38 protein-coding genes (1 of these 38 running past the window's edge) are annotated in these 57,671 nt (G+C 71.7%); 34 read left to right on the top strand and 4 right to left on the bottom strand.

Features of this window, described 5'->3' with window-relative positions:
- The 15 genes from ABZ570_RS16550 to ABZ570_RS16480 form a co-directional block, all read left to right on the top strand.
- Positions 1–807 carry the 3' portion of an ABC transporter permease gene (locus ABZ570_RS16550; RefSeq protein ID WP_358063459.1) on the top strand. 198 nt of this gene lie to the left of the window's left edge, so 807 of the gene's 1,005 nt are visible here — the last part of the coding sequence; its start codon lies beyond the left edge, outside the window; its stop codon occupies positions 805–807.
- Position 808: 1 nt separating this feature from the next.
- A complete protein-coding gene (locus tag ABZ570_RS16545; RefSeq protein WP_358063456.1) occupies positions 809–1,870 on the top strand; it encodes an ABC transporter permease in 1,062 nt (353 codons plus the stop codon).
- Positions 1,867–3,390: an FGGY-family carbohydrate kinase gene (locus tag ABZ570_RS16540; protein WP_358063453.1), complete on the top strand. Its 1,524-nt coding sequence runs from the start codon at positions 1,867–1,869 to the stop codon at positions 3,388–3,390. The genes ABZ570_RS16545 and ABZ570_RS16540 overlap by 4 nt, the downstream gene beginning before the upstream one ends.
- Entirely contained in the window at positions 3,387–4,385 is a 999-nt protein-coding gene (locus tag ABZ570_RS16535) for an NAD(P)-dependent oxidoreductase (protein ID WP_358063450.1), read from the top strand. Before ABZ570_RS16540 ends, ABZ570_RS16535 begins: the two co-directional genes overlap by 4 nt.
- A 79-nt stretch (positions 4,386–4,464) precedes the next feature.
- Positions 4,465–5,979 carry an aldehyde dehydrogenase family protein gene (locus ABZ570_RS16530; RefSeq protein WP_358063447.1) on the top strand — a complete coding sequence of 505 codons (1,515 nt, stop codon included), beginning with the start codon at positions 4,465–4,467 and terminating at the stop codon, positions 5,977–5,979.
- Positions 5,976–6,965, top strand: a complete 990-nt coding sequence (locus ABZ570_RS16525; RefSeq protein WP_358063444.1) for a sugar kinase — start codon at positions 5,976–5,978, stop codon at positions 6,963–6,965. Before ABZ570_RS16530 ends, ABZ570_RS16525 begins: the two co-directional genes overlap by 4 nt.
- The gene (locus ABZ570_RS16520) at positions 6,962–7,729 is read left to right on the top strand and encodes an SDR family oxidoreductase (RefSeq protein WP_358063440.1); all 768 of its coding nucleotides are present in this window, start codon (positions 6,962–6,964) and stop codon (positions 7,727–7,729) included. The genes ABZ570_RS16525 and ABZ570_RS16520 overlap by 4 nt, the downstream gene beginning before the upstream one ends.
- 46 nt (positions 7,730–7,775) lie before the next feature.
- On the top strand, positions 7,776–8,705 hold the full coding sequence (locus tag ABZ570_RS16515; protein ID WP_358063437.1) for a sugar-binding transcriptional regulator: 930 nt from the start codon (positions 7,776–7,778) through the stop codon (positions 8,703–8,705).
- Positions 8,706–8,919: 214 nt separating this feature from the next.
- Positions 8,920–9,555: a class II aldolase/adducin family protein gene (locus ABZ570_RS16510; RefSeq protein ID WP_358063435.1), complete on the top strand. Its 636-nt coding sequence runs from the start codon at positions 8,920–8,922 to the stop codon at positions 9,553–9,555.
- A 74-nt stretch (positions 9,556–9,629) separates the two neighbouring features.
- Positions 9,630–11,609 carry an AMP-binding protein gene (locus ABZ570_RS16505; protein WP_358063433.1) on the top strand — a complete coding sequence of 660 codons (1,980 nt, stop codon included), beginning with the start codon at positions 9,630–9,632 and terminating at the stop codon, positions 11,607–11,609.
- Entirely contained in the window at positions 11,606–12,766 is a 1,161-nt protein-coding gene (locus tag ABZ570_RS16500) for a thiolase family protein (protein ID WP_358063430.1), read from the top strand. The genes ABZ570_RS16505 and ABZ570_RS16500 overlap by 4 nt, the downstream gene beginning before the upstream one ends.
- Positions 12,763–13,230 (top strand): OB-fold domain-containing protein, encoded by a 468-nt coding sequence (locus ABZ570_RS16495; RefSeq protein WP_358063427.1) that lies wholly within the window; start codon positions 12,763–12,765, stop codon positions 13,228–13,230. The genes ABZ570_RS16500 and ABZ570_RS16495 overlap by 4 nt, the downstream gene beginning before the upstream one ends.
- Positions 13,231–13,373: 143 nt before the next feature.
- A complete protein-coding gene (locus ABZ570_RS16490; RefSeq protein WP_358063424.1) occupies positions 13,374–14,549 on the top strand; it encodes an MFS transporter in 1,176 nt (391 codons plus the stop codon).
- The gene (locus ABZ570_RS16485; protein WP_358063421.1) at positions 14,546–14,968 is read left to right on the top strand and encodes a MaoC family dehydratase; all 423 of its coding nucleotides are present in this window, start codon (positions 14,546–14,548) and stop codon (positions 14,966–14,968) included. The genes ABZ570_RS16490 and ABZ570_RS16485 overlap by 4 nt, the downstream gene beginning before the upstream one ends.
- Positions 14,965–16,107 (top strand): acetyl-CoA C-acyltransferase, encoded by a 1,143-nt coding sequence (locus ABZ570_RS16480; protein ID WP_358063418.1) that lies wholly within the window; start codon positions 14,965–14,967, stop codon positions 16,105–16,107. The genes ABZ570_RS16485 and ABZ570_RS16480 overlap by 4 nt, the downstream gene beginning before the upstream one ends.
- 131 nt (positions 16,108–16,238) lie before the next feature.
- On the opposite strand, the gene ABZ570_RS16475 is transcribed toward ABZ570_RS16480, so the two are convergent.
- Positions 16,239–16,958 (bottom strand): GNAT family N-acetyltransferase, encoded by a 720-nt coding sequence (locus ABZ570_RS16475; RefSeq protein ID WP_358063415.1) that lies wholly within the window; start codon positions 16,956–16,958, stop codon positions 16,239–16,241.
- Between the two features lie 562 nt (positions 16,959–17,520).
- On the bottom strand, positions 17,521–17,922 hold the full coding sequence (locus ABZ570_RS16470; RefSeq protein WP_358063474.1) for a hypothetical protein: 402 nt from the start codon (positions 17,920–17,922) through the stop codon (positions 17,521–17,523).
- Between ABZ570_RS16470 and ABZ570_RS16465 the strand changes: the two genes are divergently transcribed.
- Positions 17,821–18,096, top strand: a complete 276-nt coding sequence (locus ABZ570_RS16465; RefSeq protein WP_358063412.1) for a zinc ribbon domain-containing protein — start codon at positions 17,821–17,823, stop codon at positions 18,094–18,096. The two genes, ABZ570_RS16470 and ABZ570_RS16465, sit on opposite strands and share 102 nt — an antisense overlap.
- 13 nt (positions 18,097–18,109) lie before the next feature.
- Here the strand turns inward: ABZ570_RS16465 and ABZ570_RS16460 are convergent, their stop codons facing one another.
- Positions 18,110–18,457, bottom strand: coding sequence for a hypothetical protein (locus ABZ570_RS16460; RefSeq protein ID WP_358063409.1), 348 nt, complete (start codon positions 18,455–18,457; stop codon positions 18,110–18,112).
- A gap of 789 nt (positions 18,458–19,246) precedes the next feature.
- Between ABZ570_RS16460 and ABZ570_RS16455 the strand changes: the two genes are divergently transcribed.
- From ABZ570_RS16455 to ABZ570_RS16405, 11 genes are all read left to right on the top strand, one after another.
- Entirely contained in the window at positions 19,247–19,993 is a 747-nt protein-coding gene (locus ABZ570_RS16455; RefSeq protein WP_358063406.1) for an alpha/beta fold hydrolase, read from the top strand.
- A 225-nt stretch (positions 19,994–20,218) separates the two neighbouring features.
- On the top strand, positions 20,219–21,145 hold the full coding sequence (locus tag ABZ570_RS16450; RefSeq protein WP_358063403.1) for a class I SAM-dependent methyltransferase: 927 nt from the start codon (positions 20,219–20,221) through the stop codon (positions 21,143–21,145).
- A 4-nt stretch (positions 21,146–21,149) separates the two neighbouring features.
- Complete coding sequence (locus ABZ570_RS16445) at positions 21,150–23,774, top strand: amino acid adenylation domain-containing protein (RefSeq protein WP_358063400.1); 2,625 nt, start codon at positions 21,150–21,152, stop codon at positions 23,772–23,774.
- A complete protein-coding gene (locus ABZ570_RS16440) occupies positions 23,755–24,930 on the top strand; it encodes a potassium transporter TrkA (protein WP_358063397.1) in 1,176 nt (391 codons plus the stop codon). The genes ABZ570_RS16445 and ABZ570_RS16440 overlap by 20 nt, the downstream gene beginning before the upstream one ends.
- Positions 24,921–26,279: a DUF6002 family protein gene (locus tag ABZ570_RS16435; protein WP_358063394.1), complete on the top strand. Its 1,359-nt coding sequence runs from the start codon at positions 24,921–24,923 to the stop codon at positions 26,277–26,279. Before ABZ570_RS16440 ends, ABZ570_RS16435 begins: the two co-directional genes overlap by 10 nt.
- Complete coding sequence (locus ABZ570_RS16430) at positions 26,276–28,645, top strand: non-ribosomal peptide synthetase (protein ID WP_358063392.1); 2,370 nt, start codon at positions 26,276–26,278, stop codon at positions 28,643–28,645. Before ABZ570_RS16435 ends, ABZ570_RS16430 begins: the two co-directional genes overlap by 4 nt.
- On the top strand, positions 28,642–30,312 hold the full coding sequence (locus ABZ570_RS16425) for a beta-ketoacyl synthase N-terminal-like domain-containing protein (RefSeq protein ID WP_358063389.1): 1,671 nt from the start codon (positions 28,642–28,644) through the stop codon (positions 30,310–30,312). The genes ABZ570_RS16430 and ABZ570_RS16425 overlap by 4 nt, the downstream gene beginning before the upstream one ends.
- A complete protein-coding gene (locus ABZ570_RS16420) occupies positions 30,309–33,812 on the top strand; it encodes an amino acid adenylation domain-containing protein (protein WP_358063386.1) in 3,504 nt (1,167 codons plus the stop codon). The genes ABZ570_RS16425 and ABZ570_RS16420 overlap by 4 nt, the downstream gene beginning before the upstream one ends.
- Positions 33,809–36,124 carry a lantibiotic dehydratase gene (locus tag ABZ570_RS16415; protein ID WP_358063383.1) on the top strand — a complete coding sequence of 772 codons (2,316 nt, stop codon included), beginning with the start codon at positions 33,809–33,811 and terminating at the stop codon, positions 36,122–36,124. The genes ABZ570_RS16420 and ABZ570_RS16415 overlap by 4 nt, the downstream gene beginning before the upstream one ends.
- A complete protein-coding gene (locus ABZ570_RS16410; protein WP_358063380.1) occupies positions 36,121–40,485 on the top strand; it encodes a type I polyketide synthase in 4,365 nt (1,454 codons plus the stop codon). Before ABZ570_RS16415 ends, ABZ570_RS16410 begins: the two co-directional genes overlap by 4 nt.
- 55 nt (positions 40,486–40,540) lie before the next feature.
- Positions 40,541–45,877 carry an amino acid adenylation domain-containing protein gene (locus ABZ570_RS16405; RefSeq protein ID WP_358063377.1) on the top strand — a complete coding sequence of 1,779 codons (5,337 nt, stop codon included), beginning with the start codon at positions 40,541–40,543 and terminating at the stop codon, positions 45,875–45,877.
- On the opposite strand, the gene ABZ570_RS16400 is transcribed toward ABZ570_RS16405, so the two are convergent.
- Positions 45,839–48,160: a lantibiotic dehydratase gene (locus ABZ570_RS16400; protein WP_358063374.1), complete on the bottom strand. Its 2,322-nt coding sequence runs from the start codon at positions 48,158–48,160 to the stop codon at positions 45,839–45,841. The two genes, ABZ570_RS16405 and ABZ570_RS16400, sit on opposite strands and share 39 nt — an antisense overlap.
- A gap of 44 nt (positions 48,161–48,204) precedes the next feature.
- On the opposite strand from ABZ570_RS16400, the gene ABZ570_RS16395 reads away from it, so the two are divergent.
- The 7 genes from ABZ570_RS16395 to ABZ570_RS16365 all read left to right on the top strand — a co-directional run.
- A complete protein-coding gene (locus ABZ570_RS16395; RefSeq protein WP_358063371.1) occupies positions 48,205–49,215 on the top strand; it encodes a 3-oxoacyl-[acyl-carrier-protein] synthase III C-terminal domain-containing protein in 1,011 nt (336 codons plus the stop codon).
- Positions 49,216–49,287: 72 nt separating this feature from the next.
- Positions 49,288–49,521 (top strand): acyl carrier protein, encoded by a 234-nt coding sequence (locus ABZ570_RS16390; protein ID WP_358063368.1) that lies wholly within the window; start codon positions 49,288–49,290, stop codon positions 49,519–49,521.
- The gene (locus ABZ570_RS16385; RefSeq protein ID WP_358063365.1) at positions 49,518–50,423 is read left to right on the top strand and encodes a thiamine pyrophosphate-dependent dehydrogenase E1 component subunit alpha; all 906 of its coding nucleotides are present in this window, start codon (positions 49,518–49,520) and stop codon (positions 50,421–50,423) included. Before ABZ570_RS16390 ends, ABZ570_RS16385 begins: the two co-directional genes overlap by 4 nt.
- Before the next feature lie 14 nt (positions 50,424–50,437).
- The gene (locus ABZ570_RS16380; RefSeq protein ID WP_358063362.1) at positions 50,438–52,453 is read left to right on the top strand and encodes a 2-oxo acid dehydrogenase subunit E2; all 2,016 of its coding nucleotides are present in this window, start codon (positions 50,438–50,440) and stop codon (positions 52,451–52,453) included.
- A gap of 237 nt (positions 52,454–52,690) precedes the next feature.
- On the top strand, positions 52,691–52,993 hold the full coding sequence (locus tag ABZ570_RS16375) for a hypothetical protein (RefSeq protein WP_358063359.1): 303 nt from the start codon (positions 52,691–52,693) through the stop codon (positions 52,991–52,993).
- Positions 52,990–54,633: an amidase gene (locus tag ABZ570_RS16370; RefSeq protein ID WP_358063356.1), complete on the top strand. Its 1,644-nt coding sequence runs from the start codon at positions 52,990–52,992 to the stop codon at positions 54,631–54,633. Before ABZ570_RS16375 ends, ABZ570_RS16370 begins: the two co-directional genes overlap by 4 nt.
- A gap of 406 nt (positions 54,634–55,039) precedes the next feature.
- Positions 55,040–57,671 (top strand): M14 metallopeptidase family protein (locus ABZ570_RS16365; RefSeq protein WP_358063353.1); only part of this gene is annotated, 2,632 nt, incomplete at its 3' end.

Here is a 57,671-nt window from a genome sequence, read left to right as displayed (position 1 = left end):
GCTGCCTTCGGCCTCACGACCGTCGTCATCATCGGCGGCGACGACGTGATCAGGGGCGGCATCGACCTGTCGGTCGGAGCCGCGGCCAGCCTCGTCGGCACCATCGTCGCGGTGGGGTCCGTTCACCGCGGCATTGGCACTGCCCTGCTCCTCGGGCTCGCAGCGGCGGTGGCCATCGGCCTCGCCAACGCGCTCAGCGTCGCGCTTGGCATTCGCCCTCTGCTGGCGACCCTCGCAGTCTCCAGCATCGCGTCCAGCGTGGACCTACTGGTATCCAACAACTCCCAGACGACACTCAACGATCCGTTCTTCGTCTGGATGCGAGACGCCAAGCCGCTCGGCATCCCCGTTCCGGTGTTTGTCGTCGCTGTCGTCTTCGCGGTGATCTGGTTCGTCCTCGGCTTCACCAAGGCCGGTGTCCGCGCCTACGCGGTCGGTGGCAACCCGCTCGCCGCCCGGGTCGCCGGCATCAGGGTCAACCGGTACATCATCGTCAGCTACGTCGTCAGCGGTCTCACCGCCGGCGTCGCCGGCATGCTTCTCATCGCGCGGCTGTCCAGCAGCTCACCCGGCGCGGGTTCGAGCATCCTGCTGGACGTCATCCTCGCCTCGCTGATGAGCCTCATTTTCAGCCGGCGTCTGGTCGTCAACGTGCCGGGCACCCTCGTCGGCGCCCTGTTCGTGGCGGCGCTGTCGAACGGCTTCACTCTCATCAACATCCCGACCTACTGGGTCAGCGGGGTCAAGGGCGTACTCATCCTCGCCGTCGTGGCCATCTCCGCGCTCGGTAACACCCAGAGGAAGTGACATGGTCGCCACCCGCTCCGCACAGCAGGCCCCGGCCCAGCCAGCCGCGACAGCCGTCGTCGCGCCCCGTCCGCACACCCCGCGCCGCGCGCTGCTCGCGCGCTACTTCGCGGTTGTCGCGCTCGCCGCAATCTTTGTGTTCTTCTCCCTGACGACGGAGGTCTTCTTCTCCGGGGCGAACTTCCTATCCGTCATCGAGCAGGCCGCTCTGCTGGCTATCGTCGCGACCGCCATGGGCGTGGTCATCCGCTCCGGTGGGATTGACCTGTCCGTGGGCGTCGCTCTCGACATCGGAGCTCTCGTCTGCGTCCACATGGTCGACGCCGGCTACATCATCTCGCTGTCGGTGGTCATGGGTCTCCTCGCCGGGGCCGTCATGGGTCTGTGCAACGGCCTGGTCATCACCTACCTCAAGGTCAGCCCATTCCTCACGACCCTGTCGATGCTCTTCATCGGCACGAGCATCCAGAAGGTCGCCACCGGCGGCGGAAGCCCCATCTACCTGCCGCCCGCTTCGGTGCCGGAGGAGTTCTCCGCCTTCGGCCGTGGGCACCTGCTGGGCATCCCCGCCCCAACTCTGTTCGCCGTCGCCATCCTCATCATCGGGTGGGTCCTGCTCGAGCGGCTCCGGGTCGGCCGGTCGCTGACCGCAGTCGGCGCCCAGCCGGCGGCGGCCGTCCTCAGCGGAGTCCCCGCCCGTCGTGTCACGATGCTCGCGTACGTCTTCAGCGGCCTGGTCTGTGCGCTCGGCGGCATCGTTCTGGCCAGCCGGACGTCGGCCTACGTGCCGCTGAGCGGGGACTACTACACCCTCGACGCCATTGGGGCGGTATTCATCGGCACCACGCTGCACAAGGAGTCTCGGCCGAACGTGCCCGGCACCCTTCTCGGGGTACTTATCTTCACCGTCCTCGGGAACGGCCTGAACCTTATCGGCCTGTCCTTCTACTGGCAGGGACTGGCCCGCGGTGCCGTGCTCCTGCTCGTGCTGGGCATCAGCGTCACACTGAGCAAGCGTCGCAGTGTCCTGCAGCCGCGCCGAGTCTCGACGAGCGCCTCATGACCGACGTCGTCGTCGGAGTCGACGCCGGCACGACGACCGTCAAGGCCGTCGTGATGGATGCGAGGGGCGAGGTCGTTCACTCGGCAAGCCGCCGGCTGGCGGTGAGCCGGCCCAATCCCGGCTGGGCCGAGCAGGACATGGACGAGACCTGGCAGGCCGTGGCCGCCGTCCTGCGAGAAGCCGTGTCCGCCGCCGGCAAGGTCACGATCACCGCCGTCGGGGTGACGGGCCAGGGCGACGGCGCCTGGCTCCTCGACGACGCTGGTCGCCCAGCACGCCCCGCCATCCTCTGGCTCGACGGGCGCGCTACCGACATCGTCACCGCCTGGGAGAAGGACGGACGCGCCCAGGCGGTGTTCGACGCCACGGCCTCGGTTCTGTTCCCGGGCGCCCTGCCGCCTCTGCTCGACTGGCTGCAGGAGAACGAGCCACACGTACTGGCGCGGGCGACACATCACCTCAACTGCAAGGACTGGATCCGCTACCGGCTCACGGGATCGGTCCAGACCGATCCGTCGGAGGCGTCCCGCACGTATCTCGACGTCGAAACCGGGCAGTACGCCGACCGGCTCCTCCTGGCCCTCGGGCACGACCGCCACGTCCGGCTTCTGCCTCCGGTCGTGCCCTCGGCCAGCGTCGGCGGGACGGTCACCGGCACCGCTGCGGCGGAGACCGGCCTGCCGGCCGGGATCCCGGTCGTCGTTGGCGCCGTCGACACGTCAGCCACGGCCGCCGGCCTCGGGCTGCACGCCCCCGGAGCCGCCTACGCCGTGCTCGGCACGACCGCCTTCTACGCGGTGCTGTCAGACCATGTCGTCCGCCGCGACGAACCCATGGGTTTTGTTCTCCCCGCCGGCCTGACCGACGGCTGGGTCACCGCCATGTCGCCCATGGCCGCAGCCCCGAACCTCGATTGGGTGGTGTCGGCGCTCGGCATGAACGTCGGGGAGTGGCGCACCGTCGAGGCCGAGGCCGAGGCTGCCGGGCCGGGGGCCGGGGGAGTGCTGTACCTGCCGTACATCTCCGAGTCGGGCGAACGGGCCCCGTTCGTCGATCCGCACGCCAGCGCGGGGTTCGTCGGCGTACGCCCCACGACCACTCGCGGTCACCTCCTGCGAGCTGTCTACGAGGGCGTCGCGCTCACCATGGCCGACTGCCTCGCCGAGCTGCCCGACGCCGACGTCGTCAAGCTCGCAGGCGGCGCCTCCTCCGCCTTCTTCTGTCAGGTCATCGCCGACATCATCGGACGACCCGTCCTGCGCCCCGCCACTGACGAGTTCGGTGCCCGGGGCGTCGCCGCCGCGGCGCTCGCGGCCGCCGGGCTGGTTACGTCCGTCGAGGCCGGCCTTGCGGCAGTCAGCCGCGACGGTCAGCTGTTCACACCCCGTGCCGAGCATCGATCCCTGCACGCCACTCAGCTCGAGACCTTCCGGGCACTGAGGAACGCCCTCGCGCCGACCTGGCCTGCCCTCCGGCGACTCGGCCACCTCGCAACGACCAAGGAGCTCTGCCACCCATGACCCGCCCCCGCGTCCTCGTCACCGCCGACTTCGACCCGGCTGTGGCGCAGGAGCTGTCAACGCATGTCGACCTCGTCCTCGCCACGCCATCCATGGCCGGACTGCCGCTCACCGAGGGCGAGCACGCCGGCAAGCTCGACGGCGTGCAGGCCGTGGTCTGCGAGCTGGACCGGGTGGACGCCCCGGCGCTGGCCGCGATGCCCGACCTCAGTCTCGTCGTGTCCTGCCGGGCGGCGCCGGTCAACGTGGACCTCGGCGCCTGCGCGGCCCGCGGTGTCACCGTCGCGACGACTCCCGCTCGCAACGCCGACGTCACCGCAGACCTCACCATGGGCCTGCTCCTGGCCACAATTCGCCAGACCTCCCGGGCCGAGCAGTGGATGCGGTCCGGCGCCTGGACCGAGGACGATGTTTTTGCCCCCTACGCCCTCTTCCGCGGTCCGGCGCTCGCCGGACGTACCATCGGCATCATCGGCGGTGGCGCCATCGGGCGACGCGTCGCAGCCCGCGCCACCGGCTTCGGCATGCGGGCCATCGTCCACGACCCCTACCTGGCACCTGACGCGCTCGCCGGCCTCGCCGAACTCGTCCCGCTCGACCAGCTCATGAGCACCGCCGACGTCGTATCGGTCCACGTAGCGCTCAGTCCCGCGACCACCGGACTCATCGGCGAAAAGGAGATCCGGCTGCTCAAGCCCAGCGCCTACCTCATCAACGCCGGTCGGGCGGCGATTGTCGACGAGAGGGCGCTGATGGCCGCACTGCGGGAAAAGCGGATCGCCGGGGCCGGCTTCGACGTCTTCTGGTCCGAGCCGTTGCCCGCCGACCATGAGCTACTCAGCCTGCCGAACGTGACGCTGACCCCGCACATCGCCGGCGCCTCCGACGACGTCATTACCGCACACAGCCGAATGGCGGCGGAGGCGATCCTCGACTGGCTCGCCGGACGCCGTCCGGTGCACGCAGTGGACACCCGCCAGGGCGCCCACGCGTGAGTCCTCCAAGTCGCTTCGCCGGCCGGCGATGCCAAGGCCGGCCCACCTCAACCGTCCGCGCCGACCCCGAGGAGATCTTGTGACCGACCTCGCCCCTCCTCCCGCTATCCCCGACCTCAAGCCGAACGTCGCGCGGCTGCTGGCCGAACCACCACGTCTGTTCATCGGCGGCCGCTGGGTGCCCGCACAGGGGGATCAGCTCATCGACGTGCTCGACCCGGCGACCGGACAGGTGCTGACGCGCGTCGCCGCCGCCAGCGCGGCCGACGTCGACGCCGCGGTCCGCGCCGCGGCGCAGGCCTTCGATCTCGGCTCGCCTTGGCGCCGCATGAGCGCCCTCGACCGGGGTCGACTCATCGACCGGCTCGCCGACCTCATCGAGGAGCGGACGGAGGAATTCGCGCAGATCGAGACACTCGACGCCGGCAAGGTGCTCAGTGCGGCTCGCGGCGTTGACGTTCCCTTGTCCGTCAAGCACTTCCGCTACTTCGCCGGGTGGCCGAGCAAGATCGAGGGATCGACGATCCCCGTCTCCGCGACCGACATGTTCGTCCACACGACCCGGGAACCCGTCGGCGTCGTCGGACAGATCATCCCGTGGAACTATCCGCTGCTCATGGCCGCCTGGAAGCTCGCACCCGCCCTCGCCGCCGGGGCCACGATCGTCCTCAAGCCCGCAGAGAACACACCGCTCGCCGCGCTCAGGCTCGCCGAACTCATAGCAGAGGTCGGCTTCCCGCCCGGAGTCGTCAACGTCGTCCCCGGCTACGGCACCGAGGCCGGGGATGCCCTCGTCGAGCACCCGCTTGTCGACAAGATCGCCTTCACCGGGTCAACGAGGGTCGGTACAGCGATCGCGGCAAAGGCAGCGAGGCAGGTCAAGCGGGTGACCCTGGAACTCGGCGGCAAGAGCCCGAACATCGTGTTCGCCGACAGCCCGGCGGCCGAGGCCGCAGCCGGCGCCGCGTCGGCCATCTTCTTCAACGCCGGTCAGGCCTGCAGCGCAGGGTCCCGGTTGTACGTCGAGCGCTCAGCCTTCGACGAGGTCGTCGGGAGGCTTGCCGACATTGCCGGCAACCTCCGGATCGGCCACGGCTTGGCGGACGACGTTGAACTCGGCCCCGTCATCAGCCAGGTGCAGCGCGACCGCGTGGCCGGCTACGTCGACGAGGCACAGGCACAGGGCGCGCGGCTCCTGACCGGCGGCAGCGCCATGCCGTCCGGTGTCGGCAACGGCTTCTTCCACGCTCCGACCGTCATCACTGACGTCGATGACAGCATGCGGTGCGTCCGGGAGGAAATCTTCGGCCCCGTCGTCGTCGCCCAGCCGTTCGACGACCTCGAAGAGATCGCGCGCCGCTCCAACGACTCCCCGTACGGTCTCGCCGCGGGGATCTGGACACGGGACATCGGCCGAGCGAACCGGCTCGCACGGATGCTTCGTGCGGGGACGGTCTACATCAACACCTACGGCAACACGGATGCCGCGGCCCCGTTCGGCGGCTTCAAGGGATCCGGCTACGGACGGGAGATGGGCCACGACAACCTCGAGGCATACCTCGAGACCAAGACCGTCTGGACGAACCTGTCATGAGGACCGATCCGTCTGCCGTGATCTCGGCGGGCCTTCACATCGTCGACGTTCTCGGCCGTCCGGTCACCCACATCCCCGACGGTCAAGGGGTCGCATTCCTCGACGAGATCACCATGACCGTCGCGGGCACCGCGGCCGCGACGAGCGCCGACCTCGCCAGGCTCGGGGTGGCGGTCGCGGCCGTGGGCGCCGTGGGCAACGACGTCATGGGGCAGTTCCTGCGCAGCCGGATGGCATCCCTCGGGATCGACGTCACCCACCTCGTGCGCCTGGACGGCGTGCCGACATCGGCCACCATGCTGCCCATCCGCCCCAATGGGGAGCGGCCCGCGCTGCACGTCATCGGCGCGAATGCGTTCGTGACCGAGGACCTGGTGCCGTGGGACCTGGTGTCCCGGGCCCGCGTCTTCCACATGGGCGGCACATTCCTGCTGCCGGGGCTGGACGGCGAGCCGACTGCGCGGGTCCTGCGGCGGGTCAAGGAGCTTGGGCTGACGGTGACGATGGACTTCATTCCTGGCGGCCGGGCAGACGCGGCCGAGCTGCTCGCGCCGGCCCTGCCGTACGTGGACTATCTCCTGCCCAACCTGGAGGACGCCGCGTTCGTCGCAGGCCGGCGGGAGGCGGACCGCGCCGGCGTCATCGCCTGGTACCACGACCGCGGCGTCGGCTGCACGATCCTCACCATGGGCGCCGACGGTGTCAGCATCGCCCGACGCGGTGAGCCAGAGACCCGGCTGCCGGCGTTCGACATCGACGTCGTGGACACAACCGGCTGCGGGGATGCCTTCACCGCCGGCTTCATCACCGGGCTCCTCGACGGGCGCTCGCTCCTGGAGTGCGCCGAGCGGGGCCTGGCCTGCGGCAGCCTGGTAGCGACCGGCCTGGGCTCCGACGCCGGTCTCGTCGACCAGCATCACCTGCTCGATTTCATCGCCACGACGCCACGCCGGCAGCTGGCTGAAACCGCCATGGAGGCCTCATGATCCTCGACAGTTTCTCCCTCGCCGGCGAGGTCGCCTTCGTCACCGGCGCTGGCCGGGGCATCGGCCAGCGTATTGCCATGGCCTTCGCCGAAGCGGGGGCAGACGTCGCCTGCTTCGACCTGGACGTCGACGCGGCGAAGGAGACGGCCGCCGGGATCGAGCGCCTGGGCCGGGGTGCCATGGCCTTCGGTGGGGACGTCACGGACGCCGCAGCGCTGCGGGACGCCGTCTCCCAGGCCAGCAGGCAGCTCGGCCCGGTGAGCGTCGCGCTCAACAACGCCGGCATCGCCCACCTGGCCCCAGCCGAGGAGATGGACCCGGCGGACTGGCGCCGGATGATCGACGTCAACCTCACGGGCGTATTCCTCAGTGCCCAAGCGGAGGCTGCTGTCATGCTTCCGGCCGGGCGGGGCGCCATCGTCAACCTCGCGTCGATGTCTGCCCAGATCGTCAACCGTGACCTCACGCAAAGCCACTACAACGCAGCCAAGGCCGGCGTGGTGCATCTGACGAAGAGCCTGGCCGTTGAGTGGGCAACTCGCGGAGTACGCGTCAACGCGCTGAGTCCGGGCTACACCCTCACCCAGATGACCGCCCGGGATGCCGTAGCGCACTGGCGGGCGGAGTGGGAACGCCACACGCCGATGCAGCGGATGGCGTCGATGGACGACCTCACCGGCCCGGCGGTGTTCCTCGCCTCGGACGCCGCCAGCTTCTGCACCGGCGTCGACCTCGTTGTCGATGGCGGATACGTATGTTGGTGAGTACCGTCGGTACAACACGTGGACATTGGTTCAGAAGGGTGAGCAGATGGCCGACCGCGATCTGAGCCGCGTGGCGCGGCTCTACTACGAGCACGGCCTGACCCAGGGTGAGATCGCCACGGTGATGGGGCTCTCCCGCGTCAAGGTCACGCGAATGCTCGCGGAGGCGCGTCGCACAGGCATCGTCGAGATCAGGATCCACGGCGACAGCCATGCGTTCGTCGAGCTGGAATCCCAGCTGATCCGCAAGTTCGGGCTCATCAACGCCTGGGTGGTCCCCTCGACGCAGGACGTCGATCGGCAGTTCGAGTTGCTCGGCATCGGCGGGGCGCACGCCCTGGAGGAGCTCGTGGCGCCGGGCTCGACGGTCGCGGTCGGTCTCAGCCGTGCGGTGTCGTCCATCCCGAGGGCCCTGGGCAGTGCACGTCAGGTTGACGCCACCTTCGTGCCGATCGTCGGCAGCCGAGCCGGCGTGGACGGCATCAACGCCCACGAGACGTGCGAGGCGCTCGCCCGTACCTTCGGGGGGAGGGCGCATCACCTGCCAGCCCCGGTGATGACCCGCTCGGCTGACCTGGCCGCCGTGCTACGCAAGGAACCCAACATCAAGCATGCCTTGGAGCTTGCGGAGAAGGCGGAGTTGTTCGTCGCCGGGATCGGCGGCAGCAGCCAGGAGACGTATCTGGTCAAGCACGGGGACATCACCCCCACCGAATTCTCGGAACTCGTTGCCTCCGGAGCCGTTGGCGATCTCTCCGGCCGATTCTTCGACGGCGAAGGTCGGCCCGTCCCCTCCGCGCTGAACGACCGGGTCATCGCCCTCAACCTCGAGCAACTCTCCGTGATTCCCACCCGCGTCGGCGTCGTCGGTGGTGCGGGGAAGCGCAAGGCGGCCCGCGGAGCCATCGTCGCCGGAATCGTCAACGTCGTCGTCACGGACGTCGACACCGCCGTGTGGTTGGTGGCCCAGCACTAGCTCTCCCGTCGACCCACACCCCTGCGCCGAGCGCACGGGTGCCTCGGCCGTGCGGTTCTGTGGGCCGGGATCCACGGGGATCAGCTGACGACGGCGATTTCCGAAGCGCAACGCCTTGACCCCGGCGGAGCGCTACGCAACACTGAACATCTGAACGACCATTGAACGAATGTTCAAAGGTTAAGGACTAAAGCCCCGCAGGATGGAGACCCCCATGAAGGCCGCGACCACCGTCGAAGACCTTGTCGAGCAGCTCGCGGAGGTGGGGCGGCTGGCGGTCGAGCGCGGCCTCGTCCTCGCCAGCGGCGGCAACCTCTCCGGCCGGCTTCCGGGCAGCCCGGAATACGTCGTTACCGGGGCCGGTACCTGGCTGGACCGCCTCACCCCGAACGACTTCACCACCATGAACCTGGCTGGCGAGATCCTCGGGGGTGCAGAACGCCCCTCCAGCGAATGGAAGCTGCACCAGAGGACCTACCAGGTTCGACCCGACGTGAACGCGGTGATCCACCTGCATCCCCAGCACGCGGTCCTCGTCGACGCGATGGGTCACCGGATTCGGCTGATCACGCTCGACCACGCCTACTACGTCAAGTCCGTGGGCACAGTGCCGTACTTCCCCAACGGCTCCGACGAGCTCGCCGACGGCGCCGCGAAGCAAGCCCTCGAACACAACTGCGTGATCCTTTCCCACCACGGTTGCTCGGCACTGGGTGAGGACGTCGGCATGGCCTTCCGGCGGGCGATGAACCTCGAAGAGGCGGCGGTCGCCACCTACCGCTGCATCGTCGCCGGTGACACGACCACCTCGTTCCCGGCCGAAAGCTTTGCCGCACTCCACCACGCCTGACAAACGCGCTGCGGTGCGCCCTGCATGTGCCACCGCAACCGCCTCTCGTCGCGACCACCTCAGGAGCCGCTGCCGTGACCCTCACCCACCGTGCAGACACCGGTGCCGCATCTGACAAGGTCTGGACGCCCAGTCCCGAGTATCTCTCGCGCAGTCGGCTCCTGGCCTTCTGCCGCCACATCGGCGTTGCCGGGCGGCCCGAGCTCGACCTGTGGTCGCGCGAGAACCCAGATCGGTTCTGGGCGGCGCTGGTCGCCTGGCTCGGTCTCCCGTGGCAGCACGAACCGACCGCGATGCGCGATCGTCCGGATAACCCCGCAGCAACGCGGTGGTTCGTCGGCGGCTCGATGAACGTCTTCGACGTCGCGGTGACCCGGTGGGTCGACGCGGGCCGCGGCGGGGAGACAGCCCTGCTGTGGGAGGACGAGTCGGGCCGGACGGGAAGGATGACCTTCCGAGAACTCCACACCGAGGCCACCCGGGTCGCCACCGCTCTCAGCCAGCTCGGGGTGGGGTTCGGGGACCGGGTCGGCGTTCAATTGCCGATGGTCGTCGAGGCCGCCCTCGTTTCCCTGGCTCTGGCGAAGATCGGCGCTATCGCCGTCCCCGTCTTCTCCGGGTTCGGGGCGGGTGCCGTCGCCGAGCGGCTGCGGCACTCCCAAGCCACTGCCCTCGTCGTCGCCGACGGCGTCGTGCGCCGGGCGCGGACCGCCCTGCTGCGCTCTCAGACCCGCGAGGTGCTCGAGGCTGTTCCCGACGTCACCGTCTGCGTGACCGTGCCGGTCGAGGGTGCCGAGAGCCGACGCGCTGGCAGAGAACGGCTGCCGCACGAGGTGACCTGGGCCGAGCTGCTCGCCAATGGCACGGGGAAGGAGGCGCCGACGGCCGTCTGCCCCGGCGACCATCCGCTGATGATCGCATTCACCTCCGGGACCACGGGCAACCCGAAAGGTGTCACCCTTGGGCACGCCGGCTTCGTCGTCAAGGCGGGCTCCGATGCGGCTCTGCTATTCGACGTCGGTCCCGGCGACGTCTCCTGCTGGGTCACCGACCCGGGCTGGATCATGCATCCCATCACGCTGCTCGGCGGGCTCGCAGCCGGCTCGGCGGTCGCCGTTCTCGATGGCGCCCCGGATCACCCGCGTTCGACCCGGCTCTGGGAATCGGTCCAACGACTGGGCATCACCATGCTCGGCGTCTCACCGACGCTCATCCGATCCCTCAGGAATGTCGGTGCCACTCCTGAGGAGCACATGGCCTCCCTGCGTGTCCTGGCCTCAAGCGGCGAGCCCTGGACCGAGGATGCCTACCACTGGCTCTTCGATTCAGTCGGCGCGCGTCGGCTCCCGATCATCAACTACTCGGGCGGCACGGAGGTCTCCGGTGGGATCCTCACGAACACCGTCGCCGAACCCATCAGGCCTTCCGCCTTCGCCGGCCCCATTCCCGGGATGGGCGCCGACCTCGTAGACAAGGCCGGGGCATCGGTGGCGCGGGGGGCCGGCGAGCTCGTCCTGCGGCTGCCGTCACCCGGCATGCCCTTGGGTTTCTGGGGCGAGCCGGGCCGGTACGAGGCCACCTACTGGGAGCAGTGGCCCGGCACCTGGAAGCACGGCGACTGGGCGGAGATTGCTGCTGACGGCGAGTGGTACATCCACGGCCGCAGCGACAACACCCTCAAGATCGCCGGCAAGCGGCTCGGCTCGGCCGAGGTCGAGAACATCGTGAACCGGCAGCCGGGTGTCGTGGAATCCGCCGCGATCGGCATACCGGACCCGCTCAAGGGCGAGGCGCTGGTCGTGTTTGCCAGGCTTGACCGGGCAACCGAAGACATCGGTGCACTTCGGTCCAGGGTGTCCGATGCGATCGTGGCAGACCTCGGGAAGCCCCTGCGTCCCCAAGCAGTCCATTTCGTCACCGACCTGCCGCGTACCCGCAGCGGGAAGATTCTTCGCCGTGTCGTCCGCGACGTCCATCTGGGACATCCCGTCGACGCAGCCACGGCAAGCCTCGGCAACCCCGACTCCATCGACGCCTTGCGGAACCTGCGGTGAGCCTGCATCGCAAGGCCGCGATCGCCGGGATCGCCGAGCTGCCGCCACGCCGGGAAACCCCGGGGGAGACCACGCTCGGGCTCATCGCCAAGGTCGGCGCCCGAGCCGTCCAGGACGCCGCGCTCACCGCGAACGACATCGACGGGCTCTTCGTGGGCACCCAGGTCGGCGAGACTCCTCAGCACGTCGCAGTCACCGTCGCGGAGTACCTCGGGCTGCAACCATCCGTCGCGGAACTGGTCGACCTCGGCGGCGCCTCGGCCGCCGGCATGGTCTGGCGGGCGGCCGCGGCGATCTCCGCAGGCATGTGCACGACAGCGCTCTGCGTGCTCGCCAACACCCGGGAAGCCGGCTACGCCCCCAGGTCACCCAACCGCAACCCCATCCGTGAGTTCGACGTGCCCTACGGGGCCAGCGGCGCCAACACCTCATACGCCCTCATCGCACAGCGGTACCTGCACGAGTACGGACTCCAGCCCGAGCACCTCGCCTACGTCCCGGTCGTCGAGCGGCAGAACGCCCAGCTCAACCCCGACGCGATCTTCTACGGCAAACCGATCACCGTGGAAGACGTCCTCGCTTCCCCGCTCGTCGCCGACCCGCTCCACCTCCTCGAGATCGTCATGCCGTGTGCTGGCGGCGCGGCGCTCGTGGTCACCAGCACTGACCGCGCCGGCCATCTGCCGCACCCGCCCGTGACCCTGCTCGGCGCCGGAGAGCGAGCCACCCATCGCGCCGTCAGCAGTGCCCCGACACTGACCAGCTCGCCGTTGGCCCAGGCAGTGGCAGACGCCTACGAGATGGCCCACATCAGCCCCGCCGACCTCGACGTACTCGCCCTCTACGACTGCTACAGCGTGCTCGTCCTGATCACCCTCGAGGACGCCGGCATCTGCCCCCGCGGCAGCGCCGCCGCCTGGCTGCGCGAGAACGATGTCTCCCACCACGGCCGCCAAGCTCTCAACCCGCACGGCGGACAGCTGGGCTGCGGCCAGGCCGACCTCGCTGGCGGCATGGGGCACATCGTCGAAGCAGTCCGACAGCTCCGCGGCGAGGCCGGCGAACGCCAGCACGCAACCGCCAGGCTCGCCCTCGTGACCGGAAACGGAGCGACCATGGGCGAAGAGGCGGCCCTGATCCTGGAGGGCCTGCGATGACATCCCACCGTGCCCCTGCCGCCGCCGGCACCCGACGCTCGGCAGGCCCTCCCGCACTCCCAGGCCCCACGGTCACCCCTGCCACCGAGCCGTTCTGGTCGGGGCTGCGTGCGGAACGGCTCCTGCTGCAGCAGTGTGAGCGGTGTGGCGCACCACAGCACTACCCCCGCGCCGTGTGCCGCTGCTGCTGGAGCGAGGACCTGCGCTGGATCCCGTCCACCGGCCGCGGCACCGTCTGGACATTTACGGTGGTCCACCGGCCTGGGAACCCGGCGTGGGCACCACGAGTGCCCTACGCCGTGCTCATCGTGGAGCTTGACGAAGGTCCGCGGCTTGTCGCCGGATACACTGGACTCCTGGAGGACCTGTCCGTTGGACTGCGGGTGGCCGCGGGCTTCGAGCACCACGCAACCCACAGCCTCCTGGTCTTCCATCCCGAGCCTACGGTTGCGGTGCAGGCATGACGGACCGGACGACGGGCAGTTCGTCGCCACACGCGGGTACCCGCCCCGACGCGGCACCAGGCACGGGACGGGCACCCGAGCCACTCCTTCAACCAGCTGCGGCCGAAACCGGTGCCGGCCGTCACCTCCTCCTCATCGCCTCGGTGCAGGTCCTCGCGATGGGGACCTGGTTCGCGGCATCCGCCGCCGGACCGGCTCTGCAGACAGAGTGGGGACTCAGCACCAGCCAGGCCACCCTCCTGACCACCGCCGTCCAGCTTGGTTTCGTGATCGGCGCGCTCACCTCCGCCGCGCTGAACCTCCCAGATGTGGTTCATCCTCCGCATCTCGTCACCGCAGGAGCGCTCCTGGCCGCCATCAGCACCGCTGCGCTGGCGGTCTTCGCTGATGGCGCCGCAACAGCCACCGTTCTGCGTCTCGTGACAGGAATCGCTCTCGCCGGCGTCTACCCCGTCGGGCTGAAACTGGCCAGCAGTTGGTTCCTTGAACGCCGTGGCTTTGCCCTTGGCGCGCTCGTTGGCGCACTGACACTCGGCTCGACCCTGCCGCACCTCATCGGCGGCTCGCTCGGAGCAGCGTGGCGAGCCGGCCTGCTCGCGTCCGCCGCGCTGGCGGCCGTCGCGGCCGTCCTCGTGCAACGAGTCAAGGTCGGACCGTACGTCGCCCGGTCCACCGGCCTGCACCCGCAGATCATCCTCTCCCTGCTGAGGGAGCGCGGACCGCTGTTGGCTAATCTGGGCTACTTCGGCCACATGTGGGAGCTGTACGCGGTCTGGGCCTGGGTTCCCACCTTCCTCGGCGCAAGTGCCGCAGCACACGGCACCTCGCTCAGCGGGACCGTCCGAGGAACGCTGTCCTTCATCGCCCTCGGTGCCTGCGGCGTCGCGGGATGCGTCCTGGCCGGACGCCTCGGAGACCGCTGGGGACGAGCCAGGACGGCAGCAGGCGCGATGCTCGTCAGCGGTTCGTGTTGCCTCGTCGCTGCCCTGGCCTTCGGGCGTTCCCTCTGGCTCCTGGTCCCAGTGCTTCTGATCTGGGGCACCAGTGTCATCGCCGACTCGGCGATGTTCTCGGCCTGCACGACCTCCGTTGTCGACACCCGGCTGGTCGGCACCGCCCTCACCTTCCAGACGGCGGTGGGGTTCCTGATCACCGCCCTCACCATCCAGGGCCTGCCCGTCGTCGCTCACGCGGCGGGCTGGCCGATCGCCGTCGCGCTACTGGCGCCCGGACCGCTGCTAGGTGCGGTCGCCATGCTCCGACTAGAACCGATGCTCGCCCCGCACGCCCTGACTGACAGGAGGAGGAGACCAGCATGACCGCTTGGCCGAACGGCGCCCCCAAGGTGGGCGACAAGGCGTCCCTGACCCGCACCGTCGAGTGGAAGGACATCGAGCGCTTCACCGAGATGAGCGGCGACCGCAATCCAATCCATTACGACGCCGAACTCGCCGCGGGGACACGTTTCGGAGGCATCGTCGTCCAGGGTGGGGTGACCACGTCAATCCTCAATGCCGTCGTCGCCGAGCGGCTCCCCGGCCCGGGCACCGTCTTCCTCGAAGTCAACTGGAAGTTCACCGCCCCGGTGCGGCCGGAAGACGAGATCACCGGGGAAGTCGAGATCCTTGAGGTCCGCGACGACAAGCCTGTCACCAAACTCGCCACGCGCGTTGTCCGAGGTGACGGCGTCGTGGCCATCGAAGGAACCGCTGTGTGCTACACGATGGCGCTCCCGTGAGCGACGAGATCGTCCTGGTAAGCGGCGTCCGGACCCCCATCGGCCGTATGGGCGGCCGATGGGCCGAAGTCCCGGCGGCAGATCTGGGCGCGGCCGCCGTGCGTGGCGCGCTGGCCGCCGCCCCCGGCCTGACCGTGGACTACGTTGCCATGGCGAACGTCGTCCAAGCCGGCAACGGGCAAAACCCGGCTCGCGTCGCAGCCACGCGCGGCGGTGTTCCGCGGACGGTTCCCGGGATCACCCTCAACGACGTGTGCCCCGGCAGCATGAGCGCAGTCGCCCTCGCCGCGATGATGATCCGCGGTGGCGAGGCGTCTGCCGTGCTCGTCGGGGGCTTCGAATCCATGACAAGGGCGCCGCGGCAGCCAGTCGACCTGCTCGTTAACGACGGCTTGCACTGTGCCCTCGGCGACGTGGCGATGGGTCCGCTCAGCGACCGCGAGAACGCCCGACTCGGCATCAGTCGCGCCGACCAGGACGCCTTCGCCCACGCCAGCCACATGCGTGCCGCGCAGGCGACCAGTGCGGGCCGGCTGAGCGAGGAGATCGTGGTCGACGGCCTTGTCGTTCCGGGCGGCCTGGCACTCGATCAGGTCTGGGCGGACGAGGGCATCAGACCCGGCACGACGCTGGAACGGCTTGGCGAGCTCCGGCCTGCCTTTGCCAGGGACGGCACCATCACCGCAGGGAACGCTTCGCAGATGTCCGACGCCGGCGCTGCCGGTGTCATCACGACACGGGACCGAGCCGCGGCTCTCGGCCTGACCCCCCTGGCGGCAGTCGTCGGCCGAGCCGTCATCGCTGGTGAGGACTCGAGCCTGCACCTGCGACCAGCGCAGGCTGCCAACCTCCTGCTCGAACGGCACGGAATGACCGCGGCGGACGTGGACCTGTGGGAGATCAACGAGGCCTTCGCCGGCGTTGTCCTCGCGTCCATGGCCGAGTTGGGCATCGACCACGACGAGGTCAATGTCAACGGTGGCGCGGTCGCCCTCGGGCACCCGCTGGGCGCCAGCGGCTTCCGACTCGTGCTGACCCTCGCGCATGAGATGAGACGACGCGGCGCCGAGACCGGAGTCGCGGCGATTTGTGGCGGCGGCGGCCAAGGACAAGCCATTCTGTTGCGCTCGATACCATGATCCTGAGTTTGACAGTCCGGACTCGAATCACAGTTCCTCTGGTGGGATCCGGGGCAGCGGCCGTCATATCCAACCCGGTGACGGCCGCCCGGCCAAGGCCGCACTCGGCGCCTGCGTGCCGAACCGAAACGTCACGGCGTGAATGCGTACTCGGTGAATCCGCCGCACGGCTTGAAACCGAGGCGGCGGTAAACGGGTTCACCGTCCGAGGACGCCTGCAGGACCAGCGTGCGATAACCCGCGTCGTAGGCGGTGCGAAGGGTCGCCAGGGTCATGGCGCCGCCGTATCCGCGTCGACGGTGGGCCGCCAGGGTCGCGATGTTGTAGATCCCGGCGACCTTCCCGTGCAGGAAGACCTCGGCCGCGCTGACCGGATGGCCGTCAACGTAGCCGACCAGGTAACGGGCGGGGCAGCCGGGGGCGAGTGCCCACTCGGCGGCATCGGCGAGGAAACGGCGCACAGTGGCTGCCGGCGGATCCCAGTTGGCGGCGAGGACGGCCGCGTAGTCGGAGAGCTGCCTGGGGTTCGTCACAGGATGGATGTCCAGGCCTTGAAGGTGCGGTCGCGGTGGCGCCGCGTTCAGGTCCATCCACATGCCCGTCTCGGTCTCCGACGCCGCGAGACCGGCTTCCTCGAGCAGTGAGGCCAGTTGTGCCGGTGCTGAGGCAGGGCCCAGCCACCAGGAGAAGGGCCGACCCGTGGCGGCAAGGGCCTGGACCGTCTCCCTGACCCGGGTGCGGGCGTTGTCCGTACGCAGCCTCGCCGCCGCGACGATGTTGAACGTGTCGTCGGCCAGTCCGCTGTCGGCGATCAGGAGGTCGTCCGTCTCCGTGACGGTCGGGCCCGGCATGTGACGGTGCAGGTGACACGCGTGCTCGGCAAGGTTCCGTTCCATCTCGGCCAGCAGATCCGGAACGGTGCAGCCGAGGTGCTTTGCTTCTTTCACCGAGGTATCGGATCATGGCGGTAACCGCTGTGCGATCGAATTCACCCTCGGTGACCCCACTCGGGCCGGTCGTCAGGCGATGTCGTCTGGCGGAAGGCGCCGTGGAGGGCAGCCCAAGGCGGACTGCACCGACCTGCAGGGCCATGCACGCTGCATCTTCGGACTGATCGCCCTCGTGCCTCTGGTCGCCGGTGGGCTACGTGGGCGGCACGACCGGAACGACGGCGGGCGTCACCAGGCCGTTGTTCTTCAGCGAGCGCAGGTGCTGGGTGGGGACCTTGGGCATGATCCCAACGACCCGCTGCAGTGGCTGTACCGGGCGGTTCCTTGGACAGATGGAAGACCCGACGGGTCGTCCCTCCTCCTGCTGGGGGGCGGCCTCCCCACCAGCCGACCTGGCCTCACTTCTCGACGATGCCGGCCTCAGCCCGCCTGAGTACGCCGTCACTCCCACGCCCTGGCATCGTCAGTGCGCCTTGCCCGTCGCGGCGTCCAGGACGGGGCCCAGTTCCCGCGAGACCGTCGTGAGGGCGCGGGTGTCCCGCTCGGCGCGGGCGATGAGGATCGCCCCTTCGAGCGCGCTGATCATGAGCGCGGCGAGCGCTTCGGACCGTCCCTCCGGCACGCCCATGCCGACCAGTGCCTGAGCCACCGCCCGATTCCAGGCGGCGAAGGCGTCGGACGCGGCCTCTCGCGTGGACGCGGCGGACTCGGCGCAGCCGACCGTGGCGGCGGCCACCGGGCAGCCGCCGGCGAAGCCGACGGTTTGGTACTCCTCCGTCCACTGGCGCACCATCGCGTCGAACAGGCCACTGGGTGTGGGATTGGGCAGCGCAGCGCGTGGACCTGCCCGTGCGGGGCCGTCCACGACCGGGACGTCAACGCGGCGGTCAACGTGTTGGCCCAGGGACGCTGGGACAACTCAAACGACCGTGGAGCGCGCGTAAGACCGGTACTCGTGCCGGCGGCGCGCAGGGAAGCGGTAATCCACCCGGGCGCCGCGCGTTCCACGCGCAGCGCGGAGGGAACCCCCGCCCCTTAAAGCGGGGAGAACGTCAAATCCAGATGTACTCCTCAGCGATGGCGCCGTCGCGCCATTTCGCTACCGTCACCATCCGGCTGCCGTCTTCCAACTCGCCCACCACGCAGGTCCACTCTCCCGACCCGAAAGCGATGGGGTGCGACTTGATCTGAACCGGCTTGCCGCCGGTCTTCTGGGCGAACGCCTGCATGGCGTCGATGTGCTCCTGGATGCCGTGAGTCTGCGGTTGCCCTTTCATGTCTACGAGCACGTCATCAGTGTGGTGGCGGGCGAACACTCCGTCCCAGTCCGCCGGGTTCCACCCCTTGAAGTCGAGGTCGTCCATGCCCTTTAGGTTGCGGGTGACCTGGTCGTCGGCCATGACGCAATCCCCTTCCACGGCCCGTCGCGAGTGCGTCTCTGAGTGAGCCTACGGAGACTTGCGGGACCTATCAGGCGAATGGCGAGCCGGGCAGTGGTACCCACTCCGACGTTCCGCGCGGTTTCATCAAGGCCGAGATCGTCTCCTACGACGACCGGGTTGCGGCCGGCAGTATGGCGGCGGGCAGGGTTGGCCTCGAGGGCGGGGGAGCGCGTCGTCAATCGTCGGAGGAACAGTGCCGGGCGTACCACGGATGGCTTCGACAGCAACGGTGACAGCAATCAGCCGAGATGGAGAGGATCGCCGGCTACCGGACACGGACGGCCACGTGAGGTCGTGGATGCGGACGGACACCGCCGGACCAAGCGCCAGAACCTACTGTGGGTGTTCGCCGAGAAGGTTCGCGAGCTGCCCGCCCGCGCAACGAAAATACCCCGCTCGCGCGGGCGTGTCGTTGATCGACAAGTAAAGAGGCCTCCGGCAGGTGGTTCATCGACCAAGAAGAACTGAGACCGGAGACCTCGCGGCCACGATACCGCGACGAGGCGGCACGACCTGACCGGCCGGCAGTGGGCGGCGCTGCAGCCGCTGATGCCGGTGGGCAGGAAGCCGGGCCGGCCGCCGAAATGGGGTGTACGGCAGCTCATCGACGCCGCGGGCCGGTGCGGCGGGCGGTCCGTCCCGCCCGGTCCCGGGATCACAGCCTGGCCGGCTCCGCTCCTTGGTTGACCTAAGCTCGCGGTCATGTCCCTGGTGAGTGCGGGCGGCGCGAGCCGCTGGTTCGGGTCGGTGGCGCAGTCCACCGGCGATGCGCAGGTCTTCGTCTTCCCGCATGCCGGTGGCATCGCCGCGGCGTTCATGGAGTGGCAGGCGATGGCTGAGCCGGAGCTGTCGTTGCAGGTCGCGCTGCTGCCGGCCAGGGGGATCCGGATGCACGAGCCGCCCGTCGACGACCTTACGGAGCTGGTGGATCAGTTGACGACGGCGGTCATCGAGCAGGCGCCGGGGCCGTACCTGCTGTTCGGGCACAGCCTGGGCGCGCTGCTGGCGTTCGAGGTGACCCGAGAGCTACGCCGCCGGGGTGCGCCCGATCCGCTGGCGCTGCTGGTCAGCGGGGCCGAGGCGCCGCAGACCCGGCTGATCAAGCAGCGCTGTCACGAACTCGACGACGCCGGCCTGATCGAGGCGTTGCGCGACTTCGGGGCCACCCCGGCCGGGTTGCTGGCGGACCGGGAGACGATGGAGATCATCCTGCCGGGTATCCGCGCCGACTTCGCCCTGTCCGAGCGGTACGCCTACCGTGCCGCGCCGCCGCTGGAGCTGCCGGTGCACGTGCTGCTCGGCGACGGGGACGAGCACGTAGACCTGGACCGGGCGGCCGGATGGGCGCTGGAATGCGCGGCCCCGCCACAGCGACATGTGTTCGCCGGTGGGCATTTCTTCCTCACTGACTATCAGTCGGAAATTCTGGACCTTATGCGCCGCATCGTCGCCAGTCACAGCGCTGTGGCGCAATCGTCGACAAAGGATGTGTAAGCACTCCTGCCCACACCAGGGCTTCCATGGTGTCGGTTATTCGACCTGGCGGCCCGGCGAAATGCGGTGCTACAGTTCGCCATCCGTTCATCGATAGGGACGTCGCTGACGAGGCGGCAAACCGTTCCGTGCGCCGAGGTGCTCATGAACCCGTCGTACTTGCCGTCCTTGATTCTGCATGAGTACTTGCACACGGTGGCGACCGTCCACCCCCAGCTGCGCGAGGTGCTTGATTTCGAGCGCCTCGGTGCGGCTGCCGCACTGGCGGAGCTGGCCGCCACGGTGAGCGAGTTTGACACCGACGCCACCGGCCGGGGCGACTCTTATCGCCGGGCCCAGCGCGACACCCTGGTGCGCTGGACCGGAATGCGGCAACTGCTGGAGTTGGCCGCTCCGGCCGGATCCGAGCCGGTCACCCTCATCCTGGACGTGCTCGGCGGCGACGGCACCGTGGCGCGCGCGGCGAGCAGCCAGTCCGCCTGTTTCGAGTCCAAGCTGGCGTTCATCACCGGCGACCTGTCCGGCCACATGGTCGACAGGGCGCTCGCGCACGGCCTGCCCGCCGTACGCCAGGCCGCGCACTTCTTGTTTCTGCGCGACGCCAGCCTCGACGCGGTGCTGCTCGCCTACGGAACGCATCACATCCCCGCACACCAGCGACCGCTGGCGGTGGCGGAGGCGGCCCGGGTGGTCCGCCCCGGTGGCCGGATCGTGCTGCACGACTTCGACGAGTCGAGCCCGATGGCCGGCTTCTTCGGTGAGGTGGTGCATTCGCACGCCTCCGGTGGCCACGACTACCAGCATTTCAGCCGGGCGGAACTGGCCAGCCTGTTCGCCCAGGCCGATCTGCCGGTGCGCATCGTCGACCTCTACGACCCGCTGATCGTGCGCGCCGACACCGCACCATCCGCGTACGCGCGGATTCGCGACTATGTCGGCGACATGTACGGGCTACGGGAGTTCTTCGCGACGCTGAGCGATGACGAGGTGTGGCGGTTGCTGACGCACCACTTCGACCACACCAGCTACCTGGCCGCGCTCGGTGGCCGTGACAGCATCCCAGCCCGACCGGTGGTCTACCGGGCCGACGGGCAGTTCGTCGCCGAGGTGCCCCGGATGGCGATCGTCGCGGTCGCGACAAGGACGGCATGACGCCATGCCCAGCCCGCCCTACCTGCTCGATCTGGTCCACCGGCCCTCGGGAGCCGTCGCCGACCGGCCCGCGATCGTCGCCCCCGACGGTGAGCTGAGCTACGCACACCTGTGGGAGCGGATCGGCGCGACGGCCGAACTGCTGCGCCGGGCCGGGATCAGGCCGGGTGACCTGGTCGGCCTCTACCTGCACCGGTCCGCCGACTACGTGGCGTCGCTGCTGGCGACGCTCGCAGTGGGCGCGGTCGCGGTGCCGGTCGATCCGGAGCTACCCTCCGGCCGGGCCGAGCAGATGCTCGCCATAGCCGCACCCCGGCTCGTCCTGTACGCGGACCGGCCCGCCACCGTCGCCGCGCCGGCGGGCACCCGCTGGCGCGATGTGCGTACCGCCAAAGCGGCGGCAGGGACCGATCTGCTGGATCGCGCGGGCTGGCTGCCGCCGGGGGACCAGGCTGCGCTGGTGTTGTTCACCTCGGGATCCACCGGCCAACCAAAGGGTGTCGTGCTGCACCACGCCGGGCTGGTCAACCGGCTGGCCTGGGGCCACGACTGGTTCGGTTTCGCCGCCGACGACCGGGTGCTGCACAAGGCGTCGATCGGGTTCGACGCGTCGGTGCACGAGATCTTCTCCCCGCTCATCGCCGGTGGCACGATGGTCATCGCGGGACCGGGCCTGCAATTCGACAGTCTCGGCCTGGTCCGGCTGATCCAGCGGGAGGCCGTCACTACCGCGCATTTCGTGCCGACCATGCTGCGGCACCTGCTCGACGAGCCGGAACTCGCCGGATGCGTCACGTTGCGGCGGGTGCTGTGCGGCGGTGAGGCGCTGGACATGCAGCTGGTCCGGCGGCTGCGTGAGGCGCTGCCGTGCGGGCTCTTCAACGGGTACGGCCCGAGCGAAACCTCGATCAACGTGTCCTACTGGGACTGCTCTGAGGCGTACACGGGCAGCATCGCCCCGGTCGGCCGGATCATCGGCGGGGTGTCGGCGCGGGTGCTGGACGAGGAGTTCCGGCCCGTCGCCGACGGCGAGACCGGTGAGCTGTGGATCGGTGGGCTCGCGGTCGGCCTGGGCTACCTGCGCGACGACCAGCGGACAGCGGAACGTTTCCGGCCCGATCCGGCACAGCCGGGTGCCCGGCTCTACCGCACCGGTGACCTGGTGCGGGTCGCGCCGGAGGGTTTCCTGGAGTTCCGGGGCCGGGTTGACGACCAGGTCAAGATCCGAGGCATCCGGGTGGAACCGGGCGAGGTCGCCGCGGTGCTGCGCAAGCATCCCGCCGTGCACGACGCGGTGGTCGTGGCCGTGCCGGACGAGGATTCCGGGTCGCGCCTGGTCGGGTACGTGGTGCCGCAGCCACGGCAGGCCCCGACGATCGACGGACTGCCCCGGTTCCGGCTGCCCAACGGCATGGCGGTGACGGCGGCGTCGCCGGACGAGGCGGTCTTCCTCTACCGGCAGATCTTCGACCACGCGGAGTACTCGCGGTTCGGCGTACGCCTCGGTGACGGCGCGGTCGTTGTCGATGTGGGCGCCAACATCGGCCTGTTCTCGCTCTGGGCGACCCGGCAGGCGCGCGACGTGCACCTGGTCGCGGTCGAGCCGAACCCGGACACGCTGCCTTACCTTCGGGCCAACCTCAGCCTCTACGCCGAGTCCGCCTCCATTGTGGAGGCTGCGGTGACCGATGTGGCGGGCACGGCCGAGCTGATCTCGTTTCCCGAGCTGAGCTACCTGTCCGGCCTGGGTGCCGACCGGGCCGAAGCCGCGTCGGACCTGGTCCGGTCGCATTACCGGCAGGGCGACGGCGACGCCGACGAGGCCGAGCAGGCCGCGCTGCTGGCCGACGCGCACCGGCGCCTGACCTCGGTGGCGCACGTGGTGCCGACGGTGACCCTGTCCGAGCTGCTGGAGAGGTTCGGGCTGGACCGGGTCGACCTGCTGAAGGTCAACACCGAGGGCGCCGAGCTGAGTGTGCTGCGCGGCCTGCGCCCGGAGCACTGGCCCCGCATCGGCCAGGTGTGCCTGGAGGTCGAGCGCAGCAGCGTGACCGCGCCGCAGGTGCGCGAGCTGCTGTCGGCGGTCGGGTTCGAGGTGCACGAGATCGGTGACTGGAACGTCGGCGCGGACGCCGATGTCAGCTACATCTACGCGATGCGGCCGCAGGAGCAGCCGCAGGGGGCCTCGCCCTGGGACGAGCCCGCCGACCAGCTGCTGACGACCGGGCTGCTCCAGGGATACCTCGCGTCGGTGCTGCCGCCCGCGATGCACCCGGACCAGCTCGTCTTCGTCGACAGCCTGCCCCGCCTGCCCAACGGCAAGGTGGCCCGGCTGGACCTGCCGCCGCCACCCAGACGGCACGCGGAAGCGGCCCCGCAGCAGGGCAGCGCCCTCGCCGACCGGCTGCGCGAGGCGTGGCGGGTCACGCTCGGCGTCGACGCCGTCCATGACGAGGACAGCTTCCTCGCCCTCGGCGGGCACTCGCTGACCGCGCTGCGGGTGGCGCACCGGGTGCGCGAGATGACCGACCTGGAGGTGTCCCCCGCGAGCTGCCTGCGCGCCGGGTCCTTCGCCGACTGGTTGGCCCGGGTCACGGACGCGAGACGCGATGTCAGCCCCCCTCGATAACGCGCCGCGGCACGTCGTCGTGGTGGGCAGCGGCCAGCTCGCCCGCTCGCTGTGCGATTCCCTGGCCTCGATGCACACCCCCCAGCCGGTACGCGTGACCGTGCTGGCCCGCGACCTGACCGCCGCCCTCGGCGCGGCCCGGGGCGCGCAGGTGCGCGCCACGGTCGCCGGGACCGGCGTCAACTTCACCGCCCAGCCGTTCACCGCCGAACCGTCCACCGACCCCGGCGACGGGTACGCCGCCGACGCCGCGTCGATGGCCCGGCTTCGCCCGGACGTGCTGGTCTGCGCCGCGTCGACCCAGTCGCCGTACGAGCGGCTGCACGCACCGTCGGCCTGGACGGAGCTGGTCGCCACGGCCGGCTTCGGGGTGACGCTGGCGTTGCAGGCCGAGCTGGTGTCCCGGCTGGCCGCCGCGCTGGCCGGCGGCGCACCGGACGCGTTGCTGGTCAACGGCTGCTTCCCGGACGCGGTCAACCCGCTGCTGGCAGCGCTGAATCTGCCCGTGCTGTGCGGCATCGGCAACGTGGCGACCCTGGCCGCGTGTCTGGACGCCGCGCTGGGCCGTCCCGGGCCGCGGCGACTGGCGGTGCTCGGCCACCACGCCCACCTCGCCGCGCCCGGCCCCGACAACACTGGGGACAACACCGCCGAGGTACGCGCCTGGCTGGACGGCCGGCCCGTCCCGGACGTCACCGGGTTGCTGGTCGGCTACCGTGCGCTGCCCCGGCCGCAGCTGAACGCGCTGGCCGGACATGCCGCCGCCGCCCTGGTGGCGGGGCTCGCCGCCGACCCGGGTGAGGTCGTGGCGAGCCTGCCCGGGCCGCTGGGGCTGCCAGGCGGCTATCCGGTCCGGCTCAGCGGCGGCCGGGCCGAGCTGCGGCTGCCGCCCGAGGTCAGCGCGGCGCAGGCCGTCGCCTGGAACACCGCCGCCGGGCACCGGGACGGCGTCGAGGTCAGCGACGGCCACGTGCGCTATCCGGAGCGGGCGCGGGCGGCGCTGTCGGCGTACCGGCCGGAGCTGGCCGAAGGCTGGCCGGTGACTGAACTGCCTGCGGTCTCTGCTCGGTTCATCGCCCTGCGCGACCATCTGCGAACGGCACCACCGGCGCCGGCGCATGCCCCTCGTGTGTTGGAGGAATCCCGATGTATGTGACCGCCCCGACCACACGCAACCTGATCACCGACTATTACGACGTCATCGCTTCGGCGGTGGATCGGTGCGGTGCCGTCGCCGGCGGCCCTGCCGGGACGCCTGGTTTCGCGCCCGGCTTCGACCTGCCCGAGCTGACCCCGGCGGTGCGCCAATACTACGCCGCCGCCACCGCGAGCTGGTCCCGGCTGGGCGAATACGGCGGGCACCACCTCCAGCTGCTCGACCTGACGGCGAACCCGGGCACCCAGACCACCAAGACGTTCGCGTCGATGGTGATCGTCGCCCGCGCGGTGGAATACATCCGGCGCACCGGGACCCGGCTGTGCATCTTCACGCCGACCTCCGGCAACAAGGGCGTTGCACTGCGCGACGCGGTGGCCCGTGCCTACGCGGCCGGGCTGGCGACGCCGGAACAGCTGTCCATCGTGGTGCTGGCACCGCAGTCGACGCGGCACAAGTTCCGCCACGACGCGCTCGCCGCCGACCCGCGGTCGCGCCAGGTCAACCCGCTGCTGCGGTACACCGGCAGCGACCCGGAGGGGGTGAAGGCGCTCGGCCGCGCGTTCGTCGACGAGTACGCCGCCACGATGCACGACGAGCACGGCGTCACCCTGTGGTACACCCTGGACCTGAAGAACTACCTGGTCGCGGACGCCGCCCGGGCCGCCTTCGAGGCTGACATGGCCCCGGTCAGCGCTGCCCGGCCGCGCTGGCACGCGCACGCCGTCTCCAGCGCTTTCGGCCTGCTCGGCTACAACCTGGGCCGCGACGTGCTCGAAGCGGCGGGCAAGGCCAGCCCCGCCGACCGCCCCGGCTTCCTGCTCGTGCAGCACCTCGGTACGCCCGACATGGTGCTCAGCCTGCGCCACGGTTCGTTCGAGCGGGACAACTGCCCGGCCTACACCCGGGATGAGCGCGTGGGCGCCTGGACGCAGGACAAGGACGTCCACTTCCCGGCCGTCACCGATGACCCGGCCGAGGTGCTCGATCCCACCTTCTACACCCACCGCCCGGTGACCTCCCCGCTGATGAACGCGTTGATCGAGCGGCACGGCGGCGACGGCATCGTCGTGTCGCGGCGCGAGTGCGCCCAGCGCTACCCGGTGGCCCGGGACTGGCTGGCCACCGCCGGGCTCAAGCTGCCCGCCGACCCCGAGCAGCTGCGGGAGTGGTCGATCGTGATGGCGCTGACCGGTGTCTGCAACGCCATCGACCGCGGCCTGGTGCCGGCCGGGCACGACATCGTGGTGCACGGCACCGGCAGCTACGCCAACGACTTCGCCGTCGCCGACGCAGACGCCGAGGTGTCCACGGTCGCCGACGTCGTGGCCGCCGTCCTGAACACATGATGAGCCCGGCGTACTCCGACCGCCCGCTCGGCCTGTCACCCGAGCGGGCCGCCTGGCTTGCCGCGCAGGCCCACGCCGCCGGGGCCACCCCGGCTGCGGTGGTCCTCACCGCGACCGCCCTGCTGGTACGCCGGTACACCGGCGCCCAGGTCGTGACGCTGCGGCACGGCGACGACCTGGTGGCGCTGGACCTGACCGCCGACGCCCCGATCCGCGAGCTGTGGCGGTCGCTGCGGCCGGCGCCGCCGGGTTCCGCCGCCGACGCCAGCGTCCAGGTCGGCACTGACCTGAGCGAGGGCGCCCTGTCGGGGCTGCCCGGTGACTACGCCGACGACCTGTGCGCCGACCTGGCCGAGTTCCTGTCCGCTCTGGATCCGGCCGCGTCGTCGGCCGACGTGTTGTCGTCGGCCCGCTACGAGCAGCGCCCGGCACCACAACTGGCCCGGCTGCATGGTGGCGACGGCACCGAAGCCGACGGCGTACGCGGTGACACGATCCCGGCCGCGTTCGCCTCGATGGTCGCCGCACACCCCGAGCGGGTGGCGGTGCTGGCCGACGACGCGACCGTGACCTATCGCGAGCTCGGTGCCGCCGTGGCCGCGACCGCCGTGGCCCTGGCTGATCCGGGCGACGTCGCCGCGCCGCCCGCGCCGGTCGGGGTACTGTGCCGCCACGGCGTCGCCACGATCACCGGCATCCTGGCGGTGCTGGCGTCGGGGTCCGCGTACGTGCCGCTGGACACCGTGTTCCCGGTGGTCCGGCTGGCCGGGATGCTGCGCGACGCCGGGGTGCGGGCCATCGTCACGGATCCCGAGCACGCGAAGCTCGCCGCCACGCTGGCCGCCGAAGCCGGGCAGCCGGAGCTGCCGATCGTGCACCTCCGGCCGGGCACATCCCAGGCCGACCTGTCGGTGCTGCGGGGGCTCGCCCGGCCGGACGACCCGGCGTACGTGCTCTACACCTCCGGATCGACCGGGATGCCGAAGGGTGTGGTGCAGAGCCACCGCAACGTGCTGTTCGGCGTACGCAACCACGTGCGCAACTTCGCCATCCGGCCGGATGACCGCACCAGCGTGCTCACCTCGTTCGGCTACGACATGGCAGTCACCGACACGTTCAGCGCCCTGCTCTCCGGCGCCGCCGCCGTCCCCGTCGACGTTCGCGCACACGGTCTCGGCCACCTGGCCAGCGCCCTCGCCGGCCGGAGCGTGACGATCTACCACTCCACCCCGACCGTCTACCGGTACCTGGTGGCGAGCCTGGGCGAGGGCGGGCGGCTGCCGTCGATCCGCGCGGTCGTGCTCGGCGGCGAGGAGGTCACCAGACACGACGTAGCGCTGGCCCGGCGGTCGTTCGCGCCCGGTGTGGTGTTCATCAACGGGTACGGCACCACCGAGATCAGCTTCGCCGCACAGCACCACCTGCCGCCCGGCGCGCAGCTGGAGCAGGCCGTCGTGCCGATCGGGCACCCGCTGCCAGGGATCGAGGTGGTGCTGGCCGGCCCGGCCGGGCGCCCGACCTGCCTGACCGGCGAGGTGATCGTGCGTACCCCGCACGTCGCGCTGGGGTACCTGGGCCTGCCCGAGCTCACGGCGGCCCGGTTCATCGAGCACGGCGGGGTGCGGGCGTACCGGACCGGGGACATCGCGCGGCGGCTGCCCGACGGGACGCTGGTCTACCTGAGCCGCAGCGACCGGATGGTGAAGATCCGCGGCTATCGGGTGGAGCTGGGCGAGATCGAAGCCCACCTGGCCGGGTTGCCCGGGGTGGGCCAGGCGGCCGTGGTGGCCCGCCGCAGCGCGGGCGGCACCGGCGAGCACGAGATCATCGCGTACACGGTCCCGGCCGTGGGGGCGAGCATCGACCCGGGACGGCTGCGGAAGCAGTTGAGGGCGGTACTGCCGGACTTCATGGTGCCCCGGGCCGTCGTGGCGGTGGCGGAGCTGCCGATGGGCCCGACCGGCAAGCTCGACCAGGCCGCCCTGCCCGACCCGGATACCGAGGCCGTGCGAACCGTCGCGGGGGCTGGTGGGCCGCCGTCGGGGCCGGTCGAGGAGGCGATCGCGGCGGCCTGGTGCGCGGTGCTGGGACTGCCGGCCGTGGACCGCCAGGTGAGCTTCTTCGAGTTGGGCGGGCATTCGCTCCAGCTCGCCCAACTGCAGCGGCACCTGGAGGAACGCCTCGACCGGCGGGTGCCGCTGGCCCGGCTGATGGAGTTCCCGACGGTGGCGGCGCTGGCGGCACACCTGGGGGTGGCGGCGGGCGCTGAGGGCGTACCGGCGGATGGTCGGTTGGCGGCAGTCGGGCACCGGATGGCGCGGCGCAGAGCCGCGCGGGGCGGTGGCGGCGCGAAGGGTGGGACGTGAGCGAGGACGACCAGATCGCGGTGGTGGGCATGTCCTGCCGGGTACCCGGCGCGGACGACGCACCCGCCATGTGGCGGAACCTGCTGTCCGGGGTGGACTCGGTGCGTCCGTTGACCGCCGCCGAGGGTGCGCTCACCGACCCCGATTGGATGCCGGTGTTCGGGCGGCTCGACGACCTGGACGGTTTCGACGCGGACCTGTTCGGCTATCCCGCCGAGCTGGCGGCGCTGCTCGATCCGCAGCACCGGCTGTTCCTGGAGGTCGCCTGGCGCGCCCTCGAGGACGCCGGAATCGATCCCGATCGCGACCCGGCCCAGGTCGGCGTGTTCGCCGGGTGCGGCCCCAACCGCTACCTGCACCACCACCTGCTGGGCAATCCCGCTCTGCAGCCCGGCTCTGGTGGCCTGGCCGAGGACTGGGAGGACGCGCTGACCGGCTCGGGCTGCGACTACCTGCCGACGCGCACCGCGTACGCGCTGGGGCTGGCCGGACCGGCCGTGGCGATCCAGACCGCCTGCTCGACCTCGCTGGTCGCGGTGTGCCAGGCGGCGCAGAGCCTGCTGGACTACCGCTGCGACGTGGCGATCGCGGGTGGCTCGGCGGTGGTCTCGACCCGGCAGGCCGGTTACCGCCTGCGGCCGGGCGGCCTGCTGGCCACGGACGGGGTGTGCCGCCCCTACGACGCGGCCGCGACCGGGCAGGTGTTCGGCAACGGCGCCGGTGCGGTGGTGCTCAAGCGCCTCGCGGAGGCGCGTGCCGACGGCGACAACGTCTACGCCGTCCTCCCGGGCTGGGCCGTGAACAACGACGGCGCCGACCGGCCCGGCTTCACCATACCGGGCGTGGCGGGGCAGGCGGCGGTGCTGGCGGAGGCGCTGGCCTCGGTGGGCTGGGACCCGGCCGACGTGGGCTATCTGGAGGGTCACGGCACCGGTACCTCGGTGGGGGACGCCATCGAGGTCGACGCCCTGACCCGGGTACGCCGGGGTAACCGCAGCCCGCTGCTGCTTGGCTCGGTGAAGGGCAACCTCGGCAACCTGGACGCCGCCGCCGGCGTGATCTCTCTGATCAAGGCCGTGTACGCCGTCCACACCGGGCAGGTGCCGGGGACGGCGCACTTCACCGGCGCGCACGGCGAGGTCGACCTGGCCGCGGCGGGTGCCGAGGTCAGCGCGCAGACCCGGCCGTGGGCCGGGCAGCGGCGGGCCGGGGTCAGCTCGTTCGGCCTCGGCGGCACCAACGCGCACGTGCTGGTGGAGCAGGCGCCCGCCGCGAACGACCGTGACGAGCCGGACAGTTCCGGCGGACAAGAATGTCCTGATCGCGTGGTGCTGGGGCTGTCGGCGGGAAGCCCGGCGGCGCTGCGGGAGCTGGCCCGGCGGCTGGCCGATCGGCTGGCCGGGGGTGACCTCGCCGTGGCGGATGTGGCGCACACGCTGGCGGTGGGACGGCGGCGGCTGGCCTACCGGGGTGCGGTCGGGTGCACCGACGCCGCGGAGGCGGTCGGGCAGCTGACCGCGCTCGCGCAGGGCGGACCGGTGGCCGACGCCGCCGTCACGCGTTCCTGGCTGGACGGTGGCGACCTGCCCGTGGTGCGGGGGCGGCGGGTTCCGCTGCCCGGCTATCCGTTCCAGCGGACCAGACACTGGATCGAGGCGACGCGATGACCGGACCCCACCTGCCCTATCCCGAGCTGTGCCTGCCCGACCTGGTCGCCGGGCACGCCCAGCGACGTCCCCACGCGCCCGCGGTCGTGCAGGGTGACCTGACCCTGAGCTACAGCGACCTCGTCGGCCGGGCCAGCGCCCTCGCCGCGTCGCTGCGCGCGCACGGCATCGCCCCGGACGATCTCGTCGGTGTCTGCGTGGATCGCCGTCCGGACCTGGTGGTCGCCCTGCTCGGCGTGCAAGCGGCGGGCGCGGGGTATGTCCCGCTCGACCCGGCGCTGCCGCCGCAGCGGTTGCGCGAACTGTCCGCCGAGGCCCGCCTTCACCTCGTCGTGGGTACGCCCACCGCCGCACCCGAAGCCTTCGGCGACCTGACCGTGCTGGGCGTACCCGCCGAAACGGCGCCCTGGCAGCCGACGCCCGCGACGCTGTCCACCGCGGCGTACGCGATGTTCACGTCGGGGTCGACCGGGCAACCCAAGGGCGCGGTGATCGAGCACCGGGCGCTGACCGAGAAGGTCGCCAACATCGCGGACTTCGCCAACTTCGGCGAGGCGACCCGATGCCTGGCCTTCGCCTCGATCGGGTTCGACGCGTCGGTGGCCGACCTGCTCGCTCCGCTCGCCGCCGGGGGCACGGTCGTGCTGGCCGGCGACGCCGAGCGAGCCGACCCGACCCGGCTCTACCGGGTGTGCGCCGAGCAGGGCGTCGACGTCGTGGTGCTGCCGCCGCCGATCCTGCCCCTGCTGGACCCGGCCCGGCTGTCCGGCGTACGGCTGGTGATGACCGGTGGGGAAGCGACCGGCCCGGAGCAGGTCGGCCGGTGGACCGCGGGGGGCCGCCGATTCATCAGCGTCTACGGCCCGACCGAGGCGACGGTGCTGGTGACCTGGTTCGAGGGCAGCGGCATCTGGACCCGGCCCATCCCGATCGGCAAGCCCGCCGCCAACCACCGCATCCACCTCGTCGACGACAGCCTGCACGAGGTCGGCCCCGGTGAGATCGGCGAGGTGCTGGCCGGTGGGCCGGGACTCGGCCGCGGATACCTGTTCGACCCTGCGCTCACGGCGCAGCGGTTCATCCCGGATCCGTTCACCGAGCAGCCCGGGCAGCGGCTCTACCGCACCGGTGACCTGGCCCGATGGCTGCCGGACGGGAGCCTGGAATTCCTCGGCCGCGCCGACCGGCAGGTCAAGATCCGGGGACAACGGATCGAGCTCGGCGAGGTGGAGGCGGTGCTGCGCCGCCACCCTGAGGTCGGCAACGCCAGCGTCCAGGCGCGCGGCGGCTCCGGCGGCCAGGAACTCGTCGCGTACGTGGCTACCGGCCTGGACGTGGCGGACCTGCGCGCCTACTGCGCGCGGCTGCTGCCGCCCGCGGCCGTCCCGGCGCGGATGTTCACCATGGCCGCGCTACCGATTACCATCAACGGCAAGATCGACACCGGGCGGCTGGCCGCACTCACCGCCGCCGAACCCGACCCGGCACCGCAGGGCGAGGCACCGGCCACCGACACCGAGCGCCTGATCGCGCAGGCCTGGGCGGTGCTGCTGGACGAGCCGGCCGTCGGCCGCGACGCCGACTTCTTCGACCACGGTGGGCACTCGATCACCGCCATGCGGCTGGTCGCCGACCTGCGGGACCGGCTGGGCCGGGACATCGCGATCGAGGACGTGCTGATCGGGCGTACGCTGCGTGGCATCGCCGCCCGCGCCGACGCCGCCGCCGAGGCCAGCCCGGCCACCGTCACCCGGGGCCGTCCACCGGCCCTGTCCCCGGCGCAGCAGCGGCTGTGGTTCCTCGACCGCTACTTCCCCGCCGCCGCGTCGGCCTACAACGTCGTCTTCGCCGAACGGCTCACCGGCCCCCTCGACATCGCGGCCCTGGCCACGGCGCTCACCGCCGTCGCGGACCGCCAGCAGATCCTGCGCTGGCGCATCCCGGACACCGACGGCGTCCCGTACGCCGTGGCCGACCCGTCCGCGCCGGTGCCGTTGCCCGTGCGCGAACCGGCCCCGGGCACGGACCTCGCCACACACCTCGCGGCGGGCGCGGCGACACCGTTCACGCTGGCCACCGACACACTGTGGCGGGCCGAACTGATCCGGACCGGCGCCGACGAGCACGTGCTGGCCGTCTACGCCCACCACGCCGTGTTCGACGGCTGGTCCCAGTCGCTGTTCTACGCCGACCTCGCGACCGCCTACCGCGCCGCGCTCGGCGACGGGGCACCGCTGCCGCCGCTGCCCGCCACCTACGGCGACTATGTCGCGTGGCGCGCCGACCGCTCCCAGCGACGCGCCGAGCAGGACCTGGACTGGTGGCTGGAGCACCTGACCGGCGTACCCGTCGTGCTGGAACTGCCCGGGGGACGAGACCGGCCCGCCGAACAGACCTTCACCAGCCAGACCGTGACCACCCGGCTGGACCGGGCCGCGACGGCCGCCCTCACCGACCTCGCCGCCGGGCTCGGCGCGACCCCGGCCGCCGCCGTGCTGGCCGCATTCGCGCTGGTGCTGGCCCGGCGCACCGGCCACTCGGACCTGGTCATCGGCACGCCCACGGTGGACCGGCGAGCCGCCGACTTCGAGCGGATGGTCGGATTTTTCATCGAGATCGCACCGCTGCGGCTGCGTCCGGCCCCGGAGGCGGGCTTCGCCGAGCATGTGCGCGCCGCGTGGGAGGAACTCCTCGCCGCGCTCGCGCACCCGGAAGCGCCGGTGGAACGCATCGTCGGCGGGCTCGGCCTCAGCGGCCTGCTGGACCGCAGCCCGCTGGTGCAGGTGCTGTTCAACATGTACACGTTCGACGAGCCGAAGCTGGACCTGGCCGGGCTCGACAGCGAGCCGGTGCCGGTGCCCGCGCCCGGGTCGCCGTTCGACCTCACCCTCTACGGCGTGACCCGGGACGGGCAGCTGCGAGTGGAGATCGTCTTCAACCCGGACGTCTACGGCACCGGCCTGATGGCGGCCGTGCTCGGCGAGGTCGAGCAGATGCTGCGGGCCGGAACCGCCGATCCGCGGCAACCCGTGTCACAGCTGCCCGGCTGGGCGGCCATCCCGGCCGGGAGGCCGGGCGACGTGCCCCGGGCCGCCCGGGTCAAGCGGGCCGTGGGCCGGTCGGGCGCGATCACCCAGCGCCCGGCCACCGCCACCGAGCGCCAGATCGCATCGGTCTGGTGCAACGTGCTCGGCGTACCAGAGGTGGCGGCGACGGACAGCTTCTTCGACGTCGGCGGTGGCTCATTGGCCGTCGCCGTCGTGCAGCGGCAGCTCAACCGGCTGCTCGGCACGAACCTGCGGGTGGTGGACCTGTTCCGCCATCCGACCGTCCGCACCCTCGCCACGCACCTGGACGGCGCCCGCGCATCCGCGGAATCGCCGGGTGACAGCGCCGAGGACGCGGCGGTGGAACGGGCCGTGCGCCGCGGCGCCGTCCGCCTCCAGCGCGCCCGGCGCCGCTCGACCGGTGAGCCCGCGGTGGAGGAGGATCCGGCGTGACGCACCTGGTCCCACTCGGCGACACCGGCTGGTCGGTCTGGCGGGACGCGCTGCTGCGCAGCGCCGGGTTCCCCGCCGACGGCCTGGACCGCTTCGCCGCACCGGACTGCGCCGACGCCGCCGACCGTCACCTCGCCGGTGACCTCGACGCGTCGGCGTTCACGGCCGCGTACGCCGACGCCACCCGGGCGTCCTCCGCGGCGGTGTGCGAGATCGCCGCCGACCCGCTGTTCCGTGAGGCCGTGACCTGGCAGAACCCGGACGTCCTGGTGGCCCTCGACGGGCTGGTCAAGGACGGCCCGGACGGGCCACGCAACGTCCGCCGCCGGGGCCGGGAGAACGTCGTCGCCGGGTACTGGCAGCGCTATGTCGCCAAGTGCGAAACCATCGGCTTCTTCGGGCCGGTGTGCTGGGGCACCGTGGAACCCGGCCCGGCCACCATCACCACCAGGCCCGGCCCCGGCCTGCTCCGCCAGCGCGCCGTCTACCTCGAAAACTGGGCCCTGTCCGCGTACTCGGACAGGCTGGCGGCGGACCCGCTGGTGCGGGCGTGGCTGGCCCCGGCCCTGGCGCCGCACGCCTGGTTGGACGGGCGGGTCGTGCACCGGCCCGCCCAGCGCCCGACGCCGGTGTCGCTGACCGAGTCGATCGCGCTGGGGTGGTGTGACGGCAGCCGCCCCGCGCGGGAGATCGTCGACGACCTGGTGCGCGACGAGCAGGCCGGCGTACGCCGGGCCGAGGAGGGGTTCCTGCTGCTGGCGCACCTGGCCGAACGGGGGCTGCTGCGCTGGGACTTCGACCTGCCGCAGGGCTTCGCCGCGGAGGCGCGCCTGCGCGAGCGGATCGGCGCCATCGGCGACCCGGCGCTCCGGGAAAGCGCCCTGGCCGGGCTGAACCGGCTGGCCGGAGCCCGGACCCGGGTCGCCCACGCCGCCGGCGACCCCACCGCGTTGGCCGACGCGCTGTCCGCGTTGGACTCCGAGTTCACCGAGCTGACGGGATTGCCGCCGCGCCGCCGGGCCGGGCAGAACTACGCCGGGCGGGCGCTGTGCCACGAGGAGACCGCCCGCGACGTGGAGTTCACGGTCGGCAGCGGCCTGCTCGACTCCCTGGCCCCGGCACTGGCGTGTGCTTTGCAGGCCGCGCGCTGGCTCACCGCCGAACTGGCCACGGCGTACGGCGACGCGCTGCGCGACCTGTACGTCGAGTTGAGCGACGACGGACCGGTCCGGCTCGGCGACCTGTGGTTCTTCGCCCAGGGTCCGCTGTTCGGGCCCGGCGACCGGCCCGTCGATCGGGTCGCGCACGAATTCGCCGCCCGCTGGGAACGGGTGCTCGGCCTCGCCGACCTGCCCGCCGACGCCGCGCGGCTGCAGATCAGCTCGGCCGAGCTGGCGCCCCGGGTGGCCCGGCAGTTCCCGGCGACCCGTCCCGGCTGGAGCGCGGGCCGGGTGCACAGCCCGGACCTGCAAATCTTCGCCGAGTCGCCGCAGGCGCTGGCCGCCGGCGAGTTCGCCGCGGTGCTCGGCGAGCTGCACGCCGCGTACGCGACGTTCAACGCCGAGCTGTTCACGCACTGCCATCCCGACCTGGACCGGCTGCGGCGCGCGTACGCGACGGACCTGGGCTCGGGACGGCTGCGCCCGATCTACCCGGTCGACTTCCCCCGGGTCGGCGGCCGGTTGTCGGCGTCGCTGTTCGGGCCGGACGAGTACCAGCTCGCGTTCGCCGACGCGCCGGGTGCCCGGCGGGACCGGCTCGTGCCGGCCAACGCCGCCCTGGTGTCCGAAGCGGGCGGCACGGTGGTGGCGACCGGGCCCGACGGCACCCGCTGGCCGCTGGTCGAGGTGTTCTCCGACCTGATCGCGGTGCACGCCGCCGATGCGTTCAAGCTGATGACCGAGCGCCCGCACAGCCCCCGGATCACCGTCGACAAACTGGTGCTCGCCCGGGAGACGTGGCGCACCACGGTCGGGCAGACCGGCCTCACCAGCGCGATCGACCAGGCACAGCGCTACCTCGCGGTACGCCGGTGGCGGGCCGCGCTGGGCCTGCCGGAGCGGGTCTTCATCCGGGTGGCCACCGAGCTCAAACCCACGTACGTCGACCTGACCAGCCCGCTCTACGCCAACCGGCTCTGCCTGCTGCTCCGGGCCGCAGACCAGGCGGGCGGCGACAACGTGCCGGTGACGGTGTCGGAGCTGCTGCCCGGGCCGCCGCAGGCGTGGCTGCCCGACGGCCAGGGCCGCCACTACGCCAGCGAGCTACGCCTGCACATCAGCGACTCGGCCGAGCCAGAGGTGATTCCATGACGAACCAGACAGTGGAGCCGATCGCGATCGTCGGGCTCAGCCTGCGCGTACCCGGGGCGTCATCGGCGGAGGAGTTCTGGCGCAACCTGGTCGACGGCACCGAGTCGTTCACCCGGTTCAGCCGGGCCGAACTGCTGGCGCGCGGGGTCAGCGAGGACGAACTCGACGATCCGGCGTACGTGCCGGTGGCGGCCGTGCTCGACCAGTTCGACTGTTTCGACGCGGGCCTGTTCGGAATGAGCCCCCGCGACGCGGAGCTGGCCGACCCGCAGCAACGGCTGTTCCTGGAGCACGCGCACGCCGCCCTGATCGACGCGGGCTGCGACCCGACCCGCTACGGCGGCGAGATCGGCGTCTACGCGGGCAGCAACGCCGACCTCTACCAGTGGCTCAACGTCCGGCGGAACCCGCAGGCGCTGGCGGACGCCGGTGAGCTGCGGGTGTCGCTGGGCAACAAGCCCGACTACCTGGCCAGCAGCGTGTCGTTCCGGCTCAACCTGCGCGGCCCGGCGATGACCGTGCAGACCGCCTGCTCGTCGTCGCTGGTGGCGGTACACCTGGCCAGCGAGGCGCTGCGCAACGGCGAGTGCGACACGGCGCTTGCCGGCGGGGTGTGCGTGGAGCTGCCGCACGCCGTCGGGTACGTCGCCGACGACGGGTACACGTCCGCCGACGGGCACTGCCGCCCGTTCGACGCGCAGGCCAACGGCACCGTCTACGGCAGCGGGGTCGGGGTTGTCGTGCTCAAGCGGCTGTCCGACGCGCTGTCCGACGGAGACGACATCCGGGCGCTGATCGTCGGCAACGCGGTCAACAACGACGGCATGACCAAGGCGAGTTTCACCGCGCCCAGCGTCAGCGGGCAGTTGGAGGTCGTCGTGCAGGCCCTCGCGGTCGCCGGCGTCGCCCCCCGCTCGATCAGCTACGTGGAGGCGCACGGCACCGGTACGGTCCTCGGCGACTCGATCGAGATCGCGGCGCTGACGGCGGCCTACGGGCGGCGCACCACCGAGCGGGGCTGGTGTGGGGTCGGCTCGACCAAGGCCAACATCGGCCACCTCAGCGCGGCCGGCGGCGTGATCGGCCTGATCAAGACCGTGCTGTCGATGCAGCACCGGCTCATCCCGCCCAGCATCAACCACGACCGGCCGCACCCGGAGATCGACTTCGAGGCAAGCCCGTTCTACGTGGTGTCGACGCTGACCAAATGGGAGCCCGAGGAGCAGTCGCCGCTGCGGGCCGGGGTGAGCTCCCTCGGCCTCGGCGGCACCAACGCCCACCTGGTGCTCCAGGAGGCACCGCCCCCCGCACCCGCCACGGCGCCGGATCACGGCGGCAGCGAGCTGATCCAGGTGTCCGCCGCGACCCCGGCCGCGCTGGCAGCGGCGTGCGCCCAGGTGGCCACCCGGCTCACCGACCGGCCGGAGCTGGAGCTGCGCGATGTGGCGTACACGTTGCGGGAGGGACGCCCGGTCCATCAGCACCGGGCCGCCGTCGTCGCGGTGGACCGAGCCCAGGCGGCCGCAGCGCTGGTCGACCCGAAGCGTCGGGCCAGCGGGGACGCCGCGACGGCGCCCCGGGTGGGCCTGCTCTTCTCCGGCCAGGGCTCGCAGCACCCCGGCATGGGCGCGCGCCTCGCCGCGACCGAGCCGGTGTTCGCGGCCGCCGTGGACGAATGCGGCCGGATCCTCGGCTGGGACCCGCACGAACTGATCTTCAACACGGAGCCCGGCGCCGACGAGCGGCTGGCCGAACCCGCGGTGCTGCAACCCGCCCTGTTCACCGTCGAATACGCCACCGCGATGCTGTGGCGGCACTGGGATGTCACGCCCGCCGCGATGATCGGCCACTCCATCGGTGAGCTGGTGGCGGCGACCGTGGCCGGGGTCTTCGACCTGCCCGACGCGCTGCGGCTCGCGGCTGCCCGGGGCCGTCTGGTCCAGGCCGCGCCGGAAGGCCGCATGCTCGCCGTGCAGCGCGGCGCCGACGAGATCTCGCCCCTGCTGCCCGCCGGGGTCGCCGTGGCGATCAGCAACGGGCCCAACACCTGCGTGCTGGCCGGCGCACCAGAGCCGGTGACCGCCTTCGCCGACACGCTGCGCGAACGCGGCATCAGCTGCACGCTGCTGCGGTCGCCGTACGCGATGCACGCGCCGCTGCTGGACCCGGTGCGCGACGAGTTCGCGGCGCTGGTGGCGGCGGTGCCGCGCCGTGCGCCGAGCCTGCCGGTGTGGTCGGCCGCGACCGCCGCACCGTTCACCGACGGGCAGGTCACCGATCCGGCGTACTGGGGGGAGCAGCTGTGCCGACCGGTGCGGTTCGGGGCCACGGTGGCAGGGCTCGCCGCCACGGGCGCCGCCGACGAGTGGCTGCTGCTGGAGTGCGGTCCCGGCCGCCAGCTCGCCGGGCTCGCCCGGCTCAGCCTGCCGCCGGGAGCCAGGGCGCCGCTGCGTACGCTGCCCGCGCCGGGGGAGAAGCTGACCGACCGGCAGACCGCCTACGAGGCGGCGGGCCGGTTGTGGACGGCCGGGATCCCCGTACGCCTGCCCACGCCCGGCACGCCACGCCGGGTGCCCCTGCCCGGGTACCCGTACCAGCGGACCCGGCACTGGATCGACCCGGCGCCGGTGGCCGCACCCGCCGAACCGGCCGCCGACCGCCGCTACGACGACGGGGTCGTCGAGGTTCCGGTCTGGCACCAACTGCCCGCCACGGCACCCGCCGAGGCGCCCGGTCAGCTGCTGCTCTTCGCGGCCGGTGAGCGTGGAACGGCCCTCGCGGCCCGGCTGCGTGAGCACGGCACCGACGTCACCGTGGTCCGCCCCGGGGCCGCCTTCGCCGTCCGCCCCGGCGGCTACCAGCTGCGGGCGACCAACGCCGCCGACTACCAGCGGCTGCTCGACGAGTGCGCCGACGACGGCCGCGCCGCCCGGATCGTGCACGCGTGGGCGCTGGACGGCGACCCGGCCGACTCCGATGTGGATGCCGCGTCGGCGGCCCAGGAGCACGGGTACTACGCCCTGCTGACGCTGCTGGACGCGCTGCCGGCCGCCGGCGTGGAGCTGGATGTGGTCACCGCCGGAGTGGCCGACGTGACCGGGGCCGACCTGGTGCGCCCGGAGCACGCCACGGTGGCCGGGGTGGTGCGCTCGGTGCCGCTGGAACGCCCGCAGGTGCGCTGCCACTGGGTCGACGCCGACCCGGGCGACCTCGGCGTGGACGCGGTGGTCGACGAACTGCTCGGCACCGAGCGGGCCGAGGCGGTCGCGCTGCGGCTGGGCGGGCGCCGCTGGACCCGCGAGTTCGTGCCGGCCCCGCCGGGTGGGCGTACCACCTCGGGATTGGGCATCCGCGACGGCGGGCGTTACCTGATCACGGGCGGGCTGGGCCGGGTCGGCGGCGCGTTCGCCGCCGAGCTGGCCCGGCGTGGCGCGCAGCTGGTCCTGGTGAGCCGCACCGCGCAGCCGCCGCCGGCCACGATCGAGGCCCTCCAGCAGGCGGGCGCCCGGGTGCGTCACCTCACCGCCGACGTGGCCGACGTGGACGCCATGCGGACGGTACGCGCCGAAGTCCTGCGTGACCTCGGCGGCCTCGACGGCATCATCCATGCCGCGAAGCTGCCCGACACCGGCCTGTCCCCCGGGTCGCGGCTGGCCGAGGCGGCGGCGGAACTGCGGCCCAAGGTCACCGGCACGCTGGTGCTGCGCGAGGTCTTCGGTGACCTGCCACTGGACTTCGTGGCGCTGACCTCGTCGGTGACCGCGCTCGCGGGTGGCCTGGGCCGGGCCGACGACACGGCCGCCAACGCATTCCTCGACGCGTACGCGCGCAGCTCGCACGGCTGGCCGACCCGCCTCGTGTCGCTGGCCTGGGGCGCGTGGCAGGAGGAGGGCGTGCCCGAACACGACGGGCTGCCCCCGGCGGCGGCGGTCGCCGCGGGGCAGCGGGTCCTCGCCGAGGGCCGCACCGGCTCGGTGGCGATCGGCGCCTACCCGGTGGCCGCGGTCGCCGGCCACGAGCGGCGACTCGCCTCGGCCGCCGCCACGGTGGCCTCCACCGTGGCCGCCGCTGACGGCGACCTGACCGCCACCATCGCCCGGATCTGGGGTGACGTCCTCGGTGTCGCCGAGGTCAGCCCGCACGACAACTTCTTCCGGCTGGGCGGCACCTCGCTGGTGGCGGCGCAGCTGGTGCTGCGCATCCGCCAGGCCGTCGGCGCCCGGCTGTCCATGCGGGTGCTGTTCGACGCACCGACCGTCGCCGCGATGGCCGCCCGGATCGAGTCGCTGCGCGGTGCCCCACCGGCCGCCGACGCGCAGGCACCCATCCCGCGCCTCCGCAGACCCGGGCAGCCGGCATGACCGACTGCACCGCAGCGCAGCAAGGGCCAGGAGGGCATGCCGAGGAGGACACCGCATGACCGAGTTGCGGCACGACCTCACGGCGGTGGGCGACGCCTACACCGTCCCCGCCTCCTACGCGCAGGAGCGGGTCTGGTTCACCGCCCAGCTCAGCCCCGGGCAGCCGCTGTTCACGATGACCGACGCGGTCACCCTGCCACCAGGCGCGGGGCCGGAGCAGGCGCTCGCCGCGCTGCGGGCGGTCACCGAACGGCACGAGGCCATGCGCACCACCCTGCGCCTGACCGACGGCGAGCTCTACCAGGACATCCACCCCACCGTGCCGATCGAGCTGCCGGTGACCGACCTGTCCGGGCTGACCGAGCCGGACCGGGAACGCGCCCGCGCGGAGAGCGTCGCCGAGTACGCCCGCCTCGACCTGCCGATGGACAGCGCACCGCTGTGGCGGGCGCGGCTGCTGCGGCTCGGCGCGGACACCTGGTGGCTGCTGATCGCCGGGCACCACGTCATCCTTGACGGCACCGCACTGCTCAACCTGCGTGCCGAGCTGACCGAGCTGTGCGCCGCCGCCGTCGCGGGCCGGGCGCCGGACCTGCCCGACCTGCGCATCCAGTACGCCGACTACGCCGCCTGGGAACGCGACCGCCTCGACGGCCCTCGGCTGGGTCAGCTGCGCGACTACTGGCGGGAGACGCTGACCGGCCTGCCCGCCGTGCACGCGCTGACCACCGACCATCCCCGCCCGCCGACTCGCACGTTCAGCGGCAGCGACGTACGCCGCCCCCTGCCCGAAGGCGTGGCGCAGGCGCTACCCGAGCTGTCCCAGCAGGCCGCCGCGACCCCGTTCATGGTGCAGCTGGCGGCCTATGTCGCGCTGCTGCACCGGCTGTCGGGCAGCGACGACATCGTGGTCGGCATGCCGGTGGTGGGTCGCGACCGTGCCGAGTTGGAGCCGCTGCTGGGCATGTTCATGAACATGCTGGTGCTACGGGCCGACGTCTCCGGTGATCCGCCGTTCCTGACCCTGGTCCGCCGGGTGCGCCGCGTCGTGCTCGACGCGTGGGACCACCAGGACATGCCGTTCCAGAAGCTCGTCGAGGACCTGGCGGTGCGCCGCGACCCCGGCGTACCGCCGCTGTATCAGGTCACGTTCCACCATCTGCCGACCGGCCGCGGTGCGGCGTTCGGCGGCGCCATGGACGACCTGTCGCTGGAGATCGCCGGGAACGAACTGCGGCTGGAGTACAACACCGCACTGTTCGAGGCCCCCACCATGGAGGCGTTCGCGGACCGCTACCTGCTGCTGCTCGCGGCCGCTGCCGCGGCGCCACGGACCAGGGTGGGCGCGCTGCCGATCATGTCGGACGCCGAGCGCGCCCAGGTCGTGACCGGCTGGAACGCCACCGACGCCCCGGTGCGCCAGACCACCCTGGCGGAGCTGTTCGACGACCAGGCCCGGCGTACGCCGGACGCGGTCGCGCTGGTCGACGGCGACACCCGGCTGACCTACGCCGAGTTGTCCGCCGCCGCCGAGCAGGTGGCACGGCGGCTGATCGTGCACGACGTGGGGCCTGAGTCGATCGTCGCCATCCACGAGCCCCGCTCCAGCCGCCTGGTCGCCGGGCTGCTCGGCATTCACCGGGCCGGTGCGGCGTACCTGCCGTTGGATCCGGACTATCCGGCCCAGCGGCTGGCCTACATGCTCGCGGACGCCGGTGCCGGGGTGCTGCTGGCCGACGAGGTGCCGCAGGGGCTGACGGCACCGGGCGTGGTGCTGCCGCTGACCGGTCCGGACCAGCCCGAGACCGCTGCGGGCACCGCCGCCGGGCCGGGCAACGCGGCGTACCTGATCTACACGTCAGGGTCCACCGGGCGACCGAAAGGCGTGATCAACGAGCACGCCGGCATCGTCAACCGGCTCGACTGGATGCAGGACACCTTCGGGCTCGGACCGGACGACGCCGTGCTGCACAAGACGCCGATCGGTTTCGACGTGTCGGTGTGGGAGGTGTTCTGGCCCCTCATCGTGGGTGCGCGGCTGGTGCTGGCCCAGCCGGGTGGACACCGCGACCCGGCCTACCTGCGGAATCTGATCGAGCGGGAGCGGATCACCACCATCCACTTCGTCCCGTCGATGCTGGACGCCTTCCTGGCCACGGCCGGTCCCGCCGACCTCGCCCGGTGCGGATCGCTGCGGCGGATCGTGTGCAGCGGCGAGGAACTACCGCTCGAACTCGCCCGCCGGACCGTGGCCGCCCTCCCGGCCGCCGCGCTGCACAACCTCTACGGGCCCACCGAGGCCGCGATCGACGTCACCGCCTGGGCGGCCACGCCCACCGCGCTGGCCGGGGTCACCCGGGTGCCGATCGGCGGGCCCATCCGTAACGTCCGAACCTACGTGCTCGACCAGGCTCTGCAGCCGGTGCCGGCCGGCATCGCCGGGCAGCTCTACCTCGGCGGGGTGCAGGTGGCCCGGGGCTACCTGGACCGCCCCGAACTCACCGCCCGCACGTTCGTCGCCGACCCGTTCGACGACACCGGCGGGCGGCTCTACGCCACGGGTGACCTGGCCCGCTGGCGGACCGACGGCACGCTGGAGTTCCTCGGCCGCATCGACGACCAGGTGAAACTGCGCGGCCTGCGGATCGAGCTGGGGGAGATCGCCGCCGTGCTCCGCGAGCAGCCGGGCATCAGCTCCGCCGCCGTCACCGTACGCGGTGCCACGCCCGCCGACCAGCGCCTGGTCGCGTACGTGACGCTGACAGCGGGGACCGAGGCCCTGGACCAGGCAACCCTGCGGGAGGCGCTGAAGCGGCAGCTGCCGGACTACATGGTGCCGTCGGCGTTCGTGCCGCTGGACGCGCTGCCCCTGTCGCCCAACGGAAAGCTGGACACCGCCGCGCTGCCCGCGCCCGTGCACGACGGCAGCCCCGCCGCCGTGCGCCGGCCACCGGTCACCCCGGTCGAGCAGGCCATCGCCGCCGCCTGGCAGGACGTGCTGGGGGTCAACGACGTCGGGCTCGACGACGACTTCTTCGAACTGGGCGGACATTCGCTGCTGGCGATCCGGATGCTGGCCACGCTGCGCGACGCGTACGGGCACACCGACGTCGGCGTGATGGACGTGTTCCAGCACTCCACCGTGCAGGGGCTGGCCGCGCTGATCGACGGCCCGGCCGACCAGGAGCGCCGGCGGCCGCTGCTCTACGAACTGACCAAGCCGGTCCCGGCGGGGCAGCGGGTGCGGTCCTACGTGTGCGTACCCTATGGCGGCGGGCTGGCCAGCATCTACCAGCCGCTCGCGGACGAGCTGCCGCCCGGGCACACGCTGTTCTCGGTGGCGGTCCCGGGACATGACGTCGGGGTCAGCGACACGGAGCTGCCGTTCGATGAGCTGGTCGACCGGTGCGTGGCCGAGATCCAGGACCGGGTGGACGGCCCGCTGGTCCTGTACGGCCACTGCGTCGGCGGCGCCCTGCTGACCGGTATCGCCCGGCGGCTGCACGAGCAGGGCCGCCCGATCGAAGCGATCTACGCGGGCGGCGTGTTCCCGGCGGCCCGGCCGGACAACCTGCTCGGCCGCCTGGTCGACTGGGTCGATTCCCGGGGCGCGGACCGGCGTTACGAGACGTTCCTCCGCTCGATCGGCGCCGAGCTGGCCGACCTGGACCAGGCGCAGGTCGACCGGTTCGTCTACCACGTGCGGCGGGAGGCCGCCGAGGCGCAGGAGAAGTTCACCGAGTGGCTGGAGGCTGAGCCGGTCCAGGTGGCCGCGCCGGTGATCTCCGTCGTGGGTACCCACGACATGCTCACCGAGTATTACGAGGAGCGCTACCGCGAGTGGAGCTTCCTCGGCGAATCCACCGCGCTGGTGGTCCTCGACCAGGCCGGACACTACTTCATCAAGCAGCGGGCCAAGGCGCTCGCCGAGGTGGTCACCCAGACCCATCTCCGTCTGGCCGAGCCCCCCGCCGCGCAGGCCACCGGGGACCGGCTCGCCGGTGACGCCTGGGAACTGGCCGCCACCAGCGCCGACCCCGTCACCGCCGGCGCCGGCGTGCAGCCCGGCGTACGCCGGTTCCTGGCGCTCACCGCCAGCCAGCTGATCTCGGCCACCGGCTCGGCGCTGACCCAGTGGGCCGTACCCGTCTGGGTCTACCTGACCACCGGGTCGATGCTGTGGTTCGGCCTGTCCGGAGTGATCGCCTACCTCCCGGCACTGCTGACGCTGCCGGTCGCGGGCGCCGTCGCGGACCGGTTCGACCGGCGCAAGGTGCTGCTCGCCGCCTGCGCGGCCGCGGTGACGGCAGAGGCGCTGCTGGCCACCCTGCTGTGGACCGATCAGCTGGGGCTGGCCGCCGTCTACACCCTGGTCTGTGTGCTCGGCGCGGCGTCGGTGTTCCAGCGCATCACCTACCTGGCCGCGATCCCGCAGGTCATGCCGAAGCGCTACCTGGGGCACGCCAACGGTATCGCCCAGCTGGCCGTGGGGCTCAGCTCGCTGGCGGTGCCGCTGCTGGCGGCGGGCCTGCTCGCGGCGATCGACCTGACCGGCGTCCTGCTGATCGACATCGTGAGCTACGCGGTCGCGATCAGCGTGCTCGCGGTGGTGAAGTTCCCCAAGCTGCTCGGGCGCCGGCGCAAGGAGCCGTTCCTGGCCGAGCTGATCGGCGGGGCGCGGATGGCGTGGGCGGAGCCGGGGTTCCGGGCCATGCTGGGCTTCTTCTCCCTCTACAACCTCTGCCTGGCCAGCCTGCTGCTGGTGCCGCCGATGGTGCTCGCATTCGGCACGATGGGCCAGGTCGGCACGGTCGCGTTCGCCGAGGCGCTGGGCGCCGTCCTGGGTGGACTGGTGATCGCGGTGTGGGGCGGCCCGACCAGGCGCCGGATGCCCGCCCTGATCGCGATCGCGTTCGGCGTCGCGATCAGCCTGGTGCTCAGCGGCGTACGCCCGAACCTCGCGCTCGTCGCGCTCGGCAGCTTCGGCGTGGGCCTGGGCCTGGGCCTGCACAACGGCATCTACCTGTCGATCATCCAGGTGAAGGTGCCGCAGCGGTTCCACGGTCGGGTGTTGGCGATCATCCAGACGCTGACCTGGGCGACGTTGCCGCTGGGCTTCGCCGTGCTGGTGCCGCTGAGCGGGTCGGTGCTGGAGCCGATGTTCGCTCCGGGCGGCGCCCTGGCCGACAGCGTCGGTGCCCTGATCGGAACCGGCCCTGGCCGAGGGCTCGGGTTCGCGTTCGTCGTGTCCGGGCTGGCCCTGGCCGTGGTGTCGCTGGGCGCCTACGGCCTGCGCCGGTTGCGCCGGTTCGACACCGAGACGCCCGACGCTCCGGCGGATGCCACCGAGTGGCTACCGCACCTGCGCCGGCGCCGGGTCGACGATCTGTAGTCGCAGTTCCGAGGCGTACGCCTGGCCGGCCGCGTCGGTCAGCCAGGCGTCGCCCGGGCCGGGCAGCAACTCGGTGACGGTCAACCCGACCCCGTCGCCGCCCTTGGCGTGCGCGCCGCGCAGCAGGGTGCACAGCAGCCGCGTGTAGACGCCGCTGGTCAGGTCGACGAAGCTGGGTTTGAGCTCGGTGTCGACCCGGACGAAGATCTGCTCGGGCAGGCCGAGGGCGAGCCTCCAGCGCCGCACCGCGAGGTAGCGTTCCCGCTCGCCCTTCACCTTGTGCAGCCCGGTGTCGCCGACCGTGGTGCGCCACGTCTCGCGGACCAGCACGAGGTCGTCGACAGTGATACGCGGGGTGTGCCCGACGTTCCCGGCCAGCTTCCACGTGTCGAACACCTGGTAGTCGAAGAGCTGCGCGAACACCTCCAGCAGCGGCCACTGCCGTCCGTCGCCCGCGTGCACCCGCAGGCTGCCGTCGGCTTCCGGTCGCACGGTGAGGCCGGTGATCGGCACCAGGCGGTCCGGGTCGGCGCCGGGGGCGCTGACGAAGCCGAGCTGCGCGTCGGCGGGCCCGTGCAGCCATTCCGCGATGCGCGCCGTGTGCCGGGGCCAGTCCACCGGGGCCAGCAACCGCACCCGACCCTCGGGCAGGTCGGCCCGCATGCCGTCCCGCAACCGCTGCGGTTCCGGGTGCCCGTACGCGAAGAAGTGCGTGTCGAACGCGGCCAGGGCCACGTGCAGTTCGCCGAGCACGACGGTGAAGTCTCCCCGCAGCAGGGCCGCCTCGTCCGGGGCGCACAGATGCACGTCGGGGCTGTGGATCCGGGCGGCGGCCCAGCCGGGCGCGGTGGCCGGGAACGCCGCGGCGACCCGCTCGGTCAGCTCGGCGGCGCCGAACCGCAGCTCCCGGGCGTCGGCATCGGCGTCGGCCAGGCCCAGCACCTTCGCCCAGCGGGCCAGGAAATCGGCGGTGACGGCCGCGCCGGGCGGGTTTGCCCCGAACACGACCGCCTGAGCCAGGAACCACAGGTCGGGCAGTGGAACGTCCGCAGTGGCCGACTCGGCCGACAGGTCGCGGTAGAGGCCGGCCAACACTTCGGCGTACGCGTCGCCGATCGCCGCCGTCAGCCACCGGGCCGACAGCAGCAGCGGCTCCAGCGGAGCAAGCCGTTCCAGCAGCGTGTCACCGAAGCTGATGTCCAGGTCGCGCACGGTTTCCAAATGGCACAGAGTGCGCCCGGCGTACACCTCGCCGGGGTGTTGCTGCGCGGCCTGGCCGGTCAGCTCGACGAACTTCCGCTCCAGGGTGGACATGGCTGCGGCCAGGGCGTCCGGGCCGTCGGCGGCGGCCACCGCGTCGCGCAGTGCGCTGATGGTGGCCAGCTCACCGAGCACCCGTTCGCGGACCAGGTCGTCGCCGATCGCGGCGAGCTGTTCGCGCAGCACATCCTCGGCGGTGAGGTCGATCGGCAGGTCGAACCCGATCCGCAGCACGCCACGCTCGGCGAGTTCGTCCAGCTGCGCGTACACGTCGGCGGCGCGGCGGAACCCGCTCCCCGGGTCCGCGACCAGCGCGGCGGCGAGGTCCGCGACGCGCGATCGCCGCTGCGCCAGAGTGAGCAGCGCGGCCGTCGCCGGCGGCAGCGCCTGCGGCGCACGGTGCGGATGCAGCAGCACCCCGTCCCGCAGCGTCAGCTGGGGCGCCAGCCGCACCGGCAGCCAGTCCCGCACGCCCTCCGCGCGGGCGAAGGCCTCGCCGAGCGCGTCCAGCGCCCACCGCTCCAGAAAAACCCGGCGGGTACGCGTCAACGCCGCACCCGGGCGCACCGTGGCGACGGGACCGGGGCCGCCCAGTTCTGTCCAGCAGATGGGACCAAAGAAGCCGACGGTGTCGTTCTTGAGGCAGTAACGCTGCCAGTATTTCGCGATGACCTCCTCGCGGTGCCGCCGGCGGAGATTGCGCGGGGCGTGCGGGCCGTCGCGCCGGATCGCGTCGACCGCGACCAGGACGGCCGGATTCTGCCAGACCAGCGCAGTGCGGAACGCTTCGTCGCAGGCGATGTCGTAGACGGCCCGGCCGAGAACCGTGGCGGCGGCGTCGAACGCGGCCTCGAAGGCGGCCGCGCCGCAGGCACCGGTGAGATAGCTGTCGGCGGCCGCCGCGAGCGCGGGCGCGGCGAACCGCTGCATCCCGGCCACTGGGAACCCGGCCGACCGCAGCAGCGCCGAACGCCACACGTGCCACGGGGTTCCGGGGAGAGGCGTGAGATGCTCGTGGGGCATCCGGCAATGGTATGCATCCAAGGACCTGCGGTGGGACGGGCAAAATGAGCTTCGGGCTGGTGTCCTTTGGCGAGGCACTCGGCGATCCCGTACCGGTGGCGGACGTGGTGGGGCAGTACACCGACGACGTGAACCGGGTCCTCGGGTACGGCTACCGCCAGGTGCACCGCAGCGCGCCGGAGGTCGGCCTGACCGACCTCGCCGAGCGGGCCGCCCGACAGGCCCTCGACGCCGCCGCGCTCGCCGCCGCGGAGCTGGACCTGCTGGTACTGGCCGTCACCGACCTCACCGAGTACCTCTACTGGGACGCCGCCGCCGACCTGGCGCACCGGCTCGGCGCGGTCAACGCCGAAGCGGTGCTGCTCACCCAGGCCTGCACGACCGGCGTGCTCAGCTTCGACACTGTCGCGGGCAAGTTCGCCACCCACCCGCGGTACGCCAACGCCCTGGTGGTGGCCGCGAACCGGACCTGTGAGGCGTACTGGAACCGGATGGACACGCAGCCGATGGTCTTCTCCGACGGCGCGGTCGCCACGGTGGCCCGGCGCGGGCACTCCCGGCTGCGCTGGCTCGCCACGGAGGCCGCCACCGACGGCCGCTACGCCGCGTTCTACCGGCTCGACGTGGGCGGCGCGGCGGCGCCCTTCGGCCCTGGTGCCGAGCCGCCTGCCGCACGCGACGTGTGGCACGTGATGGAGTTCTTCGACTACGACGCCGAGCAGTTCGAGCAGTTCGCCCGGGACCTGGACGAGCGGGCCGTGCGGGTCACCGAGCGGGCCTGCGAGCGGGCGGGCGTCAAGGTCGTCGACCTGGCGCGCCTGATCCTGGTCAGCGACAACGAGCGGTCCATGGCGTCCCTGGCGCAGGCGCACGGGGTGCCGCTGGCACGTACCAACCGGGAACTGGCGGCCGAGCACGGGCATCTCGGTGCGGCGGACCAGCTTTTCGGGCTGAGCCGCCTGCTCGCCGCCGGTGAACTCGGCGAGGGCGACCGGGTCGCGCTGATTTCGCTGGGCCGGGGCATGCACTGGGCCTGTACCATCGTCGAGGTGTAAGCATCGATCCCTGATCGGTTCGACAGCGCGCCGCCGCTGCCGCCTGTTATCCGTTCTGGAAAGGGACACGGGATGTCCAGTCGCCTGGTGCGGCTCGTCGCCGACGTGCTGGCGTTGCCGGTCGATCAGGTCGACGAGCAGACCGGTCCCGCGACCACAGCGGCCTGGGTGAGCTTGCGCCACCTCCAGATCGTCGCGGCGGTCGAGGACACGTACGGGATCGCCGTCACGCCACGGGAGATCCGGGCCGTCCGGTCCGTGGCGGACCTGCGCGCGCTGCTCGCCCGGCGGGGCGTCCAGGAATGACGCTCGCCGCGCCGTCTCCGCTCAGCGACGCCGACCTCGGCACCGGGCTGCTCATCCGCCGCTTCGAGGAGGAACTGCTCCGCCTGTACGCGGACGGCCACATCAGCGGCACCACGCACACCTGCCTCGGCCAGGAATACATCCCGGTCGCGCTGGCCCCGCTGCTGACCGGGGACTTCGTGTTCAGCAACCACCGGGGGCACGGGCACTACCTGGCCCACTGCGGTGACCCGGACGGCCTGCTGGCGGAACTGCTCGGCCGGGAGGGCGGGGTGTGCCGTGGGCGCGGTGGCAGCCAGCACCTGCGCCGGGAACGGTTCCTGTCCACCGGGGTGCAGGGGGAGAGCCTGCCCGCCGCGGTCGGCGTGGGGCTGCACCTCAACCGCACCGGGCAGGACGGGATCGTGGTGACCTACATCGGTGACGGCACCTGGGGCGAAGGCGCGGTCTACGAGGCGCTCAACATGGCGCAGCTGTGGCAGGTGCCGCTGCTGGTCGTGGTCGAGCACAACCGGATCGCCCAGTCCACCCCGACCACCGAGCAGCTGGCCGGGACCATCGGCGGCCGGGTCGCCGGGTTCGGGATCACCTTCAGCGAGTCGGATTCGCTGGACCTCAACGAGGTACGCGCCGCCGCCGCGCCGCACATCGAGCGGGTCCGCGCCACCCGGCAGCCGCATGTGCTGGTGCAGCACACGGTCCGGCTCGGCCCGCACAGCAAGGGCGACGACTCCCGCCCGGCCGACGAGATTCGCCGGCTGCGCCACCTCGACTGGCTGGAGCGGTACGCGGCCGCGTACCCGCCACAGTTTTCGGCCGCTGACGCGCAGGCCCGGCGGCGGGTCGCAGACATCTCGGCCGCGGCGCTGGCCCGGCCCCTGGTGAGCGGGAGCGTGGGGTGACGCGCGCCGAACGAATGAGCCAGAATCTCAACCGCGCCCTGCACGAGCTGTTCGCCGCCGACGAGCGGGCCTGGCTGCTGGGCGAGGATGTCGTCGACCCCTACGGCGGCGCGTTCAAGGTCACCCAGGGCCTGTCGACGGCCCACCCGGGCCGGGTGCTGTCGACGCCGCTGAGCGAGAACGGCATCACCGGCGTCGCGGGTGGCCTGGCGCTCTGCGGTGACACGGTCATCGTCGAGATCATGTTCGGCGACTTCGTCGGCCTCGCCTTCGACCAGATCCTCAACTTTCTCACCAAATCCGTCGCCATGTACGGCGAACACACCCCGATGCGGGTCGTGATCCGCTGCCCCGTCGGCGGCGGGCGGGGCTACGGCCCGACGCACAGCCAGAGCGTGCAGAAGCACTTCATCGGCATCCCGCACCTCGCGCTCTTCGAGCTGTCGCCACTGCACGACGCGGCCGACGTGCTCGCCGCCGCGCTGCGCCGCGGCGAACCGTCCATGCTGTTCGAGGACAAGATCCTCTACACCCAGCGGAGGTACGTGGACAACCGCGTCGACGACCGCCTCGCCTTCGAGCTGCTGGGCGCGGACCGCAACTGGGCCCGCGTCTTCGACCCGACTGCCGCCACCCCGCCGACGCTGGTCATCGCCCCCGGCGGGGTCGCCAACCGGGCGATCGCCGCCGCCAGCGAGGCCTGGGAGCAGGGGCGCAATGTCGAGGTGCTGGTCCCAGCCCGGCTCTACCCCTTCGACGTCGACGGTGTGCTCGACCTGCTCGACGGCGCGGACGGCGTGATCGTCGCCGAGGAGAGCACGGCTGGCGGCACCTGGGGGAGTGAGGCCGCCACCCGGCTCTACGCCGCCGCGTGGCCGCTGCTGCGCCGGCCGATCGAGCTTGTCAGCTCGGCCGCCAGCATCATTCCGTCGGCACCGCACCTGGAACGAGCGGTCCTGCTCAACGCGGACACGATCCTCGAACGGATCATGCACCGCTCCACTGGCGAGTCTGCTCCTGCTCCCAGCACCGGTTCCCCGCTGACCAGGTTGCGCCAGGCCCGGGCGGCGGAGCCGGGCGTCGCGGTGAGCGTACCCAGGCTCAACAACAACGACGACAGCTATGTGCTGCTGGAGTGGCTGGTCCCGGCCGATGCCACTGTCGAGATCGGACAGCCGATCGCGGCGGTCGAGACCTCCAAGGCGATCGAGGAGTTGGCCGCGACGCACGCGGGCGTCCTGCGCCAGGACCTCGCCGCCGGGGCCGACTGCGTCCCGGGCTCAACCATCGGCTACATCCTGTCCGCCAATGCCTTCCCTGCTGCGGCGCCCCCGGTCGCTGAGCCGGCCGTGGTGACGCAACCGGCGCTGCCGGGGCGGCCGCTACCACCGGCGCAACGCCGCATCGCCGACGTGGTGGCGACCTCACACCGGGAGATCCCGGTCGCCTTCACCGCCGTGCGGGTCGACGTGACCGCCGCCCTCGCGTACGCGCGTCGGGCCACCGACGAGACCGGCGCCGAGGTCAGCCTGACCGAGGTTGTCATCGCTGCCGTGGCCACGTTGCACGAGCAGTTCCCGGCCCTCTACGCCCAACTCACCGGGGACGGCCGGGTCATCGACGCGGCACAGCCGTCGGTCGGGCTCACCGTGGACGTCGGCACCGGGCTGTTCCTGCCGGTGATCCGCGACGCGGCGAAGCTGGACCTGGGCGACCTCGCCGACACCGTGGTCGAGCTGCGGATGAAGGCGCTGCGCAACCGGCTACGCGAGGACGACATGGCCGGGATGAACTTCCTGGTCGCGCTCAACAACACCCCCGGCGTGATCTACGCCCAGCCGATCATCCCGCCCGGCGTCACCTGTGCCCTGTCGGTGCCCGACGTGCACCGCGAGGTCGTGCTTGACGTCGGAGGTGAGGTGCGCGAGCGGATGATGGCGGACCTCGGGCTGGCCTACGACCACCGGCTGGTCAACGGGGCGCAGGCCGGGGAGTACCTGGCCGCGCTCAGCGCCGCCCTGCAACGGTAACCCTGGCACCGCACACGAGCTCATCACCGCGTACGCCCGGCTGGCCGGCGACGGGATCCAGCAGGTCCGACCGCCGCCCGGACCGGCAGCAGTGCGGGTCCGCTGTCGCCCACACCAAGCCGGAAGACTCAAGAGCTTCTCAATTTCCCCGCCCGAGCTGCGCCCACGGGCGGTGACCGGCCTAGGTTCGGCTCACTTCGATGGAACACGGTGACGTGCAGCACCAGAGGAGCACCCATGGCCCCTACCCCGCCGACCGATGCCGAACTGAACATCTTGATCCGGGCCCGGCTGGCCGCTCTCGGTATCGACCTCGACCAGCTCCCGCCCGGCAGAACCCCCGACCCGGAAACCGGCTCGCCCGGCCAGGAGTCGGTGCTCGCCTCGCTGCGCTCGTTTCTGCGCGGCACCGTGGCGGCGCTTGCCGCGTACCAGATGCCCGCCCCCGACGCGACGGACCCCGCGGTCGGGAGGGCGCTGTCGCAGCAGCACGTGCCGATCCTGTACCCCTCGAACAGCGCAGAATGGCGGAAGGCATGACTGCCGAACCACTCGACCGCTCGATCGACCGCCGGGCGTTCCTGGCCCGCGCTGCCGCGCTGGCCGTCGCCTCTGCCGCAGGCGCAACCGTCGCCGCACCGTCGATGGCGGTGGCGAACAGCGCCCTGACCATGAACCCGGGGGCGGGGACGAGAAACCGGGCCCTGGATCAGCCCAACGCCTACACCCGGCCCCGGCCGGAGGCGGTCGCCGATCCGACCGAACTGACCATCGCCGAGGCAGCCTGGCTCATCCGCGCCAACAACCTGACCCCCGAGCAGTTGGTCGAGGCGTACCTGGCGCGCATCTCCACGTACGACGGCACCTACCAGGCCTTCAACCTGGTGCTCGCCGACGCGGCCATCGCGGCGGCCCGCGATGCCGCCCGCGCGCCGCGACTCGGCGCGCTGCACGGCATACCCCTGGCGATCAAGGACAACTACTACACCGAAGGCGTCCTCACCACCGCGAACTCCTTCCTGTTCAAGGACTTCGTGCCGCCGTACGACGCGACCGCGGTGGCCCGGCTCAAGGCGGGCGGCGCCATCGTCCTCGGCAAGACGCAGATGGGCCCGCTGGCCACCACCCGCGCCACCACCCCGGCCGGCGTGGTCACCACGGTCAACGCCTGGACGCCGACCAACCGCAACACCGACCCCGGCGGGTCATCCACCGGCACCGCCACCGCGGTCGCCGGTCGCCTGGCCACCTCCGGCATCGGCACCCAGACCGGAGGTTCGATCACCGCCCCCTCGAACGCGCAGAACCTGACCGGGCTCAAGCCGACCATGGGCCGGGTGTCGGCGGCCGGCGTCATCCCGCTCACCTACACCCGCGACCATCCGGGCCCGCTGGCGCGCGACGCCAAGGACGCCGCCATCATGCTCACCGCGATGGCCGGCGAGGACCCGGCGGACCCGCGCAGCCAGGGGCTGCCCGACGTGCCCGATCTGATCGACGCGGCCACCCCGGTGTATCGAAGGAACCAGGTCAAGCTGCGCTGGCACACCAGGATCGGAGTGCTGCCCGGATTCACCAACGGCACCTCGGCCACCGCGGCGGCCCGCCAGGCGTACCTGGCCCAGCTCGCCGAGATACCCGGCGCCACGCTCGTGGACGTCCCCCTGCCGGAGGGGTGGAGCCAACTGACCGGTGGCACCTTCAACAACATCCGGCTGCCGGAGCGCAGCGAGCCGTTCATGCCGTACCTGCGTACCGACCTGCGCGGCTTCGGCGTGTCGGTGACCAGTTGGCTGCAGGGGGCGTTGCTGGGAGGCAACGAGTTCCTCACCGGCCAGCGGGCCAGGCTGCTGCTGATGGAACGGGTGCTCAACGACCTGTTCGACGTGTGCGACGTGGTGGTGCAGACCGACCCGGTGCCGTTCGACATCCTCGGCCTGCCGGAGATCGCCTTCCCGATCGGGTTCACCGCCGCCGGCGTGCCGATCGGCACCATCCTCGGCGGCCTGCCGTACGCCGAGGACCGACTGTTGTCGGTGGTGGCCGCGTACCAGGCGACGACGGACTGGCACCTGCGGCGGCCCGCCGACCCGCCCGCCGTCGCGGCCAGGACGCGCGAGGAAGCACCCACGGAGGTGCTCCGGCTGACGGCCGAGCAGGTCGCCGAACTCACGCAGTAGTCCGGACGGAGGGCGGGAGGCCACTCCCGCTCTCCGTTCCTGCACCGGTGGATCGCGAAGCGAATATCTGCGCTCCGGTCGCGGGGAAAACCTCGACCGCAATTCTCTCGTGCCGCTGAAACGCCATCCTGCCTTCAAATACCCCCCTGCGGGAAGATGAATTGTGGCGAGACCACAGCGGGGCAAGCGGGGTTCTCCTGCGCCGCCCCGCTGCTGGTCCGCGTGCTGGCGCCGCCCGCGGTCCGGCTGGGTTCGGCGGCATCGGCAAGCCTCAAGATTTGCTCAATTGCCGCGGCAAGCGTTCCCGGAATCGATCGAAGCCTGTTGAATCGATCTCACCCGATCTGGTGCGGCCGCCCCTGTCGGTCCCTTTTCCGTCGTGCAGTGTGCTGTGAAGGGATGCCAGGTGAAACGAAGACTGTCACGGACGGCGTTGCCGGTTGCCTGCGTACTGACGTTGCTCGGTACGCCGGTGCTGACCTCGGGAACCGTCGCCAGCGCGGGCAACCGCGTACCGAAGCCGGAGTCGGTGATCGGCTGGGTGCCCTGCGCCGACTACAAGTTGGCCACCTACGAACAGATCGCCGACTACTACCGAGCCCTCGACAAGGCCAGCGACCGGATGAAGCTGGTCGAGATCGGCAAGACCAGCGAGGGCCGGCCGCAACTGATGGCCATCGTCTCCTCGGAGAAGAACCTCAAGGACAAGGACCTCGAGCGCTACCGCAAGACCTCGGTGCGGCTGTCCCAGGGCGACGCGCTCTCCGAGCCGGAGGCACGTGACCTGGCGAAGAACGGCAAGGCCATCGCCTGGGTCGACTTCGGCATCCACTCCACCGAGGTCGCCGGCCACCAGACCGCCCCGCAGTTCGCGTACGACCTGGTGACCAGCGAGACGCCCGAGGCACGCGCAATCCGGGACAACGTCATCACCCTGCTCGTGCCCAACGTCAACCCGGACGGCGGCACCAAGGTCGCCGAGTGGTACCGGCAGAACCTCGGCGGCCCCTACCAGGACGCCGGCTATCCGGAGCTGTACCAGAAGTACGCCGGGCACGACAACAACCGCGACTGGTACATGTTCAACCTGCAGGAGACCCAGAACCTCGGACGCCAGCTGTTCCACGACTGGATCCCGCAGGTCATGCACAACGTGCACCAGACGGCGGTCTTCCCCGCCCGGATCAGCATCCCGCCCTTCGAGGACCCGCTGAACCCGAACATTCACCCGCAGGTGGTCCGAGGCGTCAACCTCGTCGGCGACGCGATGGGACAGCGGCTGGATCGGGAGGACAAGGTCGGCGCGCTGGCGCGCCAGTCGTACGACATCTGGTGGAACGGCGGCATGCGGACGGCGCCGTACTACCACAACCAGATCGGCATCCTGACCGAGACCGCGCACGCCTCGGCCACGCCCAGGGTGTACGACCCGGCGACCTTCCCGAAGACCTTCGCGGACGGCACCTCGACCAGCGAGCCGTCAGTGTTCTACCCCAGCCCCTGGAAGGGCGGCGAGTGGCACCTGTCGCAGAGCTGCGACTACATCAAGACGGCCTCGTGGGCGATGCTGCGAGTGGCCAGCGACGACCGGGAGGCCCTGCTCTACGGAATGTCGCAGATGGCCCGCGACGGGGCGCGTAACGGCGCCAGCACCACTTATGTGATCCCGGCGGACCAGGCGGACTTCCCGACCGCCACGAAGCTGGTGGACAAGCTGCGGTGGAGCAACATCCGCGTCGAGCAGGCGGTGACCTCGTTCACCGTGGGCAACCGCACCTACCCTGCCGGCAGCTACCTGGTCCGCGAAGCCCAGCCCTACCGGGCGGCCGTTCTGGACCTGCTGAACGCGCAGAAGTACCCGGACCGTCGGCTCTACCCCGGCGGCCCGCTGGAGCCGCCGTACGACATCACCGGCTACACCCTGTCGTTCCAGATGGGCGTCACCGTCGACAAGCTCACCCAGCCGGTCGCGGCCACCACCCGCCAGGTCGACTGGCCGACCATGCCGGCCGGGGTGGTGGCGGGCGCACCGAAGTACGCGTACGCCCTCGACCCCCGCGTCAACGACAGTGCAGCCGCTGTGAACGCTCTGCTCGCGGCGGGGGAGAAGGTCTACCGGAGCAGTGGCCAGGTGACCACCCGAACCGGCACCCTGCCGGCCGGCACCTTCCTGGTCACGCCGGCGGCGGGCACCGACGCGCGGGTGACGTCGCTCGCCAACCGACTGGGGCTCAGCATCGCGGCGGTGGACGCGAAACCGGCGAAGGTGACGACGCTGGCCGCACCCCGGATCGGCCTGTACGACGGGTTCAACAACTACGACGAGGGCTGGACCCGGCTCATCCTCGACCAGTTCGGCTTCGGGTACCAGAAGCTGACGAATGCCGCGGTCCGAGCCGGCGACCTGCGGGCGAAGTTCGACACGATCGTGCTGCCCGACGCCACGTACAACTCGATGCGCAACGGCCGCACGGCGGGGTCGCTGCCGCCGGAGTACACCGGCGGAATGACCGACGCGGGCGTGGCCAACCTCAAGAAGTTCGTCGAGGCGGGCGGCACGGTCGTGACGCTTAACAAGGCGGCCCAGCTGCCGATCAAGGCGTTCGGCGTGCCGGTCAAGGACGTCACCGAAGGCGTGGGGGACACCCGGTACAACATCCCCGGTTCGGTGCTGAACCTCAACGTCGACCCCACCGACCCGGTCGGCGCCGGCTTCGGCTCGACCGCCTCCGCGTTCGTCGCCAACGGCCCGGCGTTCGAGGTCGCCGAGGGCGCCCAGGGCGTCACCGTGACGGCCACCTGGCCGAAGACGAACCTGCTGAAGAGCGGTTTCCTTCTCGGTGACGACGTCATCGGCGGGAAGGCGGCCGTGGTGACGGCGAAGGTGGGCGACGGGAACGTGGTGATGATCGGCTTCAAGCCGCAGCACCGGGCACAGTCGCACGGGACCTATCGGCTGTTGTTCAACGCGATGTACCTCGGGCTTAACCTTCTTCTTGATACTGCGTGCCGCCATCTCGGCCTGTCGAAACGGGCCT

Origin of the sequence: Micromonospora sp. NPDC007271 (assembly GCF_040634005.1) — a bacterium.
GTDB lineage: Bacteria > Actinomycetota > Actinomycetes > Mycobacteriales > Micromonosporaceae > Micromonospora.
Note: the sequence above shows the minus strand (reverse complement) of the source record. Positions and strands in the feature narration are given on the sequence as shown.

Excerpts from the sequence above, each read along its gene's own strand:
- ABZ570_RS16545 (WP_358063456.1), top strand. The coding sequence starts at position 809 with ATGGTCGCCACCCGCTCCGCACAGCAGGCCCCGGCCCAGCCAGCCGCG.
- ABZ570_RS16540 (WP_358063453.1), top strand. The coding sequence starts at position 1,867 with ATGACCGACGTCGTCGTCGGAGTCGACGCCGGCACGACGACCGTCAAG.
- ABZ570_RS16535 (WP_358063450.1), top strand. The coding sequence starts at position 3,387 with ATGACCCGCCCCCGCGTCCTCGTCACCGCCGACTTCGACCCGGCTGTG.
- ABZ570_RS16525 (WP_358063444.1), top strand. The coding sequence starts at position 5,976 with ATGAGGACCGATCCGTCTGCCGTGATCTCGGCGGGCCTTCACATCGTC.
- ABZ570_RS16520 (WP_358063440.1), top strand. The coding sequence starts at position 6,962 with ATGATCCTCGACAGTTTCTCCCTCGCCGGCGAGGTCGCCTTCGTCACC.
- ABZ570_RS16515 (WP_358063437.1), top strand. The coding sequence starts at position 7,776 with ATGGCCGACCGCGATCTGAGCCGCGTGGCGCGGCTCTACTACGAGCAC.
- ABZ570_RS16510 (WP_358063435.1), top strand. The coding sequence starts at position 8,920 with ATGAAGGCCGCGACCACCGTCGAAGACCTTGTCGAGCAGCTCGCGGAG.
- ABZ570_RS16495 (WP_358063427.1), top strand. The coding sequence starts at position 12,763 with ATGACATCCCACCGTGCCCCTGCCGCCGCCGGCACCCGACGCTCGGCA.
- ABZ570_RS16485 (WP_358063421.1), top strand. The coding sequence starts at position 14,546 with ATGACCGCTTGGCCGAACGGCGCCCCCAAGGTGGGCGACAAGGCGTCC.
- ABZ570_RS16475 (WP_358063415.1), bottom strand. The coding sequence starts at position 16,958 with ATGCCGGGCCCGACCGTCACGGAGACGGACGACCTCCTGATCGCCGAC.
- ABZ570_RS16460 (WP_358063409.1), bottom strand. The coding sequence starts at position 18,457 with ATGGCCGACGACCAGGTCACCCGCAACCTAAAGGGCATGGACGACCTC.
- ABZ570_RS16445 (WP_358063400.1), top strand. The coding sequence starts at position 21,150 with ATGCCCAGCCCGCCCTACCTGCTCGATCTGGTCCACCGGCCCTCGGGA.
- ABZ570_RS16440 (WP_358063397.1), top strand. The coding sequence starts at position 23,755 with ATGTCAGCCCCCCTCGATAACGCGCCGCGGCACGTCGTCGTGGTGGGC.
- ABZ570_RS16435 (WP_358063394.1), top strand. The coding sequence starts at position 24,921 with ATGTATGTGACCGCCCCGACCACACGCAACCTGATCACCGACTATTAC.
- ABZ570_RS16430 (WP_358063392.1), top strand. The coding sequence starts at position 26,276 with ATGATGAGCCCGGCGTACTCCGACCGCCCGCTCGGCCTGTCACCCGAG.
- ABZ570_RS16420 (WP_358063386.1), top strand. The coding sequence starts at position 30,309 with ATGACCGGACCCCACCTGCCCTATCCCGAGCTGTGCCTGCCCGACCTG.
- ABZ570_RS16410 (WP_358063380.1), top strand. The coding sequence starts at position 36,121 with ATGACGAACCAGACAGTGGAGCCGATCGCGATCGTCGGGCTCAGCCTG.
- ABZ570_RS16405 (WP_358063377.1), top strand. The coding sequence starts at position 40,541 with ATGACCGAGTTGCGGCACGACCTCACGGCGGTGGGCGACGCCTACACC.
- ABZ570_RS16400 (WP_358063374.1), bottom strand. The coding sequence starts at position 48,160 with ATGCCCCACGAGCATCTCACGCCTCTCCCCGGAACCCCGTGGCACGTG.
- ABZ570_RS16395 (WP_358063371.1), top strand. The coding sequence starts at position 48,205 with ATGAGCTTCGGGCTGGTGTCCTTTGGCGAGGCACTCGGCGATCCCGTA.
- ABZ570_RS16390 (WP_358063368.1), top strand. The coding sequence starts at position 49,288 with ATGTCCAGTCGCCTGGTGCGGCTCGTCGCCGACGTGCTGGCGTTGCCG.
- ABZ570_RS16385 (WP_358063365.1), top strand. The coding sequence starts at position 49,518 with ATGACGCTCGCCGCGCCGTCTCCGCTCAGCGACGCCGACCTCGGCACC.
- ABZ570_RS16380 (WP_358063362.1), top strand. The coding sequence starts at position 50,438 with ATGAGCCAGAATCTCAACCGCGCCCTGCACGAGCTGTTCGCCGCCGAC.
- ABZ570_RS16375 (WP_358063359.1), top strand. The coding sequence starts at position 52,691 with ATGGCCCCTACCCCGCCGACCGATGCCGAACTGAACATCTTGATCCGG.
- ABZ570_RS16370 (WP_358063356.1), top strand. The coding sequence starts at position 52,990 with ATGACTGCCGAACCACTCGACCGCTCGATCGACCGCCGGGCGTTCCTG.